Origin of the sequence: Mesorhizobium sp. M0184 (assembly GCF_040322215.1) — a bacterium.
In the GTDB taxonomy this organism is placed as follows: Bacteria; Pseudomonadota; Alphaproteobacteria; order Rhizobiales; family Rhizobiaceae; genus Mesorhizobium.
The window spans coordinates 1-54,930 of sequence record NZ_JAMYSZ010000001.1; the positions used below are offsets into that span (position 1 = coordinate 1).

57 protein-coding genes, 1 tRNA gene and 1 pseudogene (1 of these 59 only partly in view) are annotated in these 54,930 nt (G+C 62.8%); 31 read left to right on the forward strand and 28 right to left on the reverse strand.

All coding sequences use genetic code 11. The features are described from left to right. The coding region (locus tag NKJ23_RS00005) for an MFS transporter (protein WP_352677533.1) at positions 1-895 on the forward strand (895 nt) is incomplete at its 5' end. Here NKJ23_RS00005 and coaBC read toward each other — a convergent pair. From coaBC to ubiE, 3 genes are all read right to left on the reverse strand, one after another. Next, complete coding sequence (gene coaBC / locus NKJ23_RS00010; RefSeq protein WP_352677535.1) at positions 892-2,349, reverse strand: bifunctional phosphopantothenoylcysteine decarboxylase/phosphopantothenate--cysteine ligase CoaBC; 1,458 nt, start codon at positions 2,347-2,349, stop codon at positions 892-894. The genes NKJ23_RS00005 and coaBC overlap by 4 nt on opposite strands. A gap of 65 nt (positions 2,350-2,414) precedes the next feature. After that, the gene (gene ubiB / locus NKJ23_RS00015; protein WP_352677537.1) at positions 2,415-3,989 is read right to left on the reverse strand and encodes a 2-polyprenylphenol 6-hydroxylase; all 1,575 of its coding nucleotides are present in this window, start codon (positions 3,987-3,989) and stop codon (positions 2,415-2,417) included. A gap of 70 nt (positions 3,990-4,059) precedes the next feature. Further along, positions 4,060-4,836, reverse strand: coding sequence for a bifunctional demethylmenaquinone methyltransferase/2-methoxy-6-polyprenyl-1,4-benzoquinol methylase UbiE (gene ubiE, locus NKJ23_RS00020; RefSeq protein WP_352677539.1), 777 nt, complete (start codon positions 4,834-4,836; stop codon positions 4,060-4,062). A 167-nt stretch (positions 4,837-5,003) separates the two neighbouring features. Between ubiE and NKJ23_RS00025 the strand changes: the two genes are divergently transcribed. The 3 genes from NKJ23_RS00025 to NKJ23_RS00035 all read left to right on the forward strand — a co-directional run bounded on the left by NKJ23_RS00025 (position 5,004) and on the right by NKJ23_RS00035 (position 7,397). Continuing rightward, positions 5,004-5,978 (forward strand): adenosine deaminase, encoded by a 975-nt coding sequence (locus tag NKJ23_RS00025; protein ID WP_352677541.1) that lies wholly within the window; start codon positions 5,004-5,006, stop codon positions 5,976-5,978. A 128-nt stretch (positions 5,979-6,106) separates the two neighbouring features. After that, positions 6,107-6,736, forward strand: coding sequence for a uracil phosphoribosyltransferase (gene upp / locus NKJ23_RS00030; RefSeq protein ID WP_023675320.1), 630 nt, complete (start codon positions 6,107-6,109; stop codon positions 6,734-6,736). 100 nt (positions 6,737-6,836) lie between these two features. Further along, a complete protein-coding gene (locus NKJ23_RS00035; protein WP_352677542.1) occupies positions 6,837-7,397 on the forward strand; it encodes a TIGR02281 family clan AA aspartic protease in 561 nt (186 codons plus the stop codon). On the opposite strand, the gene deoA is transcribed toward NKJ23_RS00035, so the two are convergent. From deoA to NKJ23_RS00065, 6 genes are read right to left on the reverse strand one after another with little or no spacing between them, the layout of a single operon-like run. Further along, complete coding sequence (deoA, locus tag NKJ23_RS00040; protein WP_352677544.1) at positions 7,398-8,717, reverse strand: thymidine phosphorylase; 1,320 nt, start codon at positions 8,715-8,717, stop codon at positions 7,398-7,400. Beyond that, positions 8,717-9,535, reverse strand: coding sequence for a purine-nucleoside phosphorylase (locus tag NKJ23_RS00045; protein ID WP_352677546.1), 819 nt, complete (start codon positions 9,533-9,535; stop codon positions 8,717-8,719). The genes deoA and NKJ23_RS00045 overlap by 1 nt, the downstream gene beginning before the upstream one ends. After that, positions 9,532-9,924: a cytidine deaminase gene (gene cdd, locus NKJ23_RS00050; RefSeq protein WP_352677548.1), complete on the reverse strand. Its 393-nt coding sequence runs from the start codon at positions 9,922-9,924 to the stop codon at positions 9,532-9,534. Before cdd ends, NKJ23_RS00045 begins: the two co-directional genes overlap by 4 nt. A gap of 6 nt (positions 9,925-9,930) precedes the next feature. Then, positions 9,931-10,902, reverse strand: coding sequence for an ABC transporter permease (locus tag NKJ23_RS00055; protein WP_352516902.1), 972 nt, complete (start codon positions 10,900-10,902; stop codon positions 9,931-9,933). Position 10,903: 1 nt separating this feature from the next. Next, positions 10,904-12,043: an ABC transporter permease gene (locus tag NKJ23_RS00060; protein WP_352677550.1), complete on the reverse strand. Its 1,140-nt coding sequence runs from the start codon at positions 12,041-12,043 to the stop codon at positions 10,904-10,906. Continuing rightward, a complete protein-coding gene (locus tag NKJ23_RS00065; protein WP_352677551.1) occupies positions 12,040-13,572 on the reverse strand; it encodes an ABC transporter ATP-binding protein in 1,533 nt (510 codons plus the stop codon). The genes NKJ23_RS00060 and NKJ23_RS00065 overlap by 4 nt, the downstream gene beginning before the upstream one ends. A gap of 181 nt (positions 13,573-13,753) precedes the next feature. Between NKJ23_RS00065 and NKJ23_RS00070 the strand changes: the two genes are divergently transcribed. Continuing rightward, the gene (locus NKJ23_RS00070; RefSeq protein ID WP_031211352.1) at positions 13,754-13,963 is read left to right on the forward strand and encodes a SlyX family protein; all 210 of its coding nucleotides are present in this window, start codon (positions 13,754-13,756) and stop codon (positions 13,961-13,963) included. Between the two features lie 84 nt (positions 13,964-14,047). On the opposite strand, the gene NKJ23_RS00075 is transcribed toward NKJ23_RS00070, so the two are convergent. From NKJ23_RS00075 to NKJ23_RS00085, 3 genes and pseudogenes are all read right to left on the reverse strand, one after another. After that, positions 14,048-15,037 carry a BMP family lipoprotein gene (locus NKJ23_RS00075; protein WP_292657345.1) on the reverse strand — a complete coding sequence of 330 codons (990 nt, stop codon included), beginning with the start codon at positions 15,035-15,037 and terminating at the stop codon, positions 14,048-14,050. Between the two features lie 215 nt (positions 15,038-15,252). After that, positions 15,253-15,878: pseudogene (gene msrA, locus NKJ23_RS00080) on the reverse strand (peptide-methionine (S)-S-oxide reductase MsrA). Between the two features lie 66 nt (positions 15,879-15,944). After that, the gene (locus NKJ23_RS00085; protein WP_352616408.1) at positions 15,945-16,268 is read right to left on the reverse strand and encodes a hypothetical protein; all 324 of its coding nucleotides are present in this window, start codon (positions 16,266-16,268) and stop codon (positions 15,945-15,947) included. Between the two features lie 430 nt (positions 16,269-16,698). On the opposite strand from NKJ23_RS00085, the gene NKJ23_RS00090 reads away from it, so the two are divergent. Next, a tRNA-Ser gene (locus NKJ23_RS00090) sits at positions 16,699-16,788 on the forward strand. 210 nt (positions 16,789-16,998) lie between these two features. On the opposite strand, the gene NKJ23_RS00095 is transcribed toward NKJ23_RS00090, so the two are convergent. The 3 genes from NKJ23_RS00095 to NKJ23_RS00105 all read right to left on the reverse strand — a co-directional run bounded on the left by NKJ23_RS00095 (position 16,999) and on the right by NKJ23_RS00105 (position 19,008). After that, a complete protein-coding gene (locus tag NKJ23_RS00095) occupies positions 16,999-17,406 on the reverse strand; it encodes a hypothetical protein (protein WP_352677553.1) in 408 nt (135 codons plus the stop codon). A gap of 264 nt (positions 17,407-17,670) precedes the next feature. After that, entirely contained in the window at positions 17,671-17,943 is a 273-nt protein-coding gene (locus tag NKJ23_RS00100) for a hypothetical protein (RefSeq protein WP_352677554.1), read from the reverse strand. A 465-nt stretch (positions 17,944-18,408) separates the two neighbouring features. Next, positions 18,409-19,008 carry a YdeI/OmpD-associated family protein gene (locus NKJ23_RS00105; RefSeq protein ID WP_352620298.1) on the reverse strand — a complete coding sequence of 200 codons (600 nt, stop codon included), beginning with the start codon at positions 19,006-19,008 and terminating at the stop codon, positions 18,409-18,411. 522 nt (positions 19,009-19,530) lie between these two features. On the opposite strand from NKJ23_RS00105, the gene NKJ23_RS00110 reads away from it, so the two are divergent. The 13 genes from NKJ23_RS00110 to NKJ23_RS00170 all read left to right on the forward strand — a co-directional run bounded on the left by NKJ23_RS00110 (position 19,531) and on the right by NKJ23_RS00170 (position 32,387). Next, entirely contained in the window at positions 19,531-19,965 is a 435-nt protein-coding gene (locus tag NKJ23_RS00110; protein WP_352677557.1) for a DUF3597 domain-containing protein, read from the forward strand. Positions 19,966-20,373: 408 nt separating this feature from the next. Next, positions 20,374-20,604: a hypothetical protein gene (locus NKJ23_RS00115; protein WP_352677559.1), complete on the forward strand. Its 231-nt coding sequence runs from the start codon at positions 20,374-20,376 to the stop codon at positions 20,602-20,604. 230 nt (positions 20,605-20,834) lie between these two features. Next, positions 20,835-21,023 carry a DUF3606 domain-containing protein gene (locus tag NKJ23_RS00120; RefSeq protein WP_023675302.1) on the forward strand — a complete coding sequence of 63 codons (189 nt, stop codon included), beginning with the start codon at positions 20,835-20,837 and terminating at the stop codon, positions 21,021-21,023. Continuing rightward, positions 21,023-21,205: a hypothetical protein gene (locus tag NKJ23_RS00125; protein ID WP_352677561.1), complete on the forward strand. Its 183-nt coding sequence runs from the start codon at positions 21,023-21,025 to the stop codon at positions 21,203-21,205. Before NKJ23_RS00120 ends, NKJ23_RS00125 begins: the two co-directional genes overlap by 1 nt. 108 nt (positions 21,206-21,313) lie before the next feature. Then, the gene (locus tag NKJ23_RS00130; protein ID WP_352677563.1) at positions 21,314-22,795 is read left to right on the forward strand and encodes a hypothetical protein; all 1,482 of its coding nucleotides are present in this window, start codon (positions 21,314-21,316) and stop codon (positions 22,793-22,795) included. A 333-nt stretch (positions 22,796-23,128) separates the two neighbouring features. Next, positions 23,129-23,218, forward strand: a complete 90-nt coding sequence (locus tag NKJ23_RS00135) for a K(+)-transporting ATPase subunit F (RefSeq protein WP_023675300.1) — start codon at positions 23,129-23,131, stop codon at positions 23,216-23,218. Positions 23,219-23,243: 25 nt separating this feature from the next. Next, positions 23,244-24,947: a potassium-transporting ATPase subunit KdpA gene (gene kdpA / locus NKJ23_RS00140; protein WP_352677565.1), complete on the forward strand. Its 1,704-nt coding sequence runs from the start codon at positions 23,244-23,246 to the stop codon at positions 24,945-24,947. 213 nt (positions 24,948-25,160) lie between these two features. Next, positions 25,161-27,254: a potassium-transporting ATPase subunit KdpB gene (gene kdpB / locus NKJ23_RS00145; RefSeq protein ID WP_352465925.1), complete on the forward strand. Its 2,094-nt coding sequence runs from the start codon at positions 25,161-25,163 to the stop codon at positions 27,252-27,254. Between the two features lie 12 nt (positions 27,255-27,266). Beyond that, positions 27,267-27,836, forward strand: a complete 570-nt coding sequence (gene kdpC, locus NKJ23_RS00150; RefSeq protein ID WP_352502664.1) for a potassium-transporting ATPase subunit KdpC — start codon at positions 27,267-27,269, stop codon at positions 27,834-27,836. Positions 27,837-27,889: 53 nt separating this feature from the next. Next, positions 27,890-30,631, forward strand: coding sequence for a DUF4118 domain-containing protein (locus tag NKJ23_RS00155; RefSeq protein ID WP_352677567.1), 2,742 nt, complete (start codon positions 27,890-27,892; stop codon positions 30,629-30,631). Further along, positions 30,628-31,320, forward strand: a complete 693-nt coding sequence (locus NKJ23_RS00160; protein WP_352677569.1) for a response regulator transcription factor — start codon at positions 30,628-30,630, stop codon at positions 31,318-31,320. Before NKJ23_RS00155 ends, NKJ23_RS00160 begins: the two co-directional genes overlap by 4 nt. A gap of 160 nt (positions 31,321-31,480) precedes the next feature. After that, positions 31,481-31,747: a hypothetical protein gene (locus NKJ23_RS00165; protein ID WP_352677571.1), complete on the forward strand. Its 267-nt coding sequence runs from the start codon at positions 31,481-31,483 to the stop codon at positions 31,745-31,747. A 130-nt stretch (positions 31,748-31,877) separates the two neighbouring features. Next, positions 31,878-32,387 (forward strand): NUDIX hydrolase, encoded by a 510-nt coding sequence (locus NKJ23_RS00170; protein ID WP_352677573.1) that lies wholly within the window; start codon positions 31,878-31,880, stop codon positions 32,385-32,387. Positions 32,388-32,465: 78 nt separating this feature from the next. On the opposite strand, the gene NKJ23_RS00175 is transcribed toward NKJ23_RS00170, so the two are convergent. The 6 genes from NKJ23_RS00175 to NKJ23_RS00200 all read right to left on the reverse strand — a co-directional run bounded on the left by NKJ23_RS00175 (position 32,466) and on the right by NKJ23_RS00200 (position 38,458). Further along, positions 32,466-33,317, reverse strand: a complete 852-nt coding sequence (locus tag NKJ23_RS00175) for a citryl-CoA lyase (protein WP_352453998.1) — start codon at positions 33,315-33,317, stop codon at positions 32,466-32,468. Beyond that, positions 33,314-34,498: a CaiB/BaiF CoA transferase family protein gene (locus NKJ23_RS00180; RefSeq protein ID WP_352677575.1), complete on the reverse strand. Its 1,185-nt coding sequence runs from the start codon at positions 34,496-34,498 to the stop codon at positions 33,314-33,316. Before NKJ23_RS00180 ends, NKJ23_RS00175 begins: the two co-directional genes overlap by 4 nt. 15 nt (positions 34,499-34,513) lie before the next feature. Then, entirely contained in the window at positions 34,514-36,037 is a 1,524-nt protein-coding gene (locus NKJ23_RS00185; protein ID WP_352565610.1) for a tripartite tricarboxylate transporter permease, read from the reverse strand. A gap of 4 nt (positions 36,038-36,041) precedes the next feature. Next, positions 36,042-36,575 (reverse strand): tripartite tricarboxylate transporter TctB family protein, encoded by a 534-nt coding sequence (locus NKJ23_RS00190; RefSeq protein ID WP_352576249.1) that lies wholly within the window; start codon positions 36,573-36,575, stop codon positions 36,042-36,044. Between the two features lie 158 nt (positions 36,576-36,733). Beyond that, positions 36,734-37,711 carry a Bug family tripartite tricarboxylate transporter substrate binding protein gene (locus NKJ23_RS00195; protein WP_352568212.1) on the reverse strand — a complete coding sequence of 326 codons (978 nt, stop codon included), beginning with the start codon at positions 37,709-37,711 and terminating at the stop codon, positions 36,734-36,736. 207 nt (positions 37,712-37,918) lie between these two features. Further along, on the reverse strand, positions 37,919-38,458 hold the full coding sequence (locus NKJ23_RS00200; RefSeq protein WP_352677577.1) for a GNAT family N-acetyltransferase: 540 nt from the start codon (positions 38,456-38,458) through the stop codon (positions 37,919-37,921). Positions 38,459-38,685: 227 nt separating this feature from the next. Between NKJ23_RS00200 and NKJ23_RS00205 the strand changes: the two genes are divergently transcribed. The 4 genes from NKJ23_RS00205 to NKJ23_RS00220 all read left to right on the forward strand — a co-directional run bounded on the left by NKJ23_RS00205 (position 38,686) and on the right by NKJ23_RS00220 (position 42,371). Then, on the forward strand, positions 38,686-39,141 hold the full coding sequence (locus NKJ23_RS00205; RefSeq protein ID WP_352677579.1) for a DUF2214 family protein: 456 nt from the start codon (positions 38,686-38,688) through the stop codon (positions 39,139-39,141). Positions 39,142-39,326: 185 nt separating this feature from the next. Then, the gene (locus NKJ23_RS00210; protein WP_352453992.1) at positions 39,327-40,304 is read left to right on the forward strand and encodes a tripartite tricarboxylate transporter substrate-binding protein; all 978 of its coding nucleotides are present in this window, start codon (positions 39,327-39,329) and stop codon (positions 40,302-40,304) included. A gap of 78 nt (positions 40,305-40,382) precedes the next feature. Further along, positions 40,383-40,850 carry a tripartite tricarboxylate transporter TctB family protein gene (locus tag NKJ23_RS00215; protein WP_352677580.1) on the forward strand — a complete coding sequence of 156 codons (468 nt, stop codon included), beginning with the start codon at positions 40,383-40,385 and terminating at the stop codon, positions 40,848-40,850. 9 nt (positions 40,851-40,859) lie between these two features. Continuing rightward, positions 40,860-42,371 carry a tripartite tricarboxylate transporter permease gene (locus NKJ23_RS00220; protein WP_352677581.1) on the forward strand — a complete coding sequence of 504 codons (1,512 nt, stop codon included), beginning with the start codon at positions 40,860-40,862 and terminating at the stop codon, positions 42,369-42,371. A gap of 34 nt (positions 42,372-42,405) precedes the next feature. On the opposite strand, the gene nth is transcribed toward NKJ23_RS00220, so the two are convergent. Continuing rightward, positions 42,406-43,227: an endonuclease III gene (gene nth / locus NKJ23_RS00225; RefSeq protein WP_023675282.1), complete on the reverse strand. Its 822-nt coding sequence runs from the start codon at positions 43,225-43,227 to the stop codon at positions 42,406-42,408. Between the two features lie 22 nt (positions 43,228-43,249). Between nth and NKJ23_RS00230 the strand changes: the two genes are divergently transcribed. Next, on the forward strand, positions 43,250-43,744 hold the full coding sequence (locus NKJ23_RS00230) for a DUF2244 domain-containing protein (RefSeq protein WP_352677582.1): 495 nt from the start codon (positions 43,250-43,252) through the stop codon (positions 43,742-43,744). A 9-nt stretch (positions 43,745-43,753) separates the two neighbouring features. On the opposite strand, the gene NKJ23_RS00235 is transcribed toward NKJ23_RS00230, so the two are convergent. Further along, positions 43,754-44,569: a class I SAM-dependent methyltransferase gene (locus NKJ23_RS00235; RefSeq protein ID WP_023675280.1), complete on the reverse strand. Its 816-nt coding sequence runs from the start codon at positions 44,567-44,569 to the stop codon at positions 43,754-43,756. 115 nt (positions 44,570-44,684) lie between these two features. On the opposite strand from NKJ23_RS00235, the gene NKJ23_RS00240 reads away from it, so the two are divergent. From NKJ23_RS00240 to NKJ23_RS00260, 5 genes are all read left to right on the forward strand, one after another. Continuing rightward, positions 44,685-45,575 carry a methylated-DNA--[protein]-cysteine S-methyltransferase gene (locus tag NKJ23_RS00240; RefSeq protein WP_031211349.1) on the forward strand — a complete coding sequence of 297 codons (891 nt, stop codon included), beginning with the start codon at positions 44,685-44,687 and terminating at the stop codon, positions 45,573-45,575. Between the two features lie 117 nt (positions 45,576-45,692). Then, complete coding sequence (locus NKJ23_RS00245) at positions 45,693-46,601, forward strand: ribokinase (protein WP_352640818.1); 909 nt, start codon at positions 45,693-45,695, stop codon at positions 46,599-46,601. A 6-nt stretch (positions 46,602-46,607) separates the two neighbouring features. Further along, positions 46,608-48,068: an amidase gene (locus NKJ23_RS00250; RefSeq protein ID WP_352677584.1), complete on the forward strand. Its 1,461-nt coding sequence runs from the start codon at positions 46,608-46,610 to the stop codon at positions 48,066-48,068. Between the two features lie 103 nt (positions 48,069-48,171). Beyond that, entirely contained in the window at positions 48,172-48,786 is a 615-nt protein-coding gene (locus NKJ23_RS00255) for a LysE family translocator (protein ID WP_023675274.1), read from the forward strand. Positions 48,787-48,838: 52 nt separating this feature from the next. Beyond that, positions 48,839-49,207 carry a hypothetical protein gene (locus tag NKJ23_RS00260; RefSeq protein WP_352677586.1) on the forward strand — a complete coding sequence of 123 codons (369 nt, stop codon included), beginning with the start codon at positions 48,839-48,841 and terminating at the stop codon, positions 49,205-49,207. Positions 49,208-49,697: 490 nt separating this feature from the next. Here the strand turns inward: NKJ23_RS00260 and NKJ23_RS00265 are convergent, their stop codons facing one another. Further along, complete coding sequence (locus NKJ23_RS00265) at positions 49,698-50,639, reverse strand: nucleoside hydrolase (RefSeq protein ID WP_352677588.1); 942 nt, start codon at positions 50,637-50,639, stop codon at positions 49,698-49,700. Between the two features lie 144 nt (positions 50,640-50,783). Here NKJ23_RS00265 and NKJ23_RS00270 point away from each other — a divergent pair, with 144 nt between their 5' ends. Continuing rightward, the gene (locus NKJ23_RS00270) at positions 50,784-51,209 is read left to right on the forward strand and encodes an Hsp20 family protein (RefSeq protein WP_023675270.1); all 426 of its coding nucleotides are present in this window, start codon (positions 50,784-50,786) and stop codon (positions 51,207-51,209) included. A gap of 63 nt (positions 51,210-51,272) precedes the next feature. Continuing rightward, positions 51,273-51,530 (forward strand): BQ00720 family protein, encoded by a 258-nt coding sequence (locus tag NKJ23_RS00275; RefSeq protein ID WP_352677589.1) that lies wholly within the window; start codon positions 51,273-51,275, stop codon positions 51,528-51,530. Between the two features lie 111 nt (positions 51,531-51,641). Here the strand turns inward: NKJ23_RS00275 and ptsN are convergent, their stop codons facing one another. From ptsN to lptB, 4 genes are all read right to left on the reverse strand, one after another. Then, the gene (gene ptsN, locus NKJ23_RS00280) at positions 51,642-52,106 is read right to left on the reverse strand and encodes a PTS IIA-like nitrogen regulatory protein PtsN (RefSeq protein WP_023675268.1); all 465 of its coding nucleotides are present in this window, start codon (positions 52,104-52,106) and stop codon (positions 51,642-51,644) included. A gap of 59 nt (positions 52,107-52,165) precedes the next feature. Next, positions 52,166-52,750, reverse strand: a complete 585-nt coding sequence (gene hpf / locus NKJ23_RS00285) for a ribosome hibernation-promoting factor, HPF/YfiA family (RefSeq protein ID WP_023675267.1) — start codon at positions 52,748-52,750, stop codon at positions 52,166-52,168. 291 nt (positions 52,751-53,041) lie between these two features. Then, on the reverse strand, positions 53,042-54,568 hold the full coding sequence (gene rpoN / locus NKJ23_RS00290; protein WP_352677591.1) for an RNA polymerase factor sigma-54: 1,527 nt from the start codon (positions 54,566-54,568) through the stop codon (positions 53,042-53,044). A 197-nt stretch (positions 54,569-54,765) separates the two neighbouring features. Next, a protein-coding gene (lptB, locus tag NKJ23_RS00295; protein WP_292664962.1) for an LPS export ABC transporter ATP-binding protein crosses the window boundary here: on the reverse strand, positions 54,766-54,930 show its final stretch. Its footprint extends 654 nt past the window's final position; the window shows 165 of its 819 coding nt (coding positions 655-819); the start codon falls outside the window, past its right edge; its stop codon occupies positions 54,766-54,768.

A 54,930-nucleotide genomic window follows, 5' to 3' on the forward strand; every position in this document is an offset into this window, starting at 1 on the left:
CTCCGCTAAACACGGGGGCTGCGCGGCGGACACGCCGACGTCACCGCAATGCCACGCCATTTTGCAGAACTTGACGCACACAACTTCGTCCTGGCGCTGGGCCTTCGGCGTCTTCACCCTGGGAGGCACGGCCATGGCGCTGGCAAGCTTCCTCGTGCTCGATACGCCTGAAGCAACGAGGCCGCAGGCGACGGGCGGCTCGGCGCCGCCCGACGCACTGAAGCCGCGCTCGCGCCTGTTCCCGTCGCGGCTGTTCTCATGGCGCTCGCCGGTCGGCGCGGGCATGACCATGGTCGCTGCGTTTTCGGTGGCGACCTGCTCGTTCGCGGTCTACGGACCACTGCTTCTGACCAGCCTGCACGGCATTCCGATCCTGACCACCGGCTACATCATCGCCGCCGAATCGATCGCCTGGTCGATCCTGTCGATCCTCGTCGCCAATGCGCCACCGGAGCGCGAGCGGCTGATCATCGTCGGCGGGGCGCTGATGATCGCCACGGGCGTCGCCGGTTTCGCCTATACGGTGCCGGCCGGCTCGATCCCGCTGATCCTGTTTTGTGCTTTGTTGCAAGGCGGCGGCTTCGGCATAGCCTGGCCGTTCGTCACGCGTGTCATCGTGGCATCGGCCAAGGAAGGCGAGCAGACGATCGCCTCGGCCGCTGTGCCGACCATGCAGCGCATCGGTTATGCCGTGGGTGCGGCACTGACCGGCATCGTCGCCAACGCCAACGGCTTTTCCGAAGGCCTGAACCGCGAGGCCGCGGCGAATGTCGCCGCCTGGCTGTTCCTGGTGTTTATCCCGCTCGGAATCCTGGGATGCCTTGCCGCTTTGCGGATTTCGGGGGCGCCGCCAGCGAAGCTGCCAATCTCCCCCCTCGTGGGGGAGATTGACTAGACGACGACCGTCTTCAGCCGCTCGGCGATCAGTGCCGCGAGCCGCGTCGCCACCTCGTCCTTGCTCATCTCCGGCCATTCCTCGACGCCGGCCTTCGAGACGATCCGCACCTTGTTGCGGTCGCCGCCCATCACGCCCGGGGAACCATCTTCATGCGAGACATCATTGGCGACGATAAGATCGGCACCCTTTCTTGCGAGCTTGGCCTCGGCATTCCTGACCAGATCCTGCGTCTCCGCAGCGAAACCGACCACCAGCATCGGCCGCTTTTTGTGATGCCCGACACCGGCAAGAATATCGGGATTTTCCACCATCTGCAGCGCCGGTGGCCCCTCGCCCGCCACCTTCTTGATCTTTTCCCCGGCCGAACTTTGTGTGCGCCAGTCGGCGACAGCCGCGACGAACACTGCCGCGTCGGCCGGCAGCAGCTGCTCGACCGCGTCCTTCATCTCGACGGCCGTTTCGACGTGCAGCGTGGCGACGCCGGCCGGATCGGCAATGCCGACCGGGCCGGAGACGAGACGCACGTCGGCGCCGAGCCTGGCCAGCGCCGCCGCGATGGCGTGGCCCTGCTTGCCCGACGAGCGGTTGGCGATGTAGCGGACAGGATCGATCGCTTCATGCGTCGGTCCGGAAGTGACGATGATCTTCCTGCCCGTCAGCGGCTTTGGCCGGCTGTCGAGCAGCGCCTCGATCGCGGCGACGATCTCCACCGGCTCGGCCATGCGGCCCTCGCCCACCTCGTTGCTCTCGGCCATCTCGCCCTTCGCCGGGCCGACGAATGCGACGCCGTCCTTGCTCAGCGTCGCGCGGTTGCGGCGGACCGCCGGATGCGCCCACATTTTCGGGTTCATCGCCGGCGCCATCAAAACTCGCTTGTCGGTGGCGATGAGCACGGTCGAGGCAAGGTCGTTGGCGTGGCCATTGGCGAGCTTTGCCATCAGGTCGGCGGTGGCCGGCGCCACGACCAAAAGGTCGGCCTCGCGCGACAGCCGGATGTGGCCGATGTCGTGCTCGTCCTGCCGGTCGAAGAGTTCGGTAGAGACGTGGTCGGCTGACAGTGCCCCGGCCGACAGCGTGGTGACGAATTCCTGCGCCGCAGCCGTCATCACCACGCGCACCGAAGCACCACGCTCGCGCAGCCGGCGGATCAGGTCGAGCGCCTTGTAGGCAGCGATGCCTCCGCCGATGATGAGCAGGATGCGCTTGCCGGAGAGGATGCCTCGCGGGCTGGAGACGGCGACCACCGGCGTTGCTGGACTCTGCGAACTCGTCAGTTCGCGCAGTGTTTTCTCGATCTGGTCGATGCGACCGGCCGAACCGAACTGACCTTCGACCGCTGCGCGGATCATCACCCGCGCCTGGTCTTCCATCGACCGGCCATTCTCCGCCGCCAGTCGGCGCAGCAGGTCCTTGACCTCGTCATCAAGGTTGCGGATCGTGATGCTGGCCATCTGATTGCACCTTGCCCGGAATTGCTGAGTGCAATGATAGCAATGCAATCACTTTGCAACAAGCGCTAGAATATACGCCAGGCGATGTATACCAGCGTCAATGCGATCAGCCACAGCGCCAGCCGGCCGGAGCGGGTGTAGCGCGCCTCGGCCTTGCCGATGGCGCGCGCGGTCCTTTCGTCGAAACGCAGGCCGTTTTCGGCCATCAGGTCGATTTCGCGCGACAGCCGCTCGGTGCGGGCGGCGAGGTCCGGTGCCTGGCGGGCCAGCGCCAGCAGCGCGGTGGCGCCGTCGCGCACGTCGGCCAGCAAGGCGCGCGGGCCGAGATTGCGGGCAATCCAGCCGCTGACCACCGGTTCCGACGTCTTCCACATGTTGAAGGCCGGGTCGAGCGTGCGGGCGACGCCCTCGACAACCACCATGGTTTTCTGCAGCAGCACCAGTTCGGATCGCGTCGCCATGTCGAAGAGGTCGGTCACTTCGAATAGAAGCGTCAGCAGCTTGGCCATCGAGATGGTCTCGGCCGGCTGGCCGTGGATCGGTTCGCCGATCGCCCGGATCGCCTGGGCGAAGGCCGCGACATTGTGCTGGCGCGGCACGTAGCCGGCCTCGAAATGCACTTCGGCGACGCGCTGATAATCGCGCGTGATGAAGCCGTAGAGGATTTCTGCGAGGAACCGGCGCTCCTTCCTGCCGAGCCGGCCGGCAATGCCGAGATCGACGGCGACGATGGTGCCGTCGGCCTCGATGAAGAGGTTCCCCGGATGCATGTCGGCATGGAAGAAGCCGTCGCGCAGCGTATGGCGCAGGAACGACTGAACGAGATTGGCGGCGATCGCCTTCAGATCGTGGCCGGCGGCGGTCAGGCCGGCAATATCGTTCATCTTGATGCCGTCGACCCATTCCATGGTCAGCACGTCACGGCCGGTGCGCTCCCAGTCGACCGAGGGCACGCGAAAGCCGGGATCGTCCTTGGTGTTTTCGCCGAGCTCCGAAAAAGCAGCCGCCTCCAGCCTCAAATCCATTTCGATCTTGGTGGTCTGGGCCAGTGTCTCGGTCACCTCGACCGGCCGCAGCCGGCGCGACGACGGGATGTATTTTTCCTGTAGCCGGGCGGCGAGGAAATAGCTCTCCAGATCGCGAAAGAAGCGGCGGCGCACGCCCGGCCGGATGACCTTCACCGCCACTCGCCTAACGACGCCGTCCTGCAGCGTTTCGGCGGTATGGACCTGGGCGATCGAGGCGGCGGCGACGGCCTCGCCGAAACTGACATAGAGCTCGTCGATCTTGCGTCCGAGCGAGGCTTCTATCGCTGCAACGGCCTCGGCCTTCGCAAACGTCTGCATCTTGTCCTGCAGCATGGCGAGATCGAGCGCTATGTCGTTGCCGACGACGTCCGGCCGTGTCGCCAGGAACTGGCCGAGCTTGACGTAGGATGGGCCGAGCCGCACGACCGCCTTGGCCAGCCGGTCGCCGCGCTCGTAGGCAAGCGCGCGACGGCGGGTGAACAGCCGGGCCATGCGCCAGCCGAATTTCGGCAGGCCGAAGAGCTCGTCGCCGGGCAAAGCGGCGATGACGCCTTCGCGGACCAGTACCCAGCCGGCCCGCACGAGCCTGAAACCAGCGCCGATGCTGCTCATGGCTGGCTTTGCCCCGCCGATTTCCTGGACCGGCGAAGAGCACATTGATTACGAAAGATACGGGCCAGCCTCAAAGCTTCCAGCCCGAGTGGAGCGCGGCGATGCCACCGGAATAATTGCGAAACGAGGCGCGGTCGAAGCCGGCGCGGGAGATCATCGCTGCGAAATTCACCTGATTGGGAAATTTGCGGATCGATTCGACTAAATAGGAATAGGGCTCGCCATCGCCGGTCACCGCCTTGCCGATCCGCGGAATGGCGTTGAACGACCATGCCTCATAGACCTTGTCGAGCAGCGGCATCTCTACCTCGGAAAATTCAAGGCAGAGAAAGCGCCCGCCAGGCTTCAGCACGCGATAGGCTTCGGCAAGCGCCACATCGATGCGCGGCACGTTGCGGATGCCGAAAGCAATGGTGTAGGCGTCGAAAGTAGCGCCGGCAAAAGGCAGTTCCTCGGCATTGGCCTCGACGAAATCGGTATTTGCCGACAAGCCCTTTTTCTCGGCCCGGTCGCGGCCGACGGCGAGCATCGAGCCGTTGATGTCGAGAACCGTTGCATGGGCATGCCTGCCGCTCGCCTCGACGATACGGAAGGCGACGTCGCCGGTGCCGCCGGCAACGTCGAGAACGCTCCAGCCCGGCCGCTTCGGTGGATTGAGCCAGGCGACCATGGCGTCCTTCCACAACCGGTGCAAGCCGGCCGACATCAGGTCGTTCATCAGGTCGTAGCGGTTCGCCACCTTGTGGAAAACATCATTGACCAGGGACTGCTTGTCGCCTGGCCCCACCCGCCTGAAACCATAGGAGGTTTCCATGCCGCCCGCAGCAGTGGTTCTTTCAACCGACATCGTTTTGATCCGCCATAAAATCGGCGGGACCATAGCCGATCGATGGTGCGGGCGCTATTGTTTAAGGCGCGGTGTTCGGCCGCGCTTCGAAGCAGGTTCCGGAAAAGTGTCACACGGTTTTCCGACAGGAACCTGCGTCATAAGAAAAAGCCTGACGGGATAATTGAATGCCTTTGAAAGCAGAACTGCACTGCCACATCGAAGGGGCAGCGGCGCCTGAACTCGTCCTCCGCCAGGCTGAGAAATACGGCAAGGATGCCTCGCCCTACATCCAGGACGGCTCCTTCGTCTGGCACGACTTCACCTCTTTCCTCGCCGCCTACGACTTCTCGTCGGACCTGTTCCGCACCGAAGAAGACTATGCGCGGCTGGCCGACCATTACCTGACCAGCCTCGCCCGCGACGGCGCCATCTATTCCGAGGTTTTCACCTCGCCCGACCATGCCGGCAAGGCCGGGCTGTCGCCGAAGGCCTATACCGACGCGCTCGGCGAAGGCATGGCCCGCGCCAAGGCGAAGACCGGCATCGAAGGCCGCATGATCGTCACCGGCGTGCGCAATTTCGGTGTCGAATCGATCGAGCGGGCGGCGCGTTTCGCCGCCCGCTGCGGGCATCCGCTGGTCACCGGTTTCGGCGTCGCCGGCGACGAGCGGATAGGCGACCTGGAAGATTATGTCAGGGCCTTCGAGATCGCCCGCGAGGCCGGCCTCGGCATCACCGTCCATGCCGGCGAATTGATGGGCTGGGAGAGCGTCGAGGCGGCACTCGACCACATCCGCCCGTCTCGCATCGGCCATGGCGTGCGCGCCATCGAGAACCCCGAGCTTGTGCGGCGCATCGCCGACGAAGGCGTCGTGCTCGAATGCTGCCCTGGCTCCAACATCGCCCTGAAAATCTTCGACAGCTTCGCCGACCATCCCTTCCCCGCCTTGCGGGCAGCGGGCTGCAAGGTGACGCTCAACTCCGATGACCCACCCTATTTCTGGACCTCGCTGAAACGCGAATACGACATCGCTGCCGAGCATTTTGCGATGGACGACAAGGCGCTCACCGCCGTCACCAGGACGGCCATCGAGGCAGCCTTCGTCGACAGGAAGACCAGGGCGGCGCTGCTGGGCAGGCTCGGCGCCAAGGGCAGGTGAATGGTGAATGGTTCACCCGGCGCTTTGGTCCGTCAACCGCGAGTTTTTCCGCGCAACCAAGGACTCGCAAACCAGTTCACTATTCACTATTCACCATTCACCATTCATTTGCGCAGTTGGAGAACACCATGAAGGGCGTCACCGTCGTCGACCATCCGCTTGTCCAGCACAAGCTGACCATCATGCGCAAGAAGGAAACCTCGACGGCCGGCTTCCGGCGGCTGCTGCGCGAGATCTCGCTGCTGCTCGGCTACGAGGTCACCCGCAACCTGGAACTGACGACGACGACCATCGAGACGCCGATCGAAACGATGGAGGCGCCGACGCTGGAGGGCAAAAAACTGGTCTTCGCCTCGGTGCTGCGCGCCGGCAACGGCTTGCTCGAAGGCCTGCTCGATCTGGTGCCGGCGGCGCGTGTCGCCCATATCGGCCTCTATCGCGACCATGAGACGCTGGAAGCGGTCGAGTATTTCTTCAAGGCGCCAGGCGACCTCGCCGACCGGCTGGTGATCGTCGTCGATCCGATGCTGGCGACCGCCAATTCGGCGATCGCGGCGATCGACAAGCTGAAAGGCCGCGGTGCCACCAACATCCGCTTCCTCTGCCTGCTGGCGGCACCAGAGGGCCTCGAGCGGTTTACCCAGGCGCATCCCGATGTTCCGGTCTTCACCGCTTCCATCGACCGCCAGCTCAACGAAAAGGGCTACATCATGCCGGGTCTCGGCGATGCCGGCGACCGCATGTACGGCACCAAATAGACCCGTTTACCGATTGTTTACGCAAACGGCTGGTTTCCGCACTCGTTAAAGCGGCAATCACCTTGTCGGGCTAAGGATCGGCAACCAGGAAGGCCGGTCCATGCTGCGCAAGCTTCTCATCCTTGGCGTGTTTGCCGGAACGTCGGCATCGCTGCCGATCGTGTATCAGTCCAATTCACAGGTAATCGAGCGGCTGTTGAAATCCGCCATCGGAGCCAGGCCGGCCGACACACAAACCGACCTGAATCTCGCCGCCGTTCGGGACAGGCCGGCGACGCCGCAGCCGCTCGGCCGCAAGGTCGTCGTCACCGCGGACGCGCGCGGCCATTTCATGTCGGCCTTCAAGTTGAACGGCCACCAGATCGACGGCATGATCGATACCGGTGCCACGCTCGTCGCCATCAACACCTCGACTGCGCGCAGGATCGGCATCTCGCTCAATTCGACGGACTTCAGCCATCAGGTCAACACCGCCAATGGTGCGATCAAGGCCGCCGTGGTGACGATTGATCGCCTGCAGATCGGCAAGATCACCGTCGAGGGCGTCGAGGCCGTCGTGCTCGACGACAGGGCGCTGCACACCAACCTGATCGGCATGAGCTTTCTGCAGCGGCTCGAAAAATACCAGGTCGAAGACGGCAAGCTGCTGCTGGTTCAGTGATTACCCGCGCGGCAGGATCCGCCGGATGACGGTTTTCTCCGTGGCCGGTCTGGAAGTGCCGATCATATAGGCCGAAAGCACGGCGGCCGCGGCCGCTTCGGCATCCCCGGTATTACGGGCATGGACCAGCGCCAGCGCTTCGCCGGCCCGCACTTCAGCGCCGACCGGCAACAGCCTGGTGATGCCGACGGCGTGATCGATCCTGTCGTCGGGCCGCGTCCGCCCGCCGCCAAGCCCGACCACGGCAAGCCCGATCTCGCGGGTCGCGATGCCGGTGACAAAGCCGTTCGCGCTCGCCTTGACCGCGAATTCCGTTGCCGCTTTCGGCAGATATTTTTCCGGATTGTCGACAAAGTCGACGGGACCACCCAGTGCCGCCACCATGCGCGCGAAGATGGAAGCGGCGCGGCCGCCGGCCAGCGTTTCGGCGGCGCGGCGCAGGCCGTCCTGGTTGGACGACACCAGGCCTGCCGATTGCAGCATCTCGGCGGCCAGCGCCAGCGTCACGTCCTCCAGCCGCCGGTCGCGAAAGCGGCCGGTGAGAAAATCGACGGCGTTGCGCACCTCGACCGCATTGCCGGCGGCGGACGCCAGCGGCTCGTTCATGCCGGTGACCAGCGCCGAGGCCTTAAGGCCGGCGCCATTGGCGACGTCGACCAGGCTGTTGGCCAGTGCGGTTGCGTCGCGCGATTTCTCCATGAAGGCGCCGTTGCCGACCTTGACATCGAGCACCAGCGAACCAAGGCCGGCCGCCAGCTTCTTCGACAGGATCGAGGCGGTGATCAGCGGCACCGATTCCACCGTTCCTGTCACATCGCGGATGGCGTAGAGCCTGGCGTCGGCGGGTGCGAGATCGGCGGTCTGGCCGATGATGGCGCAGCCGGTTTCGAGCACGGTCTTGCGGAAGCGCGCAACATCCGGCTGGCTGATATAGCCGGGGATGGCATCCATCTTGTCCAGCGTGCCGCCGGTATGGCCGAGACCCCTGCCGGAAATCATCGGCACATAGGCGCCGCAGGCAGCGACGATCGGCGCCAGCATCAAGGAGACATTGTCGCCGACGCCGCCCGTCGAATGCTTGTCGGTGACAGGGCCGGGCAGATCCGACCAGTCGAGCACATCGCCGGAATCGCGCATCGCCATAGTCAGCGCCACCGCCTCGTCGCGGCTCATGCCGTTGAAGAATACCGCCATGGCGAACGCCCCGACCTGAGCGTCGGTGACGGTGCCGGCGGTCAGGCCCTCGATGAAAGCCGATGTCTCCTCAGCCGAGAGCTTCTGGCCATCGCGCTTGCGGCGGATGATTTCCTGTGGAAGCATCAGGCGTCGACCCTGTGCTCCGGAAGCCCGTCCTGAAAAACACGCTGCAGAATGGTCGCCAGCCGCGCGCCGCCGACCGGCGCCATGTCCTTGGTCTCCTGGTGCGACAGCTCGGCTCCGGTCATGCCGGCGGCAAGGTTGGTCACGACCGAACACGCGGCGACGCGCAGCCCAAGGAAGCGGGCGAGAATGACCTCCGGCACCGTCGACATGCCGACCGCATTGGCGCCCATGACGCGCGCCATGCGGATCTCGGCGGGCGTCTCGAAGCATGGGCCGGAGAACCACATATAGACGCCCTTGTGCAGCGTGGTACCGGTGGCCTTCGCCGCCTGCTCGATGGCGGAGCGGAGACCGGCGTCGTAGGCTTCGGTCAGGCCGACGAAACGGCGGTCGCTCGGTTCGCCGATCAGCGGGTTGGAGCCCGAGAAATTGATGTGATCGGTGATCAGCATCACCGAGCCCGGGCCCATCCCGGGATCGACCGAACCGGCGGCGTTGGTGAGGATCAGCCTGGAGATGCCGAGGCCGGCGAGCACCTCGAGTGCCGGCCGCATCGCCGCCGCGTTGCCGTGCTCGTAATAATGCGCCCGGCCGGACAGCATCAGCACCGGCGTGCCGGCAAAGAGCCCGGCCACCACCTCGCCGGCATGGCCGCTGACGTCGCTTCGGGGAAACCCCGGCAAGTCGGCGTAGGAGATGCGCACCGCATCCTCGACCTGGTCGACAAGCCCGCCAAGCCCTGACCCCAGCACCAAGGCGGTGGTCGGCGCCAGCCCGTCCAGCCTTTCGACGAGGTGATCGAGCGCTTCCTTCATTTCAGCACATCGCCTTCAAACCCGTATGGCAGCAACTCGCCCATGGTCACGGTCTCAACCACGCCGCTATCATCGCAGAGATAGAACTTCGTCTCCGGCCGGCAGAATTCCGCCAGCCGCTGCCGGCAGCCGCCGCAGGGCGAGCATTTTGCCACGCGTTCGGCGATCACGGCGATTTCCGTGATCTTGCCGCCGCCGCCCATGACGTAGTGGCCGAGCGCGGTGGTTTCGGCGCACCAGCCCTCCGGATAGGATGCGATCTCGACATTGGCGCCGGTGAAGACACGGCCGTCCTCGGTACGCAACGCCGCGCCGACCGGAAATTTCGAATAGGGCGCATAGGCCTTGGCCATGGCGGCTTTCGCCGCTTCGAACAGATCACGAGCCATGATAGATCAGCGTTCCTTGACATACGGCACGCCGCCGGCGCGCGGCGGGATTGCCTTGCCGATGAAGCCGGCAAGCAGGATGACGGTCAGCACATAGGGCAGCGCCTGCATGAATTGCACCGGCACCTTGCCGATCAGCGGCAGCGGCGTGCCTTGCAGCCGGATCGACGCGGCGTCGAGGAAGCCGAACAGCAGGCAGGCGAACATGGCGTTGACCGGTTTCCATTTGGCGAAGATCAGCGCGGCCAGCGCGATGTAGCCCTTGCCGGCGGTCATGTCCTTCACGAAGCCGCCATTCTGCACCATCGACAGATAGGCGCCGGCAATGCCGGTGAGCACGCCGGTGCAAATCAGCGCCCGGTAGCGCAGCCAGGCGACCGAGATGCCGGCGGTGTCGACCGCCGCCGGGTTCTCGCCGACAGCGCGCAGGCGGAGCCCGAAGCGGGTGCGAAACAGCACCCACCAGGTGAACGGCACGGCCAGGAAGGCGAGATAGACCAGCACGGAGTGGCCGGAGATGAGTTCCGAATAGATCGGCCCGAGGATCGGCACGCTCCTGAGCGCATCCGCGCCAGGCCAGATGATTGCCTCGAAGCGCTCGCCGGCAGCCAGCGCCGGCGTGCGCCCGCCTTGCTGGAACCAGGCCTGGCCGAGCATGATCGTCGATCCGGCGGCAATGAAATTGATCGCGACGCCGGAGACGATCTGGTTGCCGCGATGGGTGATCGAGGCAAAGCCGTGGATCAGCGCGAAGGCGACCGAGATGAGGATGGCCATGCCGAGGCCGAGATAGGCCGAGTGGAAGACCGAGGCGGCGGCCGCACCGGCGAAGGCTCCGACAAGCATCTTGCCCTCGAGCCCGATGTCGAAGACGCCGGCCCGCTCCGAATAGAGGCCGGCGAGGCAGGCGAGCAGCAAGGGGACCGAAAGGCGGATGGTCGAGTCCAGGACCTGCACGATAGCGTTGAAGAAATCCATCTCAGGCGCCCTTCCCCTTGACCGCTTCCATGCCGACTGATCTCGGGCTGAGCGAGGCGAACAGCGCCTGGACATAGGGCCGGAACATATGCTCGAGCGCGCCGGCGAACAGGATCACGAGGCCCTGGATGATGACGATCATGTCGCGGCTGATCGCCGGCATCTCGAAGGCGAGCTCGGCGCCGCCCTGGTAAAGCATGCCGAACAGGACCGCCGCCAGCACGATGCCGACCGGGTGCAGGCGTCCCATCAGTGCCACCGCGATGCCGACGAAACCGGCGCCCGAAACGAATTCGAGCGCGACATTGTGCTGGTCGCCCATCGTCGGGTTGAGCGCCATCATGCCGGCCAGCGCGCCCGAGATCATCATCGCGATGATGATGATGCGGATCTCCGAAATCCCGGCATAACGCGCCGCTTTCGGGCTGTGGCCATAGGTGCGCATCTCGTAGCCGAGCTTCGTGCGCCAGATCAGCACCCACACCAGAAAGGCCATGGCTAGCGCCAGCAGGGAACTGACGTTGAATGGCGCCGAACGGATTTTGGCGCCGAACAATTCGATGACCCAGTTGAGCTTCGGCAATTGCGCGCCTTCGAGGAAGGTGCGCGTCTGCGGCGCCATCGAGCCGGGCGGCTTCAGCATCCCCACCAGCGCATAGACCATGACGCTGGCGGCGATGAAATTGAACATGATGGTGGTGATGACGATGTGCGAGCCGCGCTTGGCCTGCAGATAGGCCGGGATCAGCGCCCATAGCGCGCCCATCGCCGCGGCGGCGATAATGGCGATCGGGAAGGTCAGCCACCAAGGCAGCACGCTGTCGAAGGCCAGGCAAACAATGCCAATGCCGAGACCGGCGATATAGCCCTGGCCCTCGCCACCGATGTTGAACAGGCCGCAATGCGCCGCAACCGCTACCGAAAGCCCGCTGAAGATGAAGGTGGTGGCATAGAAAAGCGTGAACGCGATGCCTTGGCCGCGGCCGAAGGCACCCTCGACCAGGACGACGGCTGCGCGCAGTGGGTTCTCGCCAACCAATATGACGACGAAGCCGGCAACGACGAAGGCGACGAACAGGTTGATCAGCGGGATCAGGACGTAGTCGGCCCAGGCCGGCAGCTTGGCATAGGGAGTGCTCATTCCGCCGCCTCGCGCTGCTCGACGCCGGCCATCAGCAGGCCGAGCTCGCCCTCGGTCGCGTCGGGGCCGCGTTCGCCGACGATGCGGCCGGCAAACATCACCAGGATGCGGTCGGACAGCGAGCGGATCTCGTCGAGCTCGACCGAAACCACCAGCACCGCCTTGCCCTGGTCGCGCATGGCGATGAGGCGCTTGTGGATGAATTCGATGGCGCCGACATCGACGCCGCGGGTCGGCTGGCCGACGATCAACACGCCGGGATCCTGTTCCATTTCCCGCGCCAGCACGATCTTCTGCTGGTTGCCGCCGGAGAAATTGGCGGTCTTGAGGCGGCAGTCCGCCGGTCGGATGTCGTATTTGACGATCTTGTCCCTGGCATCGTTACGGATGGCGTCGATGTCGAGGAACGGCCCCTTTAGATAGCGCTCGTCGTCCTGGTAGCCGAGGATCGAATTCTCGTTCTCCTCGAAGGCCAGCACCAGGCCGACATGATGGCGGTCCTCCGGCACATGGGCAAGGCCGCGCTCGCGCAGCTCGCCAGGGTCGGCGGCGCCGGTGAGGTCGATCGGCTTGCCGTCGAGCATGACCGAGCCCGAAACGGCATGCCTGATGCCGGAAATCGCCTCGAGCAATTCGGACTGCCCGTTGCCGGCGACGCCGGCAATGCCGACGATCTCGCCGGCATGGACGTCGAAGGAGACGTCGTCGACCATGGTGACGCCGCGGGAATCCTTGACCGTCAGGTTCTTGACCGCGAGCTTGACGCCGCCGGCCTTCGCCTCGCCCTTCTCGACGCGCAGCAGCACGCGCCGGCCGACCATCAGCTCGGCCAGTTCCTCGACCGTAGTCTTCTTGGTCTCCCTGGTCGCCACCATCGTGCCCTGGCGCATCACCGAGACGGTGTCGGTGATCGCCATGATCTCGCGCAGCTTGTGGGTGATCAGCACGATCGTCTTGCCCTGCTCCTTCAACTGCTTGAGGATGCGGAACAGGTGGTCGGCCTCGGCCGGCGTCAGCACGCCTGTCGGCTCGTCGAGGATCAGGATCTCGGCGCCGCGATAGAGCGCCTTGAGGATTTCGACGCGTTGCTGCAGGCCGACCGGCAACTCCTCGATGATGGCGTCGGGATCGACTTCGAGCCCGTATTCGCGCTCGAGCCGCTCCAGCTCGGAACGCGCCTTGGCGATGCTCTTCTTCAGCAGCGCATCGCTTTCGGCGCCGAGAATGACGTTTTCCAGCACCGAGAAATTGTCGACCAGCATGAAGTGCTGATGCACCATGCCGATGCCGAGCGCGATCGCATCGTTCGGTGTCTTGATCGATGCCGGCTGGCCGCCGACACGGATCTCGCCGGAATCGGCCTGGTAGAAACCATAGAGGATCGACATCAGCGTCGACTTGCCGGCGCCGTTTTCGCCGACGATGCCATGGATAGTGCCGCGCATAATCTCCAGATTGATGTCGCGGTTGGCGCGCACGGCGCCAAAGCTCTTGTCGATGCCGATCAGCTCGATTGCGGCTTGCGCCATGCAGCCTGTTCCCACTGTTATTTTTTTACCGCTTGGTCAAACGCCTAGCATGACGCCCAGTCTGTGCCAATTGGGTCCGTACCAATTGGCCGGAGCAGGGTTCACTCTCGACAAATCCCGCCATGCTTGTCAATTTCCAACGTGGCCGCAGCCTGCACAATCGCCTGATCGAGGATTTCAAATGACCATGCCCGAGGACCGGCTGACGACGCTGGAAATCCGCGCCGCCGAGCAGGAGAAGACCATCGAGGAACTGTCCGGCCAGATCGCCGAGCAGTGGAAGGTGATCGAGCGCATGCAGCGCAAGCTCGACGCGCTGGCCGAGCGCTTCCTGGCGCTGGAGGAACAGGCCGCACCCGACGTGCCGGTGACCAAGCCGCCGCACTGGTGAGCGGGCCGACAAGACAAAACCGCCGGGCTTTCACCCGGCGGCTCGTCAGTTCAGCAGTGCCAGTCGATCAATAACGGCAATCGATCAATACGGGCAGGCATTGTCCGACATGTAGTCGTGCACCTTGATGGTGCCGGCGATGATGTCGGCCTTGGCTTTTTCGACCGCCGCCTTCATCGCATCGTCGACAAGCGCCTTGTTGTTGTCGTCCATGGCGTAGTCGACGCCCCCTTCCTTGAGGCCGAGATCGTTAACGCCGGCCGTGAACTTGCCGTCCTTGGCATCCATGAAGGTGTTGTAGACGGCAACGTCGACGCGCTTGACCATGGAGGTCAGCACCTTGCCGGGCTGCAGGCCGTTCTGGTTGGAATCGACGCCGATGCCGAGCTTGCCGGCGTCGGCCGCTGCCTGCAGCACGCCGACACCGGTGCCGCCTGCCGCCGCGTAGACCACGTCGGCGCCCTGGTCGATCTGCGTCTTGGCGATCTCGCCGCCCTTGGCCGGATCGTTCCAGGCCGCTGGCGTATCGCCGGTCATGTTCTGGATGACGTCGGTGGCGCCGGCCGCCTTGGCGCCGCCGACATAGCCGCAGCCAAACCTGCGGATCAGCGGAATGTCCATGCCGCCGACGAAGCCGACCTTCTTGGTCTTGGAAGCCATCGCCGCCATCACGCCGACGAGGTAGGAGCCTTCCTGCTCCTTATAGACCAGCGAGCGGACATTGGGCTTGTCGACGACCATGTCGATGATGGCGAATTTGGTATCGGGGAACTCGGTGGCGATCTTGTCAAGCGCGTCAGCCCACGAGAAGCCCGCCATGACGATCGGGTTGCGGCCGTCCTCGGCGAAACGGCGCAGCGCCTGCTCGCGCTGGGTGGCGTTGCTGACCTCGAATTCCACATAGGGGATGCCGGTCTCGGTCTTGAACTTTTCAGCGCCGTGGAAGGACGCCTCGTTGAACGACTTGTCGAACTTGCCGCCGAGATCATAGAGGATCGCGGGTTGAATGTCCGCGGCGAAGGCCGGAAGAACCATTGCAGCTGCGGCCATGAGGCCGAGAACGATACGTTTCATGTGATCCACACCCCTGTCGGTTATTTGTCCATTATGCATCGCATGCCGGCCCGGTTCTCCGGCAGGCGTGCGGTGTCGGGCAGGAGTGTCTTCCTCCCGCTTCGGGTCAATCTGGCACGGCCCGAAACAAAATTCACGTGGAATTTTGACCTTTTGGAAAAGCATGGCGCCGCATCGCGGCGCCACAGCATATTCCTTGCGTCAGGGGCATAAAATCAGGCGGAGACGGCGGCCGGAATGGCGCAGGAGACGCCGGTTCCCTGCAGGCCGCAATAGCCGTAGGGGTTCTTCGCCAGATATTGCTGGTGGTCTTCCTCGGCGAAGTAGAATTCCGGCGCCGGCGCGATCTCCGTGGTGATCTTGCCGCGTCCGGCGCCGCGCAGCGAAGCCTCGTAGGCGTCGCGCGAGGCGATCGCAGCCTGGTGTTGAGCGTCGTTGAACGTATAGATCGCCGAGCGGTAAGTGGTGCCGACATCATTGCCCTGGCGCATGCCTTGCGTCGGGTCGTGGCTTTCCCAGAACAGCTTCAAGAGCTCGGCATAAGACACGATCTTGGGGTCGTAGACGACGAGCACGACTTCGGCATGGCCGGTGAGCCCCGTGCAGGTTTCCTGATAGGTCGGGTTGGGCGTGACGCCGCCGGCATAGCCGGCCGCTCGGCGCCCCAGAAGCAGCCCAGGCCGAACATCGCCGTTTCCATCCCTTCGGGATAAGGACCCTTGAGCGGCCTGTTCGAGACAAAGTGCTTCGATGCGGTCGGGATCGGCCGGTCGCGGCCGGGCAACGCCTCGGAGGGTTTCGGCAGGTTGAGCTTCTTGTTCAGCATGTCGCTGAGAAACATGTGTGGCTTCCTTTTCTTCTTGGTTGAGCCTTCCTGGTACGGGAACACCGGGTCAGGCTGGAAATGTCAGGTTGCGGCGAACCGCCCGCTGGGGCGCTGCCGCCTGTAACCGATGGCATAAAGAATGAACGCCAGCACCGCGAACACGGCAAAGCCGGGCTGGCTGAGCACCCAGGCGATGGCACCGTCCCACAGCAGCGGGTTGATCTTATCGCGGACGAAGCTTTCGAAGGCACCGCGCGTATCCGGCGAGACAGCGAGCCAGCTGGTGTTGAGCGGGGTCATCACCAGCGCCGAAGCCGCCACCGAGCGGGTCGCATCGAGCACGGCCATGATGACCGAAACCGAAAGCGCGACCATTGCAGCGAGACGAAAGACGAAGCGGAACATCCGGACCCTTCCTCCCCAGGAGTTTATCAGAATGTCGTGTCGGACTGTTAGATAGGATCTACCCGCTTATTCCACAATCGCGACACGTGAAGTTGAACCTGCGGCAGCCGGGTTCGCCGAAACCGTCGGCGCGCCGGGGACGGCAAGCACACCTCCGCCGCTCGTTTCGATAGGCTCCCAACGGGTGCCCCAGCGGCATGGGCTGAGCATCCGTATCCGGCAAAGCGAATAGACTGCCGTTATGTCTTGGCATTCGGCACCGGATCGACTAGATGAGCCCCGCGCCTGTTGCTTTGACGGCTCGGGTGCGGGGAAAGGGTATCCGCTGGTTGACGGCGCCCACGGCCGGAATTCCGGCCGGAATCCCAAAGGAGATGCATCTCCCCAACCCGCGCGGCGAAACCGGCCGCGTCGAAAATGCTAAAAAGACGGAGAGGTGGCCGAGTGGTTGAAGGCGCACGCCTGGAAAGTGTGTTTACGGGAAACCGTAACGCGGGTTCGAATCCCGCTCTCTCCGCCAGTTAAATCTCACCGGCTCGCCGAGTCTGAAGGGACACTGGACGGCGACTGCCGCTGCGATGCAGTATCTTGAGGCAGGCAGAGGGGGCGCGAAGGCTACTGAGCGGCTTTCATCTTCACCGCACCCTTACCTCAGATCAGCCCACAACCGATCGGCCCGCGCTTCACCAGAAGCACGGGCTTAGTCGACACGGCACTGTCGCCGCCCCGTCTAGCGCGGGACCGCTTGTATTTCCGAGACTGAGCGCTCTGTTTCGGCGGAGAAAACCACGAAGGCAAAGATCAGCACGGCGGCAGCGACAATCATTGAGCCAGTGGCGACAATCGGCTCGAGCGCCGGATTTCCCTGCAGCATCAGGTAAAGTGCCGGCAGCATTACGACCAGGCCGAGATTGTAGACGCCGTAGTGGATCATCGCGCTCCTGCGGGCGGCCTTCGCCGGGTTCAGGGCATAGTAGCCGCCGAATATTGCACTGGTGACCCATCCCAGCAGGTTGATGTGCGCGTGAGCCGGAAACGCGCCGTGATCGCCTGAAATTGCCATCTGCAGGCCAGCTGCAATTCCCAGAATAAGAAAGACGATGGCTGTCTTGAAAAAGAGCTCCGAAACCTTAGGCATGTCATTCTCCCAAACCCGTTTTGCCGCCGCATCATGCTGTGGTTCCGGCGACCTTGCCATGGGGACCGTCAGACCTGCATTTGTCGCCGGCCTGACAGCCCGTTGGCGGCCGGCCGCCGGGCCTGGCCGGTTGCGAGTTCGGCCGGCAAAAAATATGCGCTCACGCTAATTTGATTGCAATATCACCCGCCAGGCTTCCATGTCGTTCTCACAAGGGAAGTGCCCTGCACGATGGTGGTGCCATACGCGCCAAAGGTCTGCCCGTCAGTGTTGCAGCAAGGCCTCGCCGAACTTCTCCCACAGCTGTGCGCAATCTGTTGCTCTGAGGCTGGGGGTTCCGACTGGGCCATATCTGATGACGGCGGCGTGAACATCATAGCCAACGATAGGTGCATTGGCGACAAAGTGGATAGCCTCGCCCAATCGGCGGGGGCCAATTGGCGCATCGGTTTTGTTGGTGATGTCGAAGACACCAAGAATATCCGCTTCCTGATTCCTGGCTGCCAACGCAGCCGCCATTACCCTTTCTTGCATCATCGAAATCTCTCCTATCGGTCTAAGTCTAAGAACCGTGGCTTGTGCCGGTCCGGCAGCTGACAACCGGCAAATCGAAGTGCCTTTTGCAGCAGCATCTCGATTGGCTCTTGCTGCGAGCCACTCCGCCCGCTCCCGCGGCAAGCCGATAAGGCAACTGCCAGCGAAATCCGCAGGCACGTCCACGGTCGCATCAAACACGGCCCACGTGCCAGTCGGCTCCTGAACGGGCAAAAACCTCATAACAGCGCCTGCTAATATACTATGCCGACTGTGAGGACGAGACTTTTTCCTGCATCAACTAAACGAATGAGAGCTGGTGTCGAAGTGCCGGGCGACGCTCGTCGAAAACAAATCGTCGGCGACATCGCCTGGATCGAAGGTGGGCCTGAGCAGTGATCCGGCCGCATTCGAGGCTCGCCGACCGGGACAAGCACAAGACGCAGCGCCGGCACGCCTCGTCAGATGTTACTTTCTGCCCTGCGGATAGATCGTCTCGCCGCGCTTCAGCATCTCCACGAACGCCGCGATCTTCTTCTTGCGTCCGGCTTCGGTTTTCATGTTGTGGATGCGGAAGGCGAGTGCGAAGCGGTTTTGGCCGCTGAGCTTTGCCAGCATCTCTTTCGCCGTGGGCTCGGCGTCTATTGCCGCCTGGAGGTCGTCGGGGATCTTCATCTCCTTGCCGCTCTTGTAGGCGCGCGCCCAGCGGCCGTCGGCCTTGGCCGCATCGACCTGCCTCAGCCCGTGCTCGGTCATCCGGCCCTCCTCGATCAGCCGGGCGACATTGTCGACATTGATCTGGCTCCAGGTGCTCTTCTTGCCGCGCGGGGTGTAGCGCTGCAGGTAGCTTTTGCCGTCCAAGGCCTTGCGCACCGCATCGATCCAGCCCCAGCACAACGCCACGTCGATGGCTTGCTTCGGAGTGATCGACGGCAGTCCCGAATCGAGCTTATGGATCTTGATCCAGACTTCGTCCTCGCTGTCGTGATGCTCGCCAAGCCAGGCATGGAAGCTTTCGGCATCCCTGAACTCGCGGACCTTGGCGGGGTCGACCTTGACGGGCGCCATCAGCCGGTCCGCCCATGACGCGAGCGCGTAACGACGCCAAACCGCTTGCCGGCCGCGCGCGCGCTCATCTCAGCTCCGACAACTAGGATCATGGTTCGCTCCTCTCAACGATGCGAATACGAAACCTAGACGATCTTTCTACTTTCATCATCAAGAGCGTCTCCCTCCTCGTACCGCTCCAATGCCTCCATTAGCCACCGACACTGATTTTACTGGTATGGAACCGCTCGGCATCCGCATATCTATTTGCAACTTCTAATTTAGCCTGATGCGTGCCGAGAGCCCTCAATTCGGCCGTCATCCATTGCACTTGACGGTCTCTCGAGCTGTATACGGCCCGAACTGTTGCCGTATCGGCCGATTTTTCAGCGCAACCAAGCCTTTACCTTTCGGCCAGTTCGGAGTTGCCCTTCAGCGATGTTCGTGGTCCGGTACAACCAGGGCGCTCAATGCGGCATTCGGCAACGGTCGCCTCACCGACCGTCAAGGCAACACACCGTCGAGCCAACACAGGAGATAGCAATGGGCATTTTCGACAGTATCAAAGGTGCGATTTTCGGAAACGCGGTTGCGGCCGAAGCGCCGCCGGCGCAACCGTCTCCCGCGCCTGCTTCGAGCACGGCCACCCAGCCAACGGCGCCTACCCGATCCGCCCCGCCTGCAACCCCGGCTCCGGCCGCGCCGGCCGCGCCGTCCTCTGCCCCGGACATCGCTGCCATTCTCGACAAGGCGGTGGCCGCGAAGGGGCAGAAACTCAACTGGAAGAATTCGATCGTCGACCTGATGAAGGCTCTGAATATCGACAGCAGCCTCGGCGCCCGCAAGGAGCTTGCCCACGAGCTGAACTACACCGGCGATATGAACGACACTGTAACGATGAATCTGCGGCTGCACGACGCACTGATGAAAAAGCTGGCCGAGAATGGCGGCAAGCTTCCGAGCGACCTTGCCGCCTAGAGTTACAAGACAAGCAATTCCAGGAAAACGTGTGAACGGTTTTCCGTCCGAAATTGCGTCAAACAAAAAATGCAGACCGGTTCGGCGTTTCCGTGAAACGACGAACCGTTCTAGTCCTGCCCGCACCGTGGTTCTTGCTGCGCTGGCTTCGGCCGCAACCGAGCAGACCACACTGCCAAGCATTAGACTGCCAGTAAATAAAATTGAGACCGATCCCGGCCGCCGGGATTGGGTCTATGGCGAAGTCGCATGGCACAAAAGCGCTGCCGCCTCGCGCCCGGATTGCCTCCCGCAAAACCGACGATTTCGGTCGCTGCCCACGCGCTGGTAGGACCACCATTTTGCTGGCGAAACGCGACGTTCGGCGTATCATTCTCCCGGGCGAGGGTTCATGGTGGGAGGAAGCCAATGAACGTGGTGCAGCGGGTGATGGTCGCCGACCTGACGGCCCAAGAGCTTGTTTCATCTGCGCTTTCACGGTTCGGTGCCGGCGACACCATATCGACGAGGGCGATGCTGGACATCGTTCGCCGGACGGCTCCGGCCTGCGGCAACAGTGACGACGATCTGGTCGAGCTTATCGTCATGACGGCCGTTGGTAGGACCATGGGCGTCGTGTTCGACCATCGCTCCCATTAAAACAATCTGGAACGAACATCAGGCTCCAGGAGCAGTGGCGGGCGGTTGGCAGCGCCGCCAAAGAGGCCAGCCTGTTTGTGCGTGAAGGTCGGCCTGACGCCAAGCCCTTGCTTTGAGCAAAACCGCTGCTCATGCCGGGTCATGCCCGAAGGCGGTAATTGGGCGACACGCTCGAAGGAACTCGCTGAAATCTTGCCCGTTATGCTCTCGTCGAGATGAGGAGAGCTGCCATGGCCGACGACAAAACCAAGACCGACAGTCGCGACCGCTCACGAATGGCGGGCGGCGAGGACTACGAGGTACGTCACTTCGCCGAGGAAGCGGGCATCACCCCGGATCAGGCACGCACGCTGATCAAGCGCCACGGCACCGACCGCAAGGTGCTGAACGAAATCGCCGAAAGCATAAGAGCGTCGTAATGGCTGACAAGAAAACCGCAATGGCCGACCGCAAGACGCGCGATCCGGACGAAAAGGAGGCTCTGCACCTGGCCGAAACCACCGACGTTTCGCCGAAGCAGGCGAAGGATCTGATGCGCAAGCACGGCAAGGACAACCCGAAGGTCGAGAAGGAAGCCAAGAACTTCAAGGCCGAGGGCTAAGCCGCCGAGCCGATTGGACGCGCGGCATAGGGGCCGCAATCCTGCAGCTTATCGGTTTTCTAACAAATTCGGCCTATCCCTTCCGCTATCGCGGCTCAGGGATGCCATATGCGCGGGATATCTGGTGAGGCGAGGCCGTCGATAGACGACATACGGCATGTGAGGCTGATGTTTTGCCTGCTGGCCGCGGTCGTGATAGCGGCGGCGCTCCTCGCCTTTGCCACCTCCCTCCTGCAGGATCCCGATAGCTGGTGGCACATCAAGGTCGGCATGGATATGCTGGCAAGCCGCACATTCCCGACCGTCGACATTTATTCCTACACTTTTGCCGGCCAGCCATGGATCGCCAAGGAATGGCTTAGCCAGGTTCTCCTTGCAATTGCCTTTGAAGCCGGCGGCTGGAACGGCGTGGTGCTGCTGGCGACTGCAGTAATCGCGCTGACGGCCTTCTTGACGTCGTGGTATCTCAGCGCGTGGTTGAAGCCGACGCTGGCGATAGGACTGACGCTGGTGCTCGCGCTCGTGATCGGGCCAATCTATGTCGCCCGACCCCACATCTTTACCTTGCCCATTATCGTCGTCTGGACCGCCGGTCTTTTCCAGGCCGCACGCGACGGGAAAGCGCCGCCTTTATGGCTGCTGGCGCTGCTTTGCGTGTGGGCCAATCTCCACGCCACCTTCACCTTCGGTTTCGTCATCGCCGCCTTCGCCGGCCTCGATCTGCTTATGCGCACGCGCTTATCGAACCCCCGGCTGCTGGCCAAGTGGATTGCTTTCGGGCTGCTTTGCCCGCTGGTCAGCCTGCTCAACCCCTATGGCGTCAAGGCAATACTCGCCACATTCACCGTGGCCTATGGCAATGAGGCGGTGCCTTACATTGCGGAGTGGCAGCCATTCGACGCCTCGCGGCATACCCTCCAGGAGGTGATCCTGCTGGTGGCGTTTTTCGGGCTGGTCGTGTCGAGATTGCGCATTGGCTGGGCCAAGGCGCTGTTCCTTGTCTTCACGTTGCACGTCTATCTCACCCACATACGGTTCATGTACCTGTTCTTTCTTCTCGTGCCGGTGGTCCTTACCGTCGAGGTCGCGCAACAATATCCAGTGCTTTCAGCCGAGAAATGGGCGGCGGAAAAGCGCGACGGACTTGAACAATTTTTCGCACGGAAATTTTCCAGGATTTGCGCTGGACTTGCCGTTTTGCTGGTTTTGGCGGCTGCCGCCTTCACGACCTATCCGGTCGCGCCGAGCCAGAAGACCTCGGCGAGGGACGCACTGGCCTTCGCCCAAACCCATAATCTGTCGGGCAATCTGCTGAACTCCTACGATTTCGGCGGTACGCTGATTTTTCATGGCATCAGGACGTTTATTGACGGCCGCGCGGATCAGCTCTTCCTGAATGGCTTTACGGAAACGGATGAGCAGACTGGGCACAGCCGGGGCAAGCCGATCCTGAAAGCCCAACTCGACAAATATACGATAGGCTGGGCATTGTTGACCGCCGACGACAGCCGCATTCCGTTCTTCGACCAACTGGGCTGGAAGCGGGCCTATGCGGACGATTACGCGGTGATCTACACCCGCGCGGACTGAGCCCCGGCAGCTTCGCGCGCCGGTGCGCACCTCCCCCCTGAAGCTGTGGCCAGCGCCGAGGCGGCGAAATCCTTATGGGATTTTGATTTCTTTGCTCCGCGTCCCGTCTCGAACCTTTATGGCACTTTGATCCATATTCACAGGAGCGGTGTATCCAGCCGCCGATATGATGCGGCGACGGGTTTTGATAGTTTGTTAAAGTAAACAAACAAATACAACATAAGGAAAACGCGCGGTGGACATAGTTGTTGTCGCGACTGGAATCGCGTTTTTTGCTCTATGCTTCGGCTACATCAAAGCTTGCGACAAGCTGTAAGTTTAGGGGATCGTAACATGCTTTTCGACTATATCCTCGGCGGCGCCGTGACCTTGTTTCTTCTCGCCTACCTGACATACGCCCTCGTTCGCCCGGAACGCTTCTGATCTCCGCTGGCAAGGAGCCAACCCCATGACAATCAACGGATGGCTGCAGATCCTCGTCTATTGCGGGATCGTCGTTCTGCTGGCCAAGCCGCTCGGCGGCTACATGCATCGCGTTTTCAGCGGCGAGCGCACATTCCTGTCGTCAATTCTGGCCCCGCTCGAGCGCGGGCTCTACCGCATATCAGGGACCAGCGAGCGCGAGGAGCAGCATTGGACCTCCTATGCGGCGGCCCTGCTGTTCTTTAACCTGGCCGGCTTCCTGGTGCTCTATTCGCTGCAACGGCTGCAAGGCGGCCTGCCCTACAATCCGGCCGGCATGACCGCCGTCGAACCTGGGCTGGCCTTCAACACCGCCGCCAGCTTCATGACCAACACCAACTGGCAGAACTACGGCGGCGAAAGCACGATGTCCTATCTCGTGCAGATGGCCGGCTTGACCGTGCAGAATTTTCTGTCGGCGGCGACCGGGATCGCCATTGCGGTCGCACTGATCCGCGGCTTTGCCAGAGCCTCAGGCAAATCGATCGGCAATTTCTGGATCGATATGACCCGCTGCACGCTCTACCTGCTTTTGCCCTTTTGCATCGTGTTAACTCTGGTCTATGTCTATCTCGGCATGCCGCAGACGCTCGCTGCCTACGTCAACGCGACGACGCTCGAAGGCGCGCAACAGACTATCGCGGTCGGGCCGGTCGCTTCCCAGGTTGCCATCAAGATGCTCGGCACCAATGGCGGCGGTTTCTTCAACGCCAATGCAGCGCATCCCTTCGAAAATCCCGATGCAATCTCCAACCTGATCCAGATGGTGACGATCTTCGCCCTCGGCGCGGCGTTGACCAATGTCTTCGGCCGCATGGTAGGCAACCAGCGCCAGGGCTGGGCAATTCTGTCGGCTATGGGCGTGCTGTTCATCGCCGGCGTTGCCGTCTGCTACTGGGCGGAAGCCGCCGGCAATCCGCTCGTCCATGCGCTGGGCGTCGACGGCGGCAACATGGAGGGCAAGGAGAGCCGCTTCGGCATCGCCCTGTCGGCACTGTTTGCCGTCATCACCACGGCCGCATCCTGCGGCGCGGTCAACGCCATGCATGACAGCTTCACCGCACTCGGCGGCATGATCCCCATCATCAACATGCAGCTCGGCGAGGTCATTGTCGGCGGCGTCGGTGCCGGCTTCTACGGTATCCTGATGTTCATCGTCATTGCCGTTTTCGTCGCCGGGCTGATGGTCGGACGCACGCCCGAATATCTCGGCAAGAAGATCGAGGCCAAGGAGGTCAAGATGGCTATGCTGGCCGTGCTCTGCCTGCCGCTTGCAATGCTGATCTTCACCGCTGTCGCGGTGGTGCTGCCGACCGGCGTTGCTTCCATCGCCAATGCCGGCCCGCACGGCTTCTCCGAGATTCTCTATGCCTACACCTCGGCCGCGGCGAACAATGGCTCCGCCTTTGGCGGCCTCAGCGGCAACACGCCCTGGTACAACGTAACGCTCGGCATCGGCATGCTGATGGGCCGGTTCCTGGTCATTATTCCGGCGTTGGCGATTGCTGGCTCGCTGGTTGCGAAGAAGACCGTCCCTGCCTCCGCCGGCACCTTCCCGACCGACGGTCCGCTGTTCGTCGGGCTGCTGGCCGGTGTCATCCTGATCGTCGGCGGCCTGACCTTCTTCCCGGCCCTGGCGGTCGGACCGATCGTCGAGCACCTGGCGATGATTAACGGTCAGACATTCTGAAACGGCGATGCCCTGGTTCAACATCATACCTCGAAAGGTCCGGCATCGCCCCGAGCCGGAGGGGGAGAAAACGCCCCCTCCTTTCCCGACGCTGTCCACATTCCTCGCTATTGCGGCAGCCTTGATCATGATCTGGCTGCTGGCTTACGGGCCGCCGCACCTTCGTTCGGCACACGATCGACCGGTCAACAACATCGACACTGGAGCTACCAAATGAGCCCGTCGAAATCCGTGAGCATCATGGATACCCGCATTCTGTGGCCCGCTATCGGCGGTTCCTTCAGAAAACTGAACCCGCGCACCTTGATGCGAAACCCGGTGATGTTTGTCGTCGCCGTCGTCTCGGCGCTCACCACCGTGCTGTTCGTCAAGGATCTCGTTACCAGCGGCGGCGATCTTGGCTTCACGCTGCAGATCATCATCTGGTTGTGGTTCACCGTGCTCTTCGCCAATTTCGCCGAAGCGGTGGCCGAAGGCCGCGGCAAGGCGCAAGCTGACTCGCTGCGTCGGGCGCGAACCGAGACGCAGGCCAAGCTGTTGAACGGTGGCGACCGCAGCAAGTTCAAACTGGTGCCCGGCACCAGCCTGAAGGTCGGCGACATCGTCCTTGTCGAAGCCGGCGACATCATCCCCTCGGACGGCGAGGTGGTCGAAGGCGTGGCGTCGGTCAACGAGGCGGCCATCACCGGCGAATCCGCACCGGTCATCCGCGAATCCGGAGGCGATCGTTCGGCGGTGACCGGCGGCACGCAGGTCTTGTCCGACTGGATCCGCGTGCGCATCACTGCGGCTGCCGGTCATACGTTCCTCGACCGCATGATCTCGCTGGTCGAGGGCGCCGAGCGCCAGAAGACACCCAACGAGATCGCGCTCAACATCCTGCTCGTCGGCATGACGCTGATCTTCGTGCTGGCGACGGCGACGATCCCGAGCTTCGCCTCGTATTCGGGCGGCTATATCTCGGTGACCGTGCTGGTCGCCCTGTTCGTTACCCTGATCCCGACCACAATTGGCGCCCTGCTGTCGGCTATCGGCATTGCCGGCATGGACCGCCTGGTGCGCTTCAACGTGCTCGCCATGTCGGGCCGCGCCGTCGAGGCGGCCGGCGATGTCGACACGCTGCTGCTCGACAAGACCGGAACCATCACGCTGGGCAACCGTCAGGCGACGGCATTTCGTCCGGTCAAGGGCGTCACCGAACAGGAACTGGCCGACGCGGCTCAGCTTGCCTCGCTTGCCGACGAAACGCCGGAAGGCCGCTCGATCGTCGTCCTAGCGAAGGAAAAATACGCCATCCGCGCCCGCGACATGGCAAGCCTGCACGCGACTTTCGTGCCCTTCACCGCGCAAACCCGCATGAGCGGTGTCGATCTGGAAGGCTCCTCGGTCCGCAAGGGCGCAGTCGATGCGGTACTTGCCCACGTCAACCTCTCGACCGTTGCCACAGGCAGTACGCGCCCCGGCAGCGACACCGTCCGCGACCTTCAGGCGATCGCCGACGAGATCGCCAAATCGGGTGGCACTCCACTCGCGGTCGAGCGCGACGGGCGCCTGCTCGGCGTCGTCCATCTGAAGGACATCGTCAAGGGCGGCATCGCAGAACGCTTTGCCGAATTGCGCCGCATGGGCATCCGCACGGTGATGATCACCGGCGATAATCCGATGACCGCGGCGGCGATCGCGGCGGAAGCCGGCGTCGACGACTTCCTTGCCCAGGCGACGCCCGAGGACAAGTTGAAGCTGATCCGCGACGAGCAGGCCAAAGGCAAACTGGTCGCGATGTGCGGCGATGGCACCAACGATGCGCCGGCCCTTGCGCAGGCCGATGTCGGCGTTGCCATGAACACCGGCACGGTCGCGGCGCGCGAGGCCGGCAACATGGTCGATCTCGACAGCGATCCGACCAAGCTGATCGAGATCGTCGAAATCGGCAAGGCGCTGCTGATGACGCGTGGCTCGCTGACCACCTTCTCCATCGCCAACGACGTGGCCAAGTATTTTGCCATCATCCCGGCAATATTCGCCGTCTTCTACATCGCCCCGGGCCAGACCGCCGGGCCGCTGCAAGCGCTCAATGTCATGCATCTGGCGACGCCGCAGAGCGCTATCCTCTCGGCCATCATCTTCAACGCGCTGATCATCATTGCGCTGATCCCGCTGTCGCTGAGGGGCGTCAAATACCGCGCGGTCGGCGCCGGTGCGCTGCTCAGCCGCAATCTCATTGTCTATGGCCTTGGCGGCGTCGTAGTGCCCTTCGTCGGCATCAAGATGATCGACATGGCCATCACCGCTCTCGGTCTCGCCTAAGGAACCACGTCGATGCTCAATCAAATCAGGCCCGCGATCGTCATGATCGTCTTCTTCACCATTCTGACGGGTTTGGTCTATCCGATCGGCATGACCGGCATTGCCCAGGCGCTGTTTTCGCGCCAGGCCAATGGCAGCCTGATCGAGAAGGACGGCAAGCTCGTCGGTTCCGAGCTGATCGGCCAGGCTTTCGAAAGCGACCGCTACTTCCATGGCCGCCCGTCGGCTGCCGGCGACGGCTACAATGCCGCCGCCTCGGGCGGCTCGAATCTCGGCCCGACCAACCCGAAGCTCATCGACAGGATCAAGAGCGACGCCGAAAAGCTGAGAGCCGAAAACCCGAGCCAGCCGGTACCGATGAATCTGGTCACCACGTCCGGCAGCGGCCTCGATCCGCATATCAGCCCCGATGCGGCCTATTTTCAGGTTGCCAGGGTGGCCAAGGCCAGGGGCGTCGATGAATCCAGGATCAAATCGCTTGTCGACAGCCATGTCGAAGATCGCGAATTGGGATTCATCGGCGAGCCGGTAGTCAATGTGCTGGCCCTCAACCTTGCGCTGGACGATGCCATGAAACAGTGAAGGACCGGCGCCGGGATCGACACCGAAGCCGGCGCCGTTCATGATTGACCCGTATGCCAGACGACAGACGCACCGCCGAAACCAGGCCCTCTCCCGACGCGCTGCTCGAGCATGCCGAGCGGGAGGAGCGCGGCCGCCTGAGGATATTTCTCGGCGCCGCCCCCGGTGTCGGCAAGACCTACGAGATGCTGATGTCGGGCCGCGCCAGGCTGGCCGACGGGGTCGACGTGGTGATCGGCATCGTCGAGACGCACGGCCGCAAGGAAACCCAGACGCTGGTCGAAGGCTACGAGGTCATTCCTCGCCTTGAGATCGATTACAAGGGGCGGATCCTTGAGGAGATGAATCTCGACGCCATCCTCGCCCGGCACCCGGCGCTAGTTCTGGTCGACGAACTCGCCCACACGAACGTCGCCGGCAGCCGTCACCCCAAGCGCTATCTCGACGTCCAGGAAATCCTGACGCACGGCATCGATGTCTACACGACGCTGAATATCCAGCACGTCGAGAGCCTGAACGATGTCGTGGCGCAGATCACCCGCGTCAGGGTGCGGGAAACTGTCCCCGACTCCATAATCGACCAGGCCGACGACATCGAGATCATCGACCTCACCCCCGACGATCTGATCAAACGGCTTGAGGAAGGCAAGGTCTACATCCCCAGCACCGCCCAGCGTGCCATCGAGAACTATTTCTCGCCGGGCAATCTGACGGCGCTCCGGGAATTGGCGCTCCGCCGCACTGCCCAGCGGGTCGACGAGCAGTTGCTGACCCACATGCAGGCCCACGCGATACCCGGGCCTTGGGCGGCGGGGGAAAGGGTTCTCGTCTGCGTCGATGCGCGTCCGGGCGGGGCGGCCCGTGTACGTTATGCGCGGAGGTTGGCCGACCGGCTCCGCGCCCCTTGGACGGCGCTTCATGTCGATACCCCTCATTCATCTGCCATGCCCGAGGAGGACAAAGATCGGCTGGCGACGCAGCTGCGCCTTGCCGAGCAGCTCGGTGCCGAGGTGACGACCATTCCGGGTCAGAACGTCGCGCAAGACATCGTTCGGCATGCGACGGCGAACAACTTCACCCATATCGTGATCGGCAGGCCGACCCGATCGCGTTGGCGGGAATTGATCGAAGGCTCGCTCACTTACGATCTCATCCGCAATGCCGGCGACATCAGCGTCCATGTCATTTCGGGAAACGAACGCAACGCCGAGGCGACGTCGAGGACCGTCAAGGCGGCGGACGAGCAGTGGCAGTTCGAGATCTGGCCCTATCTCAGGGCCACGGCCTATGTTGTTGGCTCGCTCGCCTTCGCCGTCCTTCTCGACCAGTTTCTCGACGTCCGCAATCTGGCGATCATCTTTCTCATTGGGGTCCTGACGTCGGCGGTGACCGGCGGTCTCTGGCCGGCTTTGTATGCCTGCCTCATCAGCGCCATTGCCTTCAACTATTTCTTCCTAGAACCACGCTACACGCTGACGATCGAGGATCCGGAGAGCATCGTTGCGCTGGCTGTCTTCCTGGTTGTTGCGGTCATTGGCAGCAATCTAACAGCGCGCGTGCAGCGTCAGGCGGTCGCCGCGCGCTCGCGGGCACGCGCCACAGAAGATATTTATCTCTTCTCAAAGAAGCTCGCCGGCGCTGGGACGCTTGATGACGTTCTCTGGGCGACTGCCTTCCAGATCGCCTCGATGCTGAAGCTGCGCGTGGTGCTGCTTCTGCCGGAGAACGGCACAATTGCGGTCAAAGCCGGCTACCCACCCGACGACACGCTGGCCGAGGCCGACATCGCAGCAGCCCGCTGGGCCTGGGAGCATAACCGCGCCGCCGGGCGCGGCGCCGACACGCTGCCCGGAGCAAAACGCCTCTATCTACCCTTGCGAACCGGACGCACGGCGGTGGGCGTTGTCGGCCTCGACAACGACAAGCAAGGTCCGCTGCTGACACCCGAGCAGCAGCGTCTGCTCGATGCGCTCGCCGACCAGGCGGCGGTCGCCATCGAGCGCATCCAGCTCGTCGCCGATGTTGACCGGGCCAAGCTTGCCGCCGAGGCAGACCGTCTGCGCTCGGCCTTGCTCACCTCCATTTCCCACGATTTGAAAACGCCGCTTGCCGCCATCATGGGCGCGGCCGGAACACTCAGGGACTTCGAGGCCGCGCTTCCCGAGCAGGACCGGGCGGAACTGCTGTCGACCGTGCTCGATGAAGCGGAGAGGCTTAACCGCTTCATTGCCAATCTGCTCGATATGACCAAGATCGAATCCGGCACGATGGAGCCGAACTATGCGTTTCACTATCTCGGCGACATTGTCGGTTCAGCTCTGTATCGGGCCCGCAAAATCGTCGGCGAGCATAAGACCGAGATCGACATTCCATCGGATCTGCCGATGTTGCGGGTCGACCCCGTTCTGTTCGAACAGGTGCTGTTCAACCTCCTCGACAATGCTGCAAAATACGCGCCGCCAGGTTCGACGATCCGCCTGCAAGCCTGGGCCGACAACGGCTTCGTCATCCTGCAGATCATGGATGAGGGACCAGGCATTCCGCCAGCGGATCTAGAGCGCGTTTTCGACACTTTCTACCGTGTGCGCAAGGGTGACCAGGTGCGTGCCGGCACGGGGCTCGGCCTGTCGATTTGCCGCGGCTTCATCGAAGCGATGGGCGGGACGCTCTTGGCGGCAAACAGGTCCGACCGCTCGGGGGCGGTTTTCACGATCAAGATGCAACTGGTGCCGGCGGAACTGCCCAATCTCGGCGAACCCGAGACGGGCCATCAAAATATGGACGATCTGGCATGACGAGCCTGGACGTCAGGATATTGGTGGTCGACGATGAACCGCCGATCCGGAAACTGCTTCGCGTCGGGCTTGGCAGCCAAGGCTATGCGATCAGCGAGGCGCCGAACGCCAGGGCGGCGATTGAACTCATCGAGACGGAAAAGCCGGACCTTGTCCTGCTCGATCTCGGCCTCCCCGGCATGAGCGGCCATGATTTGCTGCGCAAATGGCGGGATGATGGCCTGGACATTCCCGTGGTTATTCTTTCCAGCCGCACTGATGAGGCCGGCATCGTGTCCGCCCTCGAACTCGGCGCCGACGACTATGTCACCAAGCCGTTCGGTATGAACGAGCTTGTCGCACGCATCCGCGTAGCGCTTCGCCACAAGTTTCAGCAGCAGGGTGAGAGACCGGTGTTCCAAACCGGCGACCTCTCCGTCGATCTGGTGAAGCGCATCGTCAAGGTCGAGGACAAGGAGATAAAGCTCTCGCCGAAGGAATACGACATTCTTCGCACCTTGGTGCAGCACGCCGGCAAGGTTCTCACCCACCAGTTCCTGCTGAAGCAGGTCTGGGGCGATTCCACCGACGTTCAATATCTCAGAGTCTACGTCCGGCAGATCAGGCAAAAGATCGAAAAAACGCCCGACCAGCCCCGCTATATCACGACCGAGACCGGCGTCGGATACCGGCTGCGCGAAGTCGATTGACGCGACGAGCATCCGAAGCCGAAATGCCTCTTCCAATCTGCTTCAAATCAGCGGCGGCCATGGCGTCGCCGGACAAAAGCCCTATATTAAGGGAAGGTTGGTTTTGTGCGGGAATGAACGAATGCCACGGCTTCGTCTATTGACGTTTTTAGGGTCGGCAATGCTGACCGCGGCGATGCTGTCGGGCGTAAATCCTGCTGCATCGGCACAGGTCGTCAGTCCCGCCGACCGCAACGTGTTGATCCAGCAGGACCAGTTGCAGATGTTGGAGAACAGGCTGCGGCGGCAGCAATACCAGCAGCAGCAACAGCAGTACCGTGCCCAGGATCGCCAAATCCCAACACCGCAACGGCAGGAGGTGCCGCAGATGAGGCCAACTTGCCAGTTGCTGCCGTCGGGGAGCGGCTTTGTCAGCACCTGCCGCTGACGACCGGCCCTTTCCATTTATTTAGCCGACTTATATATTGTGGAAACCGCTCCGCTTGCGCCCCATTGAAAGCGGCCGACTTTGCAACGCTGCCCTTGCCGTTTGGGCACCGCCTCGACTGGATTATCGAATGGCAGCCAGCAAGAAGAAGGTCGTACGCAAGGCAAGGGAGGGCGACCGGATTCGCCAGGTCGCGGCGATTCCCTTTCGGCTGAACGAGCATGGCGAAGTCGAGGTGATGCTGGTCACATCGCGAACGACGAGGCGCTTCATCGTGCCGAAGGGCTGGCCGATGAAGGGCAAGAGCGGCCGCAAGGCGGCCACCATCGAAGCACAGGAAGAAGCCGGCGTTCTCGGCAAGACACTGAAACAACCGGCCGGCACCTATTCCTACTGGAAGCGGCTGGCAAACCGCTTCGTCCGCGTCGACGTCGTCGTCTATTTGCTGGAAGTAACCGAGGAACTTGCCGACTGGCAAGAAGCCAAGAGACGGCAGCGGGCATGGCTGACGCCGACCGACGCGGCGTTGCTCATCGACGAGCCGGATCTTTCGACGCTGGTGAGAAACATCAAGATTGCCGAGCTGGAGCATAATCCCAAAAAGCAGAGTCCGGCGTTCGGAAAAGATCCCGCTCAATAGAAGATGGAGGCCTGCCCCGACTGTGTCGGGATGGAATTGGTTCCAGCGCCCGCCGCCGCCGTCTCTGAAACCGATGCCTCACTGACTGCCATCGTCTTCCTCGGGCAGAGGCCGCGCCGGCGTGCCGGTATAGGCCCACAGCCATTCGCGCGGCAGCGGCCCCTTGTTGCGGTCGCTTTCCTGCGACTGTTCCCACGCATGTGCGAGGATGCCGACCGAGCGCGACAGCACGAAAAGGCCGCGCGTCAGCGGCGGCGGAAAGCCGAGCTCGCCGTAGATGACGGCCGTGGCGCCGTCGATATTGAGGGGGATTTTTTTGCCCTTGCGCCGCGCCACCTCGGCCTCGATCGCCTCCGCGATGTCGGCGAAGCGCCCGCTGACGATGCCGCGCGCGGCAAAGTCGCGGGTTAGCTCGATGAGGCGGGGCGCCCGCGGGTCGACCGGATGGAAACGATGGCCGAGCCCGGGCACATAGCCGTTTTCCCCGGCAAGGAAACGATCGAGCCGCGCCGACACGGCGTCCGCAAGCGGCATGCCGGCGTCCAGTTCGGCAGCGATGTCTCCGTAGAAGGAAAGCGCCTGTTCGCCGGCGCCGCCATGCACATCGCCAAGCACGTTGACGGCTGATGCCATGGCGCTGTTGATGCCGACGCCGCAGGTGATCGCCATACGGGCGATGGCGATCGACGGCGCCTGCGGCCCATGGTCGACGGCAGCACCCAGCGCGATGCCAAGCAGCGCCGCCTGCTCCTCGCTTGGCAGTTCGCCGCGCAGCATCAGCCAGATCATTGCCGGAAAGCTGACGCGGCCGATCAGATCCTGGATTTCATAGCCGCGCAGCCGGATGACGCCGGGGCGCATCTCGATGATGCCGGTCTGCCACCATTCCTCGCCGCGTGCGCGACCAGTCTTGTTTTGCGTTCCGCTCATGCCTTCGCTCTTTTCCTGGCACGCGGCGGCAGGCCGGCAAAAACCTCGTCCATATGCTCGCCGAGCCCCGGCGGCGGCCTGCTCGGCAAAGGTGCCTCGCCATCGACCATGAAGCCGCCGCGCACCACGGTCAGCGGCCTGTCCATCCCGGACACTGCCGGGAAGCGCGCCGTCATGCCGCGCTCGATCACCTGTCGCTCCTGCAGTACCTGCGGGATTGTCAGCACCCGGCCTGCCGGCACGCCGGCGCGATTGAACGTCTCCTCCCAGGCGGCGGCAGAGCCGCTCGCCAGGGCGTCCTCGATCAGCGCCTTCAATGCGATCCGGTTCTGCTTGCGCGTTTCGCGCTCGGCAAAGCGGACATCCGAGGCCAGCTCCGGCCGGCCGATCAATCGGCAGAGCGCGATGAACTGCTCCTGCTTGTTGGCGGCGATGTTGAGCAAGCCGTCGCCGGTGCGAAACGCGCCAGACGGTGCGGCCGTCATGTTTTCATTGCCCATCGGCTGCGGCTCGATATCCGCCGTCAGATAGTTCGACACCGGCCAGCCGAGCGCAGAAAGCGTGCATTCGAGCATCGACACGTCCAGGAACGCGCCCTCGCCTGTCGTCTTCTGCTTGACCAATGCGGCGGTAATGGCGAACGCCCCGACCAGCCCGCCAAGCGTATCGGCGACGGGATAGCCGACACGCAGCGGCGCCGTTTCCGGTGTACCGGTGATGCTCATGATGCCGGAAAGACCCTGGATGATCTGGTCGTAGGCTGGATTGTCGCGCATCGGCCCGGTCTGGCCGAAGCCCGATATCGCACAATAGACAAGGCTTGGCCGGACCTCCTTCAGCCTGGCATGGCCAAGCCCCAGCCGGTCCATTACGCCGGGGCGGAAATTCTCGACCAGCGCGTCGGCCGAAGCGACCAGATCGAGGAAGCGTTCGCGGCCGGCCTCCTGCTTGAGATCGAGCGCCACCGAGCGTTTGCCGGCATTCTGCGCCAGGAACGAAGCGCCCATGCCCGCCCGGTTGAGCTCCGGCGAGGCGCCGAGCTGGCGCGCCAGATCACCGCCTTGCGGCGTCTCGACCTTGATGACGTCGGCCCCGAGCAACGCCAGCTGGTAGGCGCAATAGGGGCCGGCCAGCACATTGGTCAGGTCAAGGATGCGGATGCCGGAAAGCAGGTCTGTCATGACGTCACGAACAGCTCAGGCATCGCCCGGCACGTGCTCCGGTCCACGCATGCGTCTGTGCTCGATGTAGGCCCAGATATGCGGTCCAACCAGCCCGATGAAGGCCAGCGTCAGCAGCGTCAGCGACAGCGGATGCTTGTAGAACACCGTCCAATCGCCGTTGGAGATGGTCATCGCGCGGCGGAACTGCGTTTCGGCAAGCGGCCCGAGAATCATGCCGATGATGACGGGCGCGGTCGGAAAATCGAAACGCCGCATCAGGAAACCGGCGGCACCGAGCAGATAGAGGATGACGAGGTCGATCGGCGATTGCGAGATGCCGTAGGTGCCGACCGTGGCGAACACCAGGATGCCGGCATAGAGCTGCGGCGCCGGGATCTTCAGCAATCGCACCCAGAGCCCGATCAGCGGCAGGTTGAGGACGACGAGGATGACATTGGCGATGAACAGGCTGGCGATCAGCCCCCACACCAGGTCGGCCTGCGTCGTCAGCAGCAGCGGCCCCGGATTGATACCGTAGCTCTGGAACGCCGACAGCATGATCGCGGCCGTCGCCGAGGTCGGCAGGCCGAGCGTCAGCATCGGCACCAGCACGCCGGCCGCGGATGCATTGTTGGCCGCTTCCGGCCCGGCAACGCCCTCGATGGCGCCGACCGTGCCGAACTCCTCCTTGTGTCTGGAGAGTTTCTTCTCGATGGCATAGGAGAGGAAGGTCGGGATTTCGGCGCCGCCGGCCGGCATGGCGCCGATCGGGAAGCCGATCAGGGAGCCGCGCAGCCATGGCCTCCACGAGCGCGACCATTCAGCCGCGGTCATGTAGAGCGACCCTTTCAACGGCACGATGTCGTCCTTGCCGGCATAGCGGCGCGAGGCCATGTAAAGCGTCTCGCCAACGGCGAACAGGCCAACGGCGACGACGATGACGTCGACGCCGTCCAACAATTCGCTCATGCCGAAGGTGAAGCGCGGCTGCCCCGTCTGCAGGTCGACGCCAATCATGCCGACGACGAAGCCGACGAACAGGCTGGTCAGGCCGCGCACCGACGACGAGCCGAGCACCGCCGAAACCGTGATGAAGGCCAGCACCATCAGCGAGAAATATTCGGCCGGGCCGAAGGCCAGCGCGAATTTGACGACGATCGGCGCCAGGAAGGCAACGCCGATCGTGCCCAGCGTGCCGGCGACGAAGGAGCCGATCGCCGAGGTCGCCAGGGCCGCACCGCCACGGCCGGAGCGGGCCATCCGGTTGCCTTCCAGCGCGGTGACGATGGTGGCGCTTTCGCCAGGCGTGTTGAGCAGGATCGATGTCGTCGAGCCGCCATACATGGCGCCGTAGTAGATGCCGGCAAACAGGATGAAGGATGCCTCCGGCGCCACCTGATAGGTGATCGGCAACAGCAGCGCGATGGTCAGTGCCGGCCCGAGGCCGGGCAGCACGCCGATGGCAGTCCCCAGCGTGGTGCCGACCAGGCACCATATGAGATTGATCGGCGAGAAGGCGACCGAAAATCCGTGCGCGAGATGGCCAAGCGTTTCCATGGCGTCAGCCCCTCAGCATGGCAACGATCGAATCGACGGTCGCGTTCAGCTGGTTTTCGATGAAGCCGGCACCGATATTGACGCCAAGCGCCCTGGCAAAGCCGAAATAGGCGGCCAGCGCCAGGATCAGCCCGAGCAGCACGTCACGCAGCGGACGCCGGCTGCCGAAACCGTGGCAGATGAGAACGAACATGATGACAGATGCCGCGGTAAAGCCGAGCGGCTGGATCAGCACCAGGTTGGCGATCAGTCCGAGGGCGGCGATGCCCATCGCCTTCCAGTCGGTCGGCGTCTCCTTTTCGTCCTCCGGCTGCCAGCCGCCCCGCAAGGCGGCAATGATGAGCAGCAGCGACAGGATCACCATCCCGGTCATGGTGATGTAGGGAAAGACGGTCGGACCGACCTTGGAATAGAGCGGCGACACCGGGATTGCCAGCGTCTGCCAGGCAACCGCACCGGCACAGGCGAGGAGCCCGACGCCGATCAGCAGTTCGGGTACTGCAAGGCGCGGCGGCGCCGGCTGATCGCTGGTGCTCATCATCGTCCTCCCAATGTCGGTCCCTTGGGGCCGGTTCTCCTTGGACCGGTCTCACTCGGCCGATCTCGGCGTAGTTTCACCTCCTGCGCCGCGTATGTCCATGCGGCTAGCGAAAGTCGGCAAGGGTTGGCGCAGGCTGCCACCCCTTGCCGAGAGCATCACGCTAGACCGAGGTCCTTGAGGATCGTCCCGATGCGGGCCGTGTCTTCGGCGACGAATTTCGCATAATCGTCACCGGTGAGCAGGATCTGCGTCCAGTTGCGGTTCTTGCATTCGGTGGCCCAGGCGTCGCTCTTGGCCATGGTCTCGATCAGCTTGATCATTGCTGCCTTGTCGGCGTCCGAGACGCCGGGCGGTGCGAAGACGCCACGCCAGTTGAACAGCTCGACATCTATGCCGGCTTCCTTCATCGTCGGCGCATCGATTCCCTCCTGGCGTTTATCCGCGGAGATGGCCAGCAGCCGCAGCGCACCCGCCTTGACCTGTTCGGCGAACTCACCATAGCCGGAGATGCCGGCCGCGACCTGGTTGCCGAGCAGCGCCGAGAGCGCCTCGCCACCGCCGGCAAACGGCACATAGGAGAGATTGGTGGCCGGAACACCGACGGTCTTGGCGATGAGGCCGAACAAGATGTGGTCCGAGCCGCCGGCCGAACCGCCGGCAACGGGAACCTGCGTCGGGTCGGCCTTGAGGGCAGCAACGAAGTCGGCCGCAGTCTTGAACGGCGAGGCGGCCGGCACCACCAGCGCCTCGAACTCGCCGGTGAGGCGGGCGATCGGCGTGACCTCGGTAAGGTTGTTGGCCGCCTTGTTGGCGATAATGGCGCCGACCATGACCATGCCGGCCACCATCAGTGCATTGCCCTTGCCGTTCCACTGGTTGACGAACTGCGGCAGGCCGACGGTGCCGCCGGCGCCGCCAACATTGGTAATCTGCGAGCCGGAGATCAGCTTTTCGCTGCGCAGCACCTGGTCCATGGCGCGCGCCGTCTGGTCCCAACCGCCGCCCGGCGCCGCCGGCACGAAGATCTGCAGCTGCGGTGCGTCCTGCGCGAAAGCGGGGATAAAATGCGATGCCGCGAGCCCGGCAGCACCTGCCGCCGCGGTGCTCATCAAGAATCGGCGTCTGTTCAGCATGGGATTCCTCCAAATCGCGACACCTCCTCCGGTGCCTGCCAGAAACGTGGCCTGACTTCAGACCCGCTCGATAAAATTCATGCAGAGTTTGCGTCCTCCTGTCAAAGACAGAACACTTCGCATGCGGCACAATCGGCCTGCGCGATTTTCAGGCTGGCGAACCGGACGCCCGAAGACGACGTGGCAGGCAGTGCCAAACAGCATCCGTCAGGGTTGCCGCTCCAGCAGGATGGTCGGCTTGCCTTGGTAGACGGTTCGCAGCACTTCGCCATAACCGCATTTTGCCGCGACGTTCAGCGAGCCGGTGTTTTCCGGATCGATGATGCAGACGGTCTTCGCGGCTGCAAATGCCTCATCGCCCCAGGCAAGCACCCGTGCGACGACTTCGCTGGCCAACCCGTGGCCATGCACGCCTGAAACCAGAGCCCATCCGGCCTCCGGAATGCCCTCGATCGACGGCGTCATGTCGCGTTTCAGGTCGTGGAAGCCGGCCTCGCCGATGAAGCGGCTGGTCGCCTTTTCCTCGACCGCCCAGAAGCCGTAGCCCAGAAGCGACCACAGGCCGGCATGGCGCAGGAAACGCATCCAGCTTTCCTCCCGCGTGCGCGGCTTGCCGCCGATAAAGCGGGTGACGACGGGATCGGCCCACATCGCGACATAGGCGTCGAAATCGTCAAGCCGGTGCGGCCGCAGGACCGTGCGCGAGGTCTCAATCACTGGGGCGACAATTGTATGCGGACTGGCCATGGTCATGTCTCGGTTGTGTTGCCGGTGCCTAATGCAGGTCTTCCAAAAGCGGGGACAGCGACACGCCCGAGACGGGAAATCCAAATCCGTTGCGAAAAACAAGAGCCAAGGCTGTGTAGATCATCTTCCAGGCTGATGTGAATCCTGCCAGGCGGTGTTAGTTTTTCTTCAGTACTGGTTCAGGCGCGTTGGCTTTCGGCGCTGCCGTCCGACAGAGGGAAAACAGCATGGACACCACCGACCTTGTGCTTGCCATCTTCCATCATCTGCTGGTGTTTTCGCTGGCAGGCATCATCGGCGCCGAGTTCGTCCTGATCCGCAGCGACTTGTCCGCCGCGACGCTGAAGCGGCTTGTCGGCATCGATCGCCACTACGGCATCATCGCCATGCTGATCATCGTCGCCGGCATCGGCCGCGTCATCTATGGTCTCAAGGGCTGGGAATTCTACGTCTACAACTGGATGTTCTGGGCAAAGATGGCCGCTTTCGCAATTGTCGGCCTGTTGTCGATTATCCCGACCGTCCGATTCCTGTCCTGGAACAGGCAGGCGAGCGCCAGTCCCGGCTTCCAGGTGCCTGCGGCGGAGCTAGCGTCCGTTCGCACCTATATCCGCACCGCGGCCTTCATCTTCCTCTTGATCCCGGTGTTCGCGGCGGCGATGGCGCGCGGCTACGGTTATTAAGATAGGTCGGAGGAAGGGCATCGCGCGGCCCAACCTTTCCACTCATTTGTGCGGACAAACGTGCAGTTTGCCATTCGAGGCCGATTGTCATTTGTCGGGTTGCGCTAGTTATTGCTCCATCTACATTCGGTTTTGAGAGGAACTCCGCGCAGCGGTTGGTAATTCGTATCCTGGGAGGAATCACGATGAGAAAATTCGTCGCCGCGCTGGCTGTCGCTGCGGCCGCCATGCTTTACCCACCGGCCGCTGGCGCGCAGACCTACCCCGAACGCACCATCACCATTGTCGTGCCGTTTTCGGCCGGCGGCCCTACTGACACCGTCACGCGTCTTGTCGCGGAAGCCATGTCGAAGGACCTCGGCCAGCAGGTCATCGTCGAGAATGTCGGCGGCGCCGGCGGCACATTGGGCGCGGGCCGCGTCGCAAATGCCGAGCCTGACGGCTACACGCTGCTCCTCCATCACATCGGCATGGCGACAAGTGCTACGCTCTACAGAAAGCTCGCCTACGACACGCTGAACGCATTCGAATATGTCGGCCTCGTCACCGAGGTGCCGATGACCATCGTCGGCCGCAAGGACCTCGAGCCGACCGATCTGAAGGGGCTGGTCGACTACGCCAAGGCCAACAAGGACAGCATCACCGTTGCCAATGCCGGGATCGGTGCCGCCTCGCATCTGTGCGGCATGCTGTTTATGAGCGCCATCGGCACGCCGCTGGTCACCGTACCCTATAAGGGCACCGGCCCGGCCATGACCGATCTTCTCGGCGGCCAGGTCGACATCATGTGCGACCAGACGACCAATACCACCAAGCAGATCCAGGGCGGCACGATCAAGGCTTATGCCGTAACCTCGCCGCAACGGCTAGACGTGCTGCCGGACGTGCCGACGACGATAGAGGCCGGTCTTCCCCAGGTGCAGGTCGGCATCTGGCACGGCATCTATGCACCCAAGGGCACGCCGGCCGAGATCACCGAACGCCTGTCGAAATCTCTGCAGGTGGCGCTGAAGGACCAGAACGTCGTCGCCAGATTTGCCGAACTCGGCACCAAGCCGTCGCCCGAGGCCGATGCCACGCCGGCCGCGCTCAAGGCCAAGCTGGAAAGTGAGATTGCGCGCTGGAAGCCGATCATCGAAGCGGCCGGCCAGTACGCCGACTAAAGGTTTTAACGGGGCGCCGCCAGCGCCCCGTTTTTACACCGGCATCGGCACGCCCGTGAGGCGGGCCGGGAGGACGCCATGAAACCTTTCGCAATCGACAGAACCAACGGCATATGCGCCGCGCTGTTGATCTTTATTGGCGCCTTTTTCGCGCTGCAGTCGCTGGGCCTCGAAATCGGCACCGCCTTTCGCATGGGGCCGGGCTATTTCCCGCTGGTGCTGGCAATTGTGCTGATCTTGCTTGGCGCCGCCATCCTCGTCCAAGCGGTGCGTTTCGAGAGCGAGCCGATCGGTTACATTGCGTGGCGCGGCATGCTGTTCATCCTGCCTGCTCCGATCTTCTTCGGCCTGACGGTGCGCGGCCTCGGCTTCATCCCGTCGATCTTCCTGACGGCGCTGATCGCATCTTTCGGTAGCGGCCGTATGAAGCCGCTGACTGCACTCGTGCTGTCAGCCGGCCTGGCGCTGTTCGCATTCGTCGTCTTCAGCTACGCACTCGGCCTGCCGTTTCGGCGTTTCGGCCCGTGGTTGCCACTGTCGTTGTGAGGAGATGAAATGGAACTCCTCAACAACCTCGCACTCGGCTTTTCGACAGCCACATCTTTGGCAAACCTCGGTTTCTGCCTGATCGGCGTCCTTCTCGGCACGCTGATTGGCGTCCTGCCCGGCATCGGTGCCACCGCAACCATCGCCATGCTGTTGCCGATCACCTTCCAGATCGGCGACCCGGTTTCCTCTCTCATCATGCTCGCCGGTATCTATTACGGCGCGCAGTATGGCGGCTCGACCACCGCCATTCTCATCAACATGCCCGGCGAATCCTCGTCGGCCGTCACCGCAATCGATGGCTATCAGATGGCCAGGAACGGCCGCGCCGGAGCAGCCCTGGCGACCGCGGCGATAGGCTCGTTCTTTGCCGGCACGGTGTCGACCTTCCTCGTCGCCATCTTCGCCCCACCGCTGACTGCGATAGCGCTGAGATTCGGCGCGCCCGAGTATTTTTCGCTGATGATCGTCGGCCTGGTCTCGTCCGTCGCGCTCGCCCACGGCTCGATCGTCAAGGCACTGGCCATGGTCGTGCTCGGCCTGCTGCTGGGACTTGTCGGCACCGATATTTACACTGGTACGCCCCGCTTCACGCTCGGCATCCGCGAATATGCCGACGGGCTGAATTTCGTCGCAGTGGCGGTCGGTGTCTTCGGCGTCGCCGAGATACTGCGCAACCTCGAAAACGAGCATGAGCGTTCCGTGCTGATCCGAAAGATCTCCGGCCTTATGCCGACCCGCGAAGATTTTCGGCGCATGGCGGCTCCCATCGTGCGCGGAACGATCATCGGTTCGGCGCTCGGCATCCTGCCGGGAGGCGGCGCGATCCTTGCCGCCTTTGCCTCCTACACCGTCGAAAAACGTGTCTCGAAAAATCCCGGGGAATTCGGCAAGGGCGCCATCGAAGGCGTCGCCGGACCGGAATCGGCCAACAATGCCGGCGCCCAAACCTCCTTCATCCCGATGCTGACGCTCGGCATTCCGGCCAACCCGGTAATGGCGCTGATGATCGGCGCGATGATCATCCAGGGCATCGTGCCCGGCCCCAATGTCGCCATCGAACAGCCTGCACTGTTTTGGGGTATCATCACCTCGATGTGGGTCGGCAATCTGATGCTGATCATCTTGAACCTGCCGCTGATCGGGCTTTGGGTGAAACTTCTTACCATCCCCTACTATGTGCTCTTCCCGATCATCATGGCGTTCTGCTCGATCGGCGTTTACAGCGTCAACACCAACGTCTACGACCTCTATGCCGTCGCCTTCTTCGGCTTGCTTGGCTACCTCCTGACCAAGCTGCGCTGCGAACCTGCGCCGCTGCTGCTCGGCTTCGTGCTCGGCCCGCTGCTCGAGGAAAACCTACGCCGCGCCATGATCCTCTCGCGCGGCGATCCGAGCACCTTCGTGACGCGGCCGATCAGCGCCAGCCTGCTCCTCATCGCGCTTGCCGTGCTCGTCATCGTGTTTCTCCCCGCGGTCAGGAAGAAGCGCGAGGAGGTGTTCGTCGAGGAGAGTTCCTGAATGTGGACGGCGCCACATACGAGGAACTTCAGAGTCACTTGCCGGGCACTGACTCAGTAGCCGCTTCTACTGGCCCGAGCGGCGCGATCTCGACCAGCGGTGCAGGCACGCTGGTCGTCTTTTCCTTGGCCTTGCAGATATCGGCGATGACGCAGGCCGGGCAATCCGGCTTGCGCGCCTTGCAGACATAGCGGCCGTGCAGGATCAGCCAATGATGCGCGTGCCGCATATATTCATCCGGAATGATCTTCAGGAAACCTTGCTCGACCTGTTCCGGCGTCTTGCCCGGCGCCAGGCCGAGCCTGTTACCGATGCGGAAGATGTGCGTGTCGACCGCCATCGTATGCTGGCCGAATGCCACGTTGAGCACGACGTTGGCGGTCTTGCGGCCGACACCCGGCAGCTCGACCAGTTGATCGCGATCCTCAGGCACCTCGCCGCCATGGTCGCGGATCAGCGCCTCCGACAGCGCGATGACGTTCTTGGCCTTGTTGCGCCATAGCCCGATGGTGCGGATATGGTCGCCGAGCTTGGCCTCGCCTAGCGCCAGCATCTTTTGCGGCGTGTCGGCGATTTTGAACAGCGCCCGCGTCGCCTTGTTGACGCCGGCGTCCGTCGCCTGAGCCGAAAGCACCACCGCCACCAACAGCGTGAAGGCGTTGATATGTTCGAGCTCGCCCCTCGGTTCCGGCCGCTGAACGGAAAAGCGCCGGAAAATCTCATGCACCTCGGCCGCGCTGTAAAGCGCCCGCGATCTCGCCGGCCGCGGACGCGGCTTGACGTTCGAGCCGTCGCGGCGGCCGGGCAACAGGTCTTTTTTTAGCGCAGAAGAGTTTTTGGGCTTGGGGCTTGTCATTGCCTTCCTATAATATTCCCCAATGAGCGACACAAACGCCTCTTTTCAGGCCGACGAGCCATTTTTCCAGGCGCTGCTGACACCGCACCGGTCGCTGGGCAAGACCGGCTTTGCCATCCTGATGGGCGCCCTGCTGTTCGGCTGGCTGGTGACCGGAGCTTTTTTTCTGTCGCGCGGCGCCTGGCCGGTGTTCGGCTTCTTCGGCCTCGACGTGATCGCCGTCTACATCGCCTTCCGCGCCAATTATCGTGCCGCCCGGGCTCGCGAGGAGGTATCGGTGTCGCGCACCAGCCTCGACATCCGCAAGACTGCCCCGTCAGGCAAATCGGAAGCACACCGCTTCAATCCGTTCTGGGCGCGCTTTTCGATCGCCCGCCACGCCGAGATCGGCATCACCAGAATGGCGGTCGAGGCGCAAGGAAAAACCGTCTCGATCGGCGGCTTCCTCAACCCTGCCGACCGCGAAAGTTTTGCCACCGCATTTTCGCGCGCTCTGGCGACCGCCAAGGCGCGCTGAGCCAGCGTTTCAGAACCGATAGCGCAACAGCCTGCCGATCTTGCGCAATGCTGGAATGTATTTCCAAAGGCGAACGAACAGTTTCGCGAACCAGCGCATGCGAGCGGCATGTTCCGGCTTATAGGCAGGGATGTCCTCGACGAACCGCAGCTTCGGAACGGCTCGCTCCAATTCATGCGGGTTCTCGATGCTCCAGTGGACCTCGGCGCCGGTGGCGCGGAAGGAGGAATTGAGGCGAATGATCTTCAGTCCCAGGCGACTATAGGCATCGAAAACCAGTTCGCCGCTCGAAAGATGTCCCACCAAACGAGAAAACAGTTGCTGCCCCTCCTCGGCACCCAGGTAGGGAGTCAGGCCTTCCGCCACGACTATGGCCGGGCGATCCCGAGGTACTTTGTTCAGCCATCCAGGTTCGGTGACCGACGAAGCGATCAGATGGTAGTGATCCCGCACTGGATAGAGCTTGCGCCTGAGATCGATGACTTCGGGATAGTCGACGTCGAACCAGTCCACGCCGGCTGGCGGGTCGATACGGAATATGCGCGTATCGAGCCCACACCCGAGATGCAGTACGATGGCGTCAGGATTTCGGGCGAGAAAGTCCTGAACGCAGACGTCCAGCGTCTTTGCCCTGATTGCTAGACCGACGCCGAGATTGTTGTCGACCTTGAGCCGTGAGAAATCATAGTCGATGTTGCGCACCGCCTCGTCGGCAAAGTAGTCCCTGAGCAGCGAATTGGGCAGCCGGCTCTCCAGCGCCTTGCCGTAAAGTGTCAAAAGCAAAGTCTCCTTTGCCCCGGTCAGGTTTACTTTTTCACCAGCCACGACCGTCCTCCCCATTCAAAGCCCAGCTCTATCTGGGTACATGCCGCGGGAAAGCAAGTTTCGGGTGGTGATCGGCGCCGCGAAGGACGATATTCGCACTCAAGGAGATACTGCCATGAACGCCCAAATGCCTCTCAAAACGACAGCAATCCTTCAGAAAGACATCACGCCTGAAGGTGGAGACTACGAAATCGTCCGTCGTGCCATCGAAAAGATCAGCCTCGACTATCGCGACCAGCCTTCGTTGGAAGTGCTGGCCGAAGAGGTCGGCGAGACACCGACCGGGCTGCAGAAGCTGTTCACCCGCTGGGCCGGCCTGTCGCCCAAGGCTTTTCTGCAGGCCGTCACCCTCGATCATGCGCGCAAGCTGCTCGATGCCGGCATGCCGCTGCTTGAAACCTCGTTCGAACTCGGCATGTCCGGCCCAGGCCGGCTGCACGATCTGTTCGTCACCCACGAAGCGATGTCGCCGGGCGATTACAAGACCCGCGGCGCAGGGCTCACCATCCGCTACGGCTATCATATCTCGCCTTTCGGCATCGCGCTGATCATGGTGACGGACCGCGGCCTTGCCGGCCTCGCCTTCAACGACCCCGGCGGCGAGCGTGCGGCCTTTGCCGACATGTCCAGCCGCTGGCCGAATGCGACCTATGTCGAGGACATGGCGGCGACGGCGCCCTATGCCGCGCGCATCTTCGATCCGTCGCTGTGGCGCGCCGACCAGCCGCTGCGCGTCGTCATGATCGGCACAGACTTCCAGGTCCGTGTCTGGGAGGCCTTGCTGCGTATTCCGATGGGCCAGGCCTGCACCTATTCCTCGATCGCCGCGCGCATCGGCGCACCGAGCGCCAGCCGGGCTGTCGGTGCCGCGGTCGGTGCCAATCCGATGTCCTTCGTCGTGCCGTGCCACCGGGCTCTCGGCAAGTCCGGCGCACTCACCGGCTACCATTGGGGCCTGACCCGAAAACGCGCCATCCTCGGCTGGGAGGCGGGACAGGTCTCTTGAATAGCCAACGAATGGAAACGACACGAGCGACGCAAGGACCGCTAGGGTGACAAGCAGCGATCTTACGGAGTAGCTTCCCGCGCAATTAGAGTGGTATGCGCTAGCGGGGGGCATTTCTTGATCGTCGTCATCGGCTCCATCAATCTCGATCTCATCGCAAGTGTCGACCGCTTGCCCGGTCCCGGCGAGACCGTGCGCGGCTCCGGTTTCGCTACTGCCCCCGGCGGCAAGGGCGCCAACCAGGCGCTGGCCGCCGCCCGCGCCGGCGCCAAGGTGCGCATGGTCGGCGCGGTCGGCAAGGACAGCTTCGCCAGCGACGCTCTGGCGCTGCTGCGCGACGGCAAGATCGACCTGTCCGGCGTCGGCGAGACCTTTGCCTCGACCGGTACCGCGTTGATCATGGTCGGCGCCGACGGCGAGAACGTGATCGCCGTTGTGCCGGGCGCCAATGATTCGGTCGTGCCGGGTGACCTTTCCAAGGCCTTCCTGAAAAACGGCGACATCGTGCTGCTGCAATTGGAGATCCCGCTGCAGACCGTCGAGGCAGCACTCGACGCGGCAAGGACAGCCGGCGCGATCACAGTGCTCAACACCGCACCTTTCCATGGCGACGCGGCCGGCTTCCTCGGCAAGGCCGACTATCTCGTCGCCAACGAAACCGAGTTCGACCTCTACGGCGAGGCGCTGTCGTTGAATGGCCGCGACCGCCCGGCACGGATGCGCGACTATGCCGCGAGAACCGGCCGCACCATCGTCGTCACGCTTGGCTCGGACGGCGTTCTGGCGGCAACGCCGGACGATCTCCTGATGGTTCCGGCGCTGAAGATCAGTCCGCTCGATACGGTCGGCGCCGGCGACACGTTCTGCGGCTATTTTGCAGCCGGGCTGGCAGCCGGCCTGCCGCTCGACCAGGCGCTTGCCCGCGCTGCCGCAGCCGGTTCGCTGGCCTGCCTGAAGGCCGGTGCACAGCCGGCCATCCCGCTGGCCAGGGACGTCGATGCCGCCCTGCAGAAATCTGCAGGCTAAAGCGGGATGACAGCCATGCACCCGACGACGAAGCACGCGGTGCCGCCCGCCGGCGACATCTGCCGCCTGTCTGCCGTGGAGCTTGCCGGGAAGATCAGGCGCCGGCAGCTTTCGGTGCGCGAAGTGGTCGCGGCATTCCTCGACAGGATCGAGGCGGTGAACCCGCTGGTCAACGCTATCGTTTCATTGCGTGAGCGTGCCGACATCCTGCGCGAGGCCGACAGCGCTGACGCTCATCTGGCGCGAGGAGGAGATACCGGATCGCTGTTCGGCCTGCCGATCGCGATCAAGGATCTTGCGCTGACAAAAGGCCTGAGAACCGCCTTCGGCTCGCCGATCTTCGCCGATTTTGTGCCTGAGGAAGACGACTTCTTCGTCGAGCGCGTCCGCAAGGCCGGCGCGATCATCATCGGCAAGACCAACGTTCCCGAATTCGGGCTCGGCTCCAACACCTACAACACCGTGTTCGGACAGACGCTCAACGCATTTGACCCGGCGCTGACCGCCGGCGGCTCGAGCGGCGGTGCGGCGGTCGCGCTGGCGCTCGACATGGTTCCCGTTGCCGATGGCAGCGATTTTGGCGGTTCCCTGCGCAATCCCGCTGCCTACAACAATGTCTATGGCTTCCGTCCATCGCAGGGATTGGTGCCGGCCGGCCCTGACCTTGATGTGTTTCTTGCGCAAATGGGCGTCGAAGGGCCGATGGGGCGTAACGTGCGTGACATGGCGTTGCTGCTCGACGTTCAGGCCGGCTATCATCCTCGCGCGCCGCTGTCGCATGATAAGCCAGGCTCGTTCCTCGAAGGGCTGGAAGCACCGGCGGCCGGCGGGCGCATCGCCTGGCTCGGCGATCTTAACGGCCATCTGCCGGTTGAAGCAGGCGTTCTACAGCTTTGCGAGGCAGCACTCGGCCGGTTCGCGGATGTATCCTTCGAGGCCGAGCCGCTGATGCCGGAATTCGACTTCGAAGCGCTGTGGCAAGCCTTTGTAACGCTTCGCCAGGCGAGCAGCGGTTGTGCACTCAAGGCGCATTACGACGATCTCCTGAAACGAAGTCTGCTGAAGCCGGAGGCCGTTTGGGAGGTGGAACATGCACTGCGCCTCACCGCGCCGCAGATCCACGCCGCCACGGTGAGGCGCTCGTCCTGGCATCGAATGCTGCTGTCGCTCTTCGAGCGTTTCGACCTGATTGCGCTGCCAGCCGCACAGGTCTTTCCCTTCGATGTCGTCACCCACTGGCCAAGGGAAGTGGCCGGGCGTGCCATGGACAGCTATCACCGCTGGATGCAGGTCTCAGCGCTCGCCACGCTGGGCGGCTGCCCGGCGGTCAACGTACCGGCGGGCTTCGACGCCAGGGGCAGGCCAATGGGCATGCAATTGATCGGGCGGCCGCGCGGTGACCTATCCGTGCTGAGGGCGGCTGCCGCGTATGAGGCCACGCTGCCATGGCAGGCCGGCGCCTGCTGAAATCAGCTCCGTATTGTCGGCGCCTCGCCGACTTGCACGCAACTCATCGTCATGCATTGATCGCGACAGCGCGCCGCACGAGCGGCATTCTGTGGAGGGAAAAATGTCGCTGGAACTCTACGCCACCTACGTCGTCGCCTGCATCGTCATCATCCTGGTGCCGGGGCCGACGGTGACGCTGATCATCGCCAACAGCATCCGCCACGGCTCGCGCGCCGGTCTCGCCAATGTCGCTGGCACCCAGGCCGGGCTAGCCATCATGATCGCCATTGTCGGCATCGGGCTGACCTCGCTGATCGCCGGCATGGGCCACTGGTTCGAATGGGTCCGGCTGATCGGCGCCGCTTACCTGATCTGGATGGGCGTGCAGATGTTCCGCTCGAAAGGCAAGCTTAACGCCGACGGATCGGCAAAAAAGCCGCGTGGCGGCTTCTTCCTGCAGGGCCTGCTGGTGGCGATCAGCAATCCAAAGACGCTAGTGTTCTTCGGCGCCTTCTTTCCGCAGTTCATCGCGCCTGAAGGCAATTACGCGTTACAGATCGGCGTCATGGGTCTCACCGCGATGATCTTCGCCGCCGTCTCGGATTCGACCTACGCGCTGGCCGCCGGCCGCGCAGGGCGTCTGCTGTCGGCCGGCCGCGTCAAGCTCTTGTCGAGGATCAGCGGCAGCTTCCTGGTGGGCGGCGGCCTGTGGCTGGCCTTTTCCAAGGCGAAGTAACGGCCGCGAGCCCGGCGACGCCAACAGCAACATCCTGGAATAGGAAGGCCGATTGAAAGTCGGCCTTCAGGCCACCACATGGATCAACAGTTGGGGATTCATGTCTATGCCGTGGACTTACGCGGATTTGAAAAGGAACGCGTTTGGCGTGATCCTGCTCATTGGTTTGTTCGCGGTTATGGTTCCGTCGGCTCTGAACAAATGGGCGAATGACGCAAGTCCGATCCGGTCGGTTGATCCGGTCGATGCAACGATCAAAAGTGGACAGGGTAAAGGGCGGAATATCCAACATCTGCTGGTCCTTGAGAACGGTTCGACGGTCCTGGTTTACGACGACCTCCCGCATCTGATCGGCTCGCGCGTCGGCATCGAGCGCGTCACGCGCGACAATGGCTTCGTCTTTTACCGGTTTGCAAATTGAACGACGATCGATCGATAAGCTGTTTTCAAAGGTGAAGCGAGTGACATGGCTTTTTCGGGGAATCGCTCTTGAACAAAGCCCCTATGCTACTCAACTCTAAGGTATGGGGCCGACAAATATTTCTCTTAGAACCCGCATTCTTTTGCTTCGGGAAGAGTTTCGCGACAGAGTTGTTGGCATCACAATCTTGTGCGCGCTCGCTCTCGCGATCGCTGTGCCGATTGTAACTAGGCAGAACAGTCCGATCACTGGCACACAACTCGTAGGAGGCACCGTCGAAGATGTTGCGACGATGCCTCTAAATCCGAAAGGTTCCGTCGGACATGGACTTTATTATAGATATGAAGTCCGCCTCCATGACGGCAACGCTCGGATATTTGTCGATGGTGAGGTGGAAACACCCCACATGATCGGATCGGAAGTCTCGATCGAAGAACAGCAACGCCAGGACGGTACCACCACCTACCGCCTGCTCAACTACTGAGCAGCCCTAAAGCCGCCCCAGCCTTTCCAGCAACAGCGCGAAAAACGCATCATGGTCGATGTCGCGCATCACCATGGCGTTCTTCGACCGCTTGGTCACCCCCCACCAGTCGATCACCGTCATGCCCATGGTGAGCTCCGAGGCGGTTTCCACGCTGACATTGCAGTTGCGACCCTTGAACAGCTTCGGCTTCAGCAGATACGCGATCACGCAAGGATCGTGCAGCGGGCCGCCGTCGGTACCGTATTTCTCCTCGTCGAAACGTTCGAAGAATTCCAGCATGTCCGCGGTGGCCGTGCCGACCCTGGTGCCGAGCTTACGGAAGGCCTTCGTGCGCTTGGCGGTGGTCAGCGCCTTGTGGGTGACGTCGAGCGGCATCATCACGATCGGAATGCCGGATTTGAACACGACATCGGCGGCATGCGGATCGACATAGATGTTGAACTCGGCGGTCGGCGTGACGTTGCCGCCCTCGAAGAAGCCGCCGCCCATCAGCACGATTTCCTTGATGCGCGGCGCGATTTTCGGCTCGCGGATCAGCGCCAACGCAATGTTGGTGAGCGGCCCGAGCGCGCACAGCGTGATCGTGCCGCTCTCCTCCCTCATCAGCGTCTCGACGATGAAATCGACCGCATACTCTTCCTGCAGTTTCATCTTTGGTTCGGGCAGTTGCGGCCCGTTGAGGCCGGTCTTGCCATGCACTTCCTCGGCGGTGACCAGTTCGCGCGCCAGCGGCCGGATGGCGCCTGCATAGACCTTGACGTCCGGCCGGCCGGCCAGCTCGCAGATCTTGCGGGCGTTTTTTTCGGTAAGTTTCAGCGGCACGTTGCCGGCCACCGCGGTGATGCCGACGATCTCCAGCTCGGCGCTGCCGAGCGCCAGCAATATGGCGACGGCATCGTCCTGGCCGGGGTCAGTGTCGATGATGATCCTGCGGGATTGGGGCATTTCAATTCCTTGTTTTGGCAAGTCTTTTTGGGCGGGACGTGTGACGGCTTGAAGTCTGCCGGGCGGCGGACCATATCAAGACCATCGGGAAAAATGCCATCCGGGTTTTTCCACTTTATGTCGCTCTTGAGAGGACACTGTAACATGAGCCGAATGACGCCTTTTTCCAGCCCGCTTCTCCTCGGTTTCGATTCCATGGAAAAGACGCTGGAGCGGTTGGCAAAGTCCGGTGACAGCTATCCTCCCTACAACATCGAGCGCCTCAGCGGTGCCGACGGCAAAACCGAAAGGCTGCGTATCACGCTCGCCGTCGCCGGTTTCGCGGAAAGCGATCTCGATGTCACAACGGAGGAGAACCAGTTGGTCGTGCGCGGCCGTCAGAACGACGACACCGAGCGCGAATTTCTCCACCGCGGCATCGCCGCGCGCCAGTTCCAGCGCTGTTTCGTGCTGGCCGACGGCATGCGGGTGATTGCGGCCGAATTGAAGAACGGCCTTCTGTCGATCGATCTCGATCGGCCGGAATCCGAACGGCTGGTACGAAAAATAAACATATCGGTGAAAGACTGATTTTTGCCGATAGCTCTCATGCGGGATGGCCTTGAGCGGCGTCTCGCGGCAAGGAGGCTTGAAATGACCAGAACTAACGAGGATATCATCATGACCAGCGGCGAATTCGCCCATCTCGGCGAAGGTTCGGTCGCCTATCTCAGGAAAGTGTCGAGCGACGATCTGCGCGGACGTTTCCCGGGCCTCGGCGAAATCGCGCCGGGTCTGGAACTGTGGGCCCTGTTTGCCGCTAATGGCCAGCCGATCCTGCTTTCGGACGCTCGCGACCGGGCACTGGCTGGCGCGCTGGAAAACGATCTGACCCCGGTCGCTATCCACTAACGTCGCTATCCACCAACATTGGCGCCATCAACTGACAAATACGGCGCAGCGATCTGGCTGGAAACGGACAGGGCCGCTCACGGCGGCCCTTCAACGGATTTAATCAAAACCTCAAGCGGCGTGCGAGGCCTGCGTGTCCGACAGCAGCGCATGGATGGCCACGGCGTCGCGCGTGCCCCTGATCTTGGCAACCGTGTCGGCGTCGCGCAGCACCCGCGCGATGCGCGACAGCGCCTTGAGGTGATCGGCGCCGGCACCTTCGGGAGCCAAAAGCAGAAACACCAGGTCGACCGGCTGATCATCGAGGGCCTCGAAGTCCACCGGTGTCTCCAGCCGGGCAAAAACGCCGGCGATCCGCTTCACCCCAGCCAGCTTGCCGTGCGGAATGGCGATGCCGTTGCCGACGCCGGTCGAGCCGAGCCGCTCGCGTTGCAGGATGGTGTCGAACACCTCTCGCTCCGGAATGCCGGAAATCGCCGCCGCCCTTTCGGACAGCAATTGCAGCAGCTGCTTTTTGGAGTTCGCCTTCAACGCCGGCATGATTGCCGGAACGCTGACGAGATCGCTCAGATCCATGCTTGAAATCCCTTGTTCGCCTGCCGTCGCCAGTCCCCACGCTCGCGTGCGGCTGGTCTTTACCCCTGCGCGACCTTGGCCGTGGACGGGTCGATCCAGCCGATATTCCCGTCCGGCCGGCGATAGACGATGTTGAGATGGTCATTTCCGGCATTGCGGAAGACCAGGACCGGGCTGTCCTTGGTGTCGAGTTCGATCACCGCTGACGCCACCGACATGGTCCGCAGCGTCATAGTCGATTCGGCGACGATGGCCGGCGCGAAATTCTCCGGTATGTCCTCCTCGTCGTCGGCAAGCGGTGCCATCACCGTATAGGCGACGTCGGTGAGCTCGCCGTTGCTATTGCCTGAATTGTGCGACTTCAGCCGGCGCTTGTAGCGCCTGAGGCGCGTTTCCAGACGGTCTGCCGCGGTATCGAAGGCAAGCGTTGGATCCTGGGCATCGCCGGTCGCCTGCAGCGAAGCACCGGAGTCCAGCCGGATCATGCAATCGGCCGTGTAGCGCGACCCCGATTTGACGACTACGATTTGCCCTGAAAAGCCCCGATCGAAATATTTCCCGATCACTTCCCCGACACGGTCGTTGATGCGCGTACGGAACGCATCGCCGATATCCATGTGTTTTCCCGATATGCGCAGTGTCATCTGAAAACTGACCTTCCTTGCTCAGGCTTCAAACTGTCCCGAGTTTATACTCGTGGTCCGCGCGCACAAGCTTTTGCGGCGTCACTTGCGCCGATTTTAGATCCGAACTTTCCGGTTGATCACAAGCCGCCTTCTTGGCCGTCCCGTGGCCTACGTCGTGACGGACCATCTCTTGTGCGGGCATCGGCGAACTCAAATCCACTCGCCAGCCCGTCTCATGCGGGCGGGCTTCTAGCCACTTCGTCGCCGCTTGTCAATGAATGGCGAAAGCTGTGGAAATTCCGCCGGAGATCAACGGCCGGCGCTGGCCAAAGCGCGTTTTTCGCGCCGCCGCTGCACCGAAGAGGGTATGTTCATGCCTTCCCGGTATTTGGCCACCGTGCGCCTGGCGATGTCGACGCCGCTTTCCCGCAGCATGTCCACGATGGCATCGTCGGAAAGCACATCGATGGCTTTCTCCTCGTCGATCAGCTGCTTTATGCGGTCGCGCACCGCTTCCGACGAATGCGCATCGCCGCCACCTGACGAAGCGATCGAGGCGGTGAAGAAATAGCGCAGCTCGAACACACCGCGCGGCGTCAGCATGTATTTGTTTGCCGTGACCCGGCTGACCGTTGATTCGTGCATGCCGATGGCGTCCGCCACCGTGCGCAGGTTGAGCGGCTTCAGGTGCCGCACGCCGTGGACGAGAAAAGCGTCCTGCTGGCGCACGATCTCAGAGGCCACCTTGAGAATGGTCTTCGCCCGCTGGTCGAGGCTGCGCGTGAGCCAGTTGGCGTTCTGCAGGCATTCGGCAAGGAAATCCTTTTCCGCCTGGTTTTTCGCATGTGGCGTGACCTGGGCGAAATAGATGTGATCGACCAGCACGCGCGGCAGCGTCTCGGCATTGAGCTCGACCGTCCAGCTGCCGTCATTGGCTGCACGCACCTCGACGTCGGCCACGATCGCATCGCTGGCACCGCGCGAAAACGCCATTCCCGGTCGCGGGTCGAGCGCCCGGATCTCGGCCAGCATGTCGAGCAGATCCTCCTCGTCGACGCCGCAAATCCGCTTCAGCGTCTGGAAATCGCGCCGTGCCAGGAGTTCGAGATTGGCGATCAGCGCCTTCATCGCCGGATCGAGCCGGTCGCGCACGGCCAGCTGCAGCAACAGGCATTCGGCGAGGTCGCGGGCGAATATGCCGGCGGGCTCAAATGTCTGGCAGACCGCCAGGACCCTTGCCACCGCCGTGGCGTCCGTGCCGAGGCGGGCGGCGATCTCGGCCATGTCGGCACGCATGTAGCCGGCCTCGTCGAGGCCGTCGGCAAGCTCGCCGGCGATCAGGCGCGCCGCCGGATCGGCAAAGGCGAGCGCCACCTGCTCGCCGACATGGTCGCGCAGCGTGATGGCCGCCGCCGCCATATCCGCGACATCGAAGCCGTCGGAGGAAGAGGTGGAACCGTTGCCGGACGCCGATTTCCATTGTGCCGTCAGGTCGGGCCCGAGCCGCTCGCTCGTACCAGGATCGTCAGGAAACAGGTTTTCCAGCGACGTATCGAGCTTTTCCGAGATCGCCTCGGCGCTCCACGCCGTTTCCGCCTCGAACCAGTCGCCGTCGGCAGCCGGTTCCGATGCGGCGTCGCCCTTCTGCGCCTGGTCGCCGGCGGCGTCCTCCTGCGGTTCGGCGCGTTCCAGCAGGGGATTGCGTTCGATCTCGTCGTCGATAAAGCGTTCCAGCTCGAGATGGGTGAACTGCAGCAGGCGGATCGACTGCATCAGCTGCGGCGTCATCACCAGCGACTGCGACTGTCGTAGCTGTAGTTTTGCCGCCAACGCCATGGTTCGGTTTCAAACGCTCCGTCTACGCACCCGCACTGCTGGAAGGAATTTTCCAGGCCAGCATAGAAACTGGCCCGGCTTTTGCTTGTCAAGGCGAGGAGCGGTAAAACTCGCCTGCCGGCGCCTTTTCAGGCAGAAAATTGAAGAAAAAGCTGCTGGACTACGCCGGAAATCCCGCTCGAGCCGGAATTTCGCACTTAGAGCGTAAATCCCTCGCCGAGATAAAGCCGCCGCACATCGGCATTTGCGACCACTTCGTCGGCTCGACCATGGGTCAGCACCTGGCCGGCATGGATGATGTAGGCGCGGTCGATCAGGCCAAGTGTCTCGCGGACATTGTGGTCGGTGATCAGAACGCCGAT

Bases quoted from the DNA above. Each gene is read 5' to 3' on its own strand.
- coaBC (WP_352677535.1), bottom strand. From the start codon at position 2,349: ATGGCCAGCATCACGATCCGCAACCTTGATGACGAGGTCAAGGACCTG.
- ubiB (WP_352677537.1), bottom strand. From the start codon at position 3,989: ATGAGCAGCATCGGCGCTGGTTTCAGGCTCGTGCGGGCCGGCTGGGTA.
- ubiE (WP_352677539.1), bottom strand. From the start codon at position 4,836: ATGTCGGTTGAAAGAACCACTGCTGCGGGCGGCATGGAAACCTCCTAT.
- NKJ23_RS00025 (WP_352677541.1), top strand. From the start codon at position 5,004: ATGCCTTTGAAAGCAGAACTGCACTGCCACATCGAAGGGGCAGCGGCG.
- upp (WP_023675320.1), top strand. From the start codon at position 6,107: ATGAAGGGCGTCACCGTCGTCGACCATCCGCTTGTCCAGCACAAGCTG.
- NKJ23_RS00035 (WP_352677542.1), top strand. From the start codon at position 6,837: ATGCTGCGCAAGCTTCTCATCCTTGGCGTGTTTGCCGGAACGTCGGCA.
- deoA (WP_352677544.1), bottom strand. From the start codon at position 8,717: ATGCTTCCACAGGAAATCATCCGCCGCAAGCGCGATGGCCAGAAGCTC.
- NKJ23_RS00045 (WP_352677546.1), bottom strand. From the start codon at position 9,535: ATGAAGGAAGCGCTCGATCACCTCGTCGAAAGGCTGGACGGGCTGGCG.
- cdd (WP_352677548.1), bottom strand. From the start codon at position 9,924: ATGGCTCGTGATCTGTTCGAAGCGGCGAAAGCCGCCATGGCCAAGGCC.
- NKJ23_RS00055 (WP_352516902.1), bottom strand. From the start codon at position 10,902: ATGGATTTCTTCAACGCTATCGTGCAGGTCCTGGACTCGACCATCCGC.
- NKJ23_RS00060 (WP_352677550.1), bottom strand. From the start codon at position 12,043: ATGAGCACTCCCTATGCCAAGCTGCCGGCCTGGGCCGACTACGTCCTG.
- NKJ23_RS00065 (WP_352677551.1), bottom strand. From the start codon at position 13,572: ATGGCGCAAGCCGCAATCGAGCTGATCGGCATCGACAAGAGCTTTGGC.
- NKJ23_RS00070 (WP_031211352.1), top strand. From the start codon at position 13,754: ATGACCATGCCCGAGGACCGGCTGACGACGCTGGAAATCCGCGCCGCC.
- NKJ23_RS00075 (WP_292657345.1), bottom strand. From the start codon at position 15,037: ATGAAACGTATCGTTCTCGGCCTCATGGCCGCAGCTGCAATGGTTCTT.
- NKJ23_RS00085 (WP_352616408.1), bottom strand. From the start codon at position 16,268: ATGTTCCGCTTCGTCTTTCGTCTCGCTGCAATGGTCGCGCTTTCGGTT.
- NKJ23_RS00095 (WP_352677553.1), bottom strand. From the start codon at position 17,406: ATGCCTAAGGTTTCGGAGCTCTTTTTCAAGACAGCCATCGTCTTTCTT.
- NKJ23_RS00100 (WP_352677554.1), bottom strand. From the start codon at position 17,943: ATGATGCAAGAAAGGGTAATGGCGGCTGCGTTGGCAGCCAGGAATCAG.
- NKJ23_RS00105 (WP_352620298.1), bottom strand. From the start codon at position 19,008: ATGGCGCCCGTCAAGGTCGACCCCGCCAAGGTCCGCGAGTTCAGGGAT.
- NKJ23_RS00110 (WP_352677557.1), top strand. From the start codon at position 19,531: ATGGGCATTTTCGACAGTATCAAAGGTGCGATTTTCGGAAACGCGGTT.
- NKJ23_RS00115 (WP_352677559.1), top strand. From the start codon at position 20,374: ATGAACGTGGTGCAGCGGGTGATGGTCGCCGACCTGACGGCCCAAGAG.
- NKJ23_RS00120 (WP_023675302.1), top strand. From the start codon at position 20,835: ATGGCCGACGACAAAACCAAGACCGACAGTCGCGACCGCTCACGAATG.
- NKJ23_RS00125 (WP_352677561.1), top strand. From the start codon at position 21,023: ATGGCTGACAAGAAAACCGCAATGGCCGACCGCAAGACGCGCGATCCG.
- NKJ23_RS00130 (WP_352677563.1), top strand. From the start codon at position 21,314: ATGCGCGGGATATCTGGTGAGGCGAGGCCGTCGATAGACGACATACGG.
- NKJ23_RS00135 (WP_023675300.1), top strand. From the start codon at position 23,129: ATGCTTTTCGACTATATCCTCGGCGGCGCCGTGACCTTGTTTCTTCTC.
- kdpA (WP_352677565.1), top strand. From the start codon at position 23,244: ATGACAATCAACGGATGGCTGCAGATCCTCGTCTATTGCGGGATCGTC.
- kdpB (WP_352465925.1), top strand. From the start codon at position 25,161: ATGAGCCCGTCGAAATCCGTGAGCATCATGGATACCCGCATTCTGTGG.
- kdpC (WP_352502664.1), top strand. From the start codon at position 27,267: ATGCTCAATCAAATCAGGCCCGCGATCGTCATGATCGTCTTCTTCACC.
- NKJ23_RS00155 (WP_352677567.1), top strand. From the start codon at position 27,890: ATGCCAGACGACAGACGCACCGCCGAAACCAGGCCCTCTCCCGACGCG.
- NKJ23_RS00160 (WP_352677569.1), top strand. From the start codon at position 30,628: ATGACGAGCCTGGACGTCAGGATATTGGTGGTCGACGATGAACCGCCG.
- NKJ23_RS00165 (WP_352677571.1), top strand. From the start codon at position 31,481: ATGCTGACCGCGGCGATGCTGTCGGGCGTAAATCCTGCTGCATCGGCA.
- NKJ23_RS00170 (WP_352677573.1), top strand. From the start codon at position 31,878: ATGGCAGCCAGCAAGAAGAAGGTCGTACGCAAGGCAAGGGAGGGCGAC.
- NKJ23_RS00175 (WP_352453998.1), bottom strand. From the start codon at position 33,317: ATGAGCGGAACGCAAAACAAGACTGGTCGCGCACGCGGCGAGGAATGG.
- NKJ23_RS00180 (WP_352677575.1), bottom strand. From the start codon at position 34,498: ATGACAGACCTGCTTTCCGGCATCCGCATCCTTGACCTGACCAATGTG.
- NKJ23_RS00185 (WP_352565610.1), bottom strand. From the start codon at position 36,037: ATGGAAACGCTTGGCCATCTCGCGCACGGATTTTCGGTCGCCTTCTCG.
- NKJ23_RS00190 (WP_352576249.1), bottom strand. From the start codon at position 36,575: ATGAGCACCAGCGATCAGCCGGCGCCGCCGCGCCTTGCAGTACCCGAA.
- NKJ23_RS00195 (WP_352568212.1), bottom strand. From the start codon at position 37,711: ATGCTGAACAGACGCCGATTCTTGATGAGCACCGCGGCGGCAGGTGCT.
- NKJ23_RS00200 (WP_352677577.1), bottom strand. From the start codon at position 38,458: ATGGCCAGTCCGCATACAATTGTCGCCCCAGTGATTGAGACCTCGCGC.
- NKJ23_RS00205 (WP_352677579.1), top strand. From the start codon at position 38,686: ATGGACACCACCGACCTTGTGCTTGCCATCTTCCATCATCTGCTGGTG.
- NKJ23_RS00210 (WP_352453992.1), top strand. From the start codon at position 39,327: ATGAGAAAATTCGTCGCCGCGCTGGCTGTCGCTGCGGCCGCCATGCTT.
- NKJ23_RS00215 (WP_352677580.1), top strand. From the start codon at position 40,383: ATGAAACCTTTCGCAATCGACAGAACCAACGGCATATGCGCCGCGCTG.
- NKJ23_RS00220 (WP_352677581.1), top strand. From the start codon at position 40,860: ATGGAACTCCTCAACAACCTCGCACTCGGCTTTTCGACAGCCACATCT.
- nth (WP_023675282.1), bottom strand. From the start codon at position 43,227: ATGACAAGCCCCAAGCCCAAAAACTCTTCTGCGCTAAAAAAAGACCTG.
- NKJ23_RS00230 (WP_352677582.1), top strand. From the start codon at position 43,250: ATGAGCGACACAAACGCCTCTTTTCAGGCCGACGAGCCATTTTTCCAG.
- NKJ23_RS00240 (WP_031211349.1), top strand. From the start codon at position 44,685: ATGAACGCCCAAATGCCTCTCAAAACGACAGCAATCCTTCAGAAAGAC.
- NKJ23_RS00250 (WP_352677584.1), top strand. From the start codon at position 46,608: ATGACAGCCATGCACCCGACGACGAAGCACGCGGTGCCGCCCGCCGGC.
- NKJ23_RS00255 (WP_023675274.1), top strand. From the start codon at position 48,172: ATGTCGCTGGAACTCTACGCCACCTACGTCGTCGCCTGCATCGTCATC.
- NKJ23_RS00265 (WP_352677588.1), bottom strand. From the start codon at position 50,639: ATGCCCCAATCCCGCAGGATCATCATCGACACTGACCCCGGCCAGGAC.
- NKJ23_RS00270 (WP_023675270.1), top strand. From the start codon at position 50,784: ATGAGCCGAATGACGCCTTTTTCCAGCCCGCTTCTCCTCGGTTTCGAT.
- NKJ23_RS00275 (WP_352677589.1), top strand. From the start codon at position 51,273: ATGACCAGAACTAACGAGGATATCATCATGACCAGCGGCGAATTCGCC.
- ptsN (WP_023675268.1), bottom strand. From the start codon at position 52,106: ATGGATCTGAGCGATCTCGTCAGCGTTCCGGCAATCATGCCGGCGTTG.
- hpf (WP_023675267.1), bottom strand. From the start codon at position 52,750: ATGACACTGCGCATATCGGGAAAACACATGGATATCGGCGATGCGTTC.
- rpoN (WP_352677591.1), bottom strand. From the start codon at position 54,568: ATGGCGTTGGCGGCAAAACTACAGCTACGACAGTCGCAGTCGCTGGTG.